Raw genomic sequence first — 55,759 nt, 5'->3', positions numbered from 1 at the left:
CACCCAGAGCCCGCGCCACGCCGCGCACACTGGTTGCCGCTCCTGCGGCCGCGTTGAGTTCTTCGGTGCCGAAGGGCAGGTCAAGGTTGGGCCGGTCGATGCCCGGGAAGTGGCTGATGTCGATGCCCGCCGCGTGAATGCGGCGGCGGATGTGCGACAGGGTGCCGGTAGCGGGGGTGGCACCCAACTTCAGCGCTACTTCGCGCAGTGAGGACGACGAAGCGGCGGCGTCGGCGATGGCGGCGTCGGGATACTTGCGCCAAGGGCTGCGCTTGACGAAGTGGCTCGTGTCGAGGTCGTGCCTCGCCACATTCTCTTGCAGCACACGCCGTTGCCCTCCATTCGTCTTGAGGCCGAGCCGCCGCATCAGATCGGTCCAGTTGCGGGCCGCGGCAACGGCTGGAGCGAGCCGCTCCTTGCTGTACGCGATGTTCTCCAACGGTCCCCCTCCACTCCGGCCACACGTTCGTGGCCCGTACGGAGTAACGAACCGCTAATCAGACAGTCACGCCCGAAACGTAAAGCGGGCTGATATTCTGCGACCCACATGCGAAGGCCTCTCAAGCTCGGACCCTTGTCCGCTCGGGAGGCTTTTTTCATGACCGAGAACAGCGAGAACAGCGAGAACGCCGAACACGCCCTCACCGTCCGCCCCGCCACCCCCGCCGACCGCCCCACCGTCGAGAGACTCTGGCTGCTCTTCCGGCATGACCTGTCCGAGTTCGGAGGGCAACTGCCCTACGCCGACGGGACGTTCCGGAGCGAGCGGCTGGAGGCTGCGTTCAGTGGGGACGAGGACTGGGCCGCGTATCTGTTCGGCATCGGCGCGCACCCCGTTGGGTTCGCCTTTGTGCGGGCGGTCACTCAGCCCACCCGCGTGCTCAACAGCTTCTTCGTCGTCCGAGGAGCCCGGCGTGCCGGCATGGGGCTGCGGGCGGTACGCGACGTCGTCGCCCGGCATCCCGGGCAGTGGACCGTCGCTTTTCAGGACGCCAATCCGGGGGCCGTCCGGTTCTGGCGGCGGGTTGGGGAGACCCTCGCCCCCGGTGCCTGGGTGGAAGAGCGCAGGCCGGTGCCGGGCAAGCCCGGCCTGGCTCCTGATGTCTGGGTCAGCTTCCGATGCCCAAGTCCTTGATGATCTTCGCCACATGGCCCGTCGCGCGGACGTTGTACAGCGCCCGTTCGACCTTGCCCTCCTCGTCCACGATGATCGTGGAGCGGATGACGCCCATGTAGGTCTTGCCGTAGTTCTTCTTCTCGCCGAAGGCGGCGTAGGCGTCGAGGACCTTCTTGTCCTCGTCCGCGAGCAGGGTGATCCTCAGGGATTCCTTGTCGCGGAACTTGGCCAGCTTCTCCGGCTTGTCGGGGGAGATGCCGATGACGTCGTACCCGGCGCCGGCCAGCACCTCCAGGTTGTCCGTGAAGTCGCAGGCCTGCTTCGTGCACCCGGGGGTCAGGGCCGCCGGGTAGAAGTAGACGATGACCTTGCGGCCTTTGTGGTCCGAGAGGGACACGTCGTTGCCGTCGGCGTCGGGGAGGGTGAAGGCGGGGGCCACGTCCCCGGGCTGGAGTCGCTCGCTCATCGGGCCAGCCTAACCGGGGGTGCTGACAGTGCGGCCGCCCGGCGAACTGACAGACTGTCCAGAACAGCATCAGCAGACACCTCGGAGGCCGTACGGTGGCGGACACGTCGGACACCAGAACCCCGGCGCAGATCGAGGCGGACATCAAGCGCCGCCGCGAGAATCTGGCTGAGACGCTCGACGAGATCGGGGTGCGGGTGCACCCGAAGACGATCGTCGGCGACGCCAAGGCCAAGGTCGTGTCGAACATCGACCACACGCTCGGGCGGGCCTACGTCGGTGTCAATCGGGTCGTGAGCAACACGAAGGCCCAGTTCGTCGACGACGAAGGCGCCCCGCGGCTCGAACGCATCGTGCCCGTCGCCCTCGTCGCCGTCGGACTCGTGGGGCTGCTCGCCCTGGGGTCCCGGCGCCGTAAGGGCTGACACCCTGGCGCGTGCACACACCCCTCAGGCAGGTAGGTTCTCAGCCGTGAGCGCCAACAGAAACAGCACCCAGCACGACAAGCTGCCCATCCGGATGCTGCACGACCGTGTACTCGTGCGGCAGGACGCCGGTGAGGGCGAGCGGCGTTCCGGGGGCGGCATCCTCATCCCCGCCACCGCGGCCGTGGGCCGGCGGCTGGCCTGGGCCGAGGTCGTCGCGGTCGGGCAGAACGTACGGACGGTCGAGCCGGGGGACCGGGTTCTGTACGACCCCGAGGACCGTGCCGAGGTCGAGGTGCGGGGCGTCGCCTACGTGCTCATGCGTGAGCGGGACCTGCACGCCGTGGCCGCGGACCGGTTCGAGGGGTCCGAGGACTCGACCGGCCTGTACCTCTGAATCAACGGCCGAAAGGGGCTGGTGACCATCGTCACCAGCCCCTTTCGCTGTTTCTTTGTTACGTTTGAAGGACCCCCCGACGAGACGCGCCGTACCGGGACCGCCCCCTTCCGGGGCTTACGACAAGACGACGCACCCCGTGAAGAAGTCCGCGTCTCGGAGGTGCCTGTCATGGCCTGGGTTCTGCTTGTCGTCGCCGGTCTGCTCGAAGTCGGCTGGTCGATCGGGATGAAGTACACCGACGGTTTCACCCGGCTGGTCCCCAGCCTTCTCACCGGTGCCGGGATCGTCGCCAGCATGCTGCTGCTGTCGTACGCCACCCGCACCCTCCCCATCGGTACCGCCTACGGCGTATGGGTCGGGATCGGTGCGGCCGGGGCGGCGGTGCTCGGGATGGTGGTGCTGGGGGAGCCCGCCACCGCCGCCCGGATCTTCTTCGTGTGCCTGCTGCTGGTCGCCGTGGTCGGGCTCAAGGCGACCAGCGGTCACTGACTCGTCGGTGGGCCGCCGCCCGCCGTCGTACCGGCCGTCGTACCGGTGATCGTCCCGCCGTCGGTCGTGTCACCGGTCGTGCCGCCCGTGGTGGTGTCGCCCGTCGTGCCACCGGTCGTGGTGGTGTCTCCGGTCGTCCCGCCCGTCGTGGTCGTGTCTCCGGTGGTCCCGCCGGTGGTCGTGTCCCCCGTGGTCCCGCCGGTCGTCGTGTCGCCCGTCGTCCCGCCGTCCGTCGTGCCGCCGGTGTCCTGGCCGCCGTCCGTCGTCCCCCCGTTGTCCTGCCCCTCCGTGTCCTCCGGCGGACCGAAGGTCGGCTGCTGGGTCGGGGCCTGGACGACGTCCGCGCCCTCCTGGAGCTCCAGGTCGAAGTCGGTGGCGGGCTTGCCCTTGAGGGCGGTCTTGGTGAACTCCGCCCAGATCTCCGCGGGCGCCCCGCCGCCGTTGACGCGCTGGAGGCCCATCGCGCCGTAGAGGGACTTGTGGGCGGCCGTGGTCGGGTCCTGGCCCATCACCGCGACGACCGTGGCGAGGTCGGGGGTGTAGCCGGCGAACCAGGCGGCCTGGTCCTCCTCGGCGGTGCCGGTCTTGCCGGCCGCCGGGCGGCCCGCGGCCTGGGCGGCGGTGGCGGTGCCGTTCTCGACGACGCTCTGGAGGACCGAGGTGGTCGTGTCCGCGGCCTCGCGGGAGACGACCTGGGACGTCTTACGCTCCGGGAGGTCGATGACGTCCTTGCCGTCCTTGGTGAGGCTCTTGACCATGGTGTACGTGCCGTGCCTGCCGTGGTTGGCGAGCGTGGCGTACGCCTCCGCCATGTCGAGGACACTGGCGCGGGCGACGCCGAGCGCGATCGACGGGTAGGCGTTGAGCTCGGGGGTGTCGGTGGGCAGGCCCAGGTCGACCGCGGTCTGCTTGACCTTGTCGGGGCCGACGTCGACGGCCATCTGCGCGTACACCGAGTTCACCGACTTGTCGGTGGCGGTGCGGACGGTGATCTCGCCGTACGACACGTCGTCCTCGTTGGCGGGGGCGTACGAGCCGCCGGACCAGCCCTGCACGGGCCGCCTGTTGGTGCCGTCGTAGTACGTGTTCGGCGTGATGGTCTGGCCGGACTGGGTGGTGGAGTCGTTCTCCACGGCCGAGGTGAACACGAACGGCTTGAAGGTGGAGCCGACCTGGAAGTCCTGGCGGGTGGCGTTGTTCGTGTACTGCTTCACGTAGTCGATGCCGCCGTACATCGCCACGACCTGCCCGGTCTTCGGGTCGACGGCGGCGCCGCCCGCGCGGACGTACGTGTCGACCTTGCGGTTCTTCTTGTCGAGCTTGTCCATCAGCTTGTCGTTGACGGCCTCGACGAAGGCGTCCTGCCTGCTCTTCTGGAGCGTGGTGGTGATGCGGTAGCCGCCCGCGTCCAGCTCCTCCGAGGTGAGGATCTTGTTGTCGCGCAGATAGTCGTTGATGGCGTTGACGATGTAGCCGCGCTGCCCGGACATCCCGGTGGAGACCGTGGCCTCCTTCGGCATCGGGAACTTCATGCCGGCCCGCTCGGACTCCTTCAGCCAGCCCTTCTTGACCATGCCGTCGAGGACGTAGTTCCAGCGGGCCTCGGCCGCCGCCTTGTTCTCCGGGTGGGCGACGACGTCGTACTCGCTGGGCGCGTTGAGCAGCGCCGCGAGATAGGCGCCCTTGTCGGCGGAGAGGTCGGTGGCGTCCTCGCCGTAGTAGGCCTGGGCGGCGGCCTGGATGCCGTACGCGTTGCGGCCGAAGTAGCTGGTGTTGAGGTAGCCCTCCAGGATCTGGTCCTTGGACTCCGTGCGGTCCAGCTTGATGGAGATGAAGAACTCCTTCACCTTGCGGGTGACGGTCTGCTCCTGCGCGAGGTAGTAGTTCTTCACGTACTGCTGGGTGATCGTGGAGCCGGACTGGGCGCCCTTGCCGGTGGCGGTGTTCCAGGCGGCGCGCACCATCGCCTTGGGGTCGATCGCCGACTCGGTGTAGAAGTCGCGGTCCTCGGCGGCCAGTACGGCGCGCTGGGCCGCCAGGGAGACCTGGGCGAGGGTGACGTTCTCCCGGTTGACCTCGCCGTCGCGGGCGAGCTGGCTGCCGTCCGCGTACAGATAGACGTTGGACTGCTTGGTGGCGAGCGCGTTGGCCGGCGGGATCTTCACGAGCGAGTAGCCGAGGAAGAACAGGCCGATCAGCAGCAGTATCCCGACGACGAAGGTGCCCAGCACCATGCGCCAGGTGGGGATGATCCGCCGCCACCCGGTCCGCTTGGGCCGCTTCGGCTTCTTCCCGTCCTGCCCGTTCTTCCCGCCGGGCGCCTCGGCCGCCTGGGGCTGCCTGGGCGCCCAGCCCTGGTTCGGCTGCTGCGGCTGAGACTGCGGCTGCGGCTCGTCGCTCATGTCGTGCACGGACTCCTGTTTCACGCTTTGTTTCACGCTTTTACGTCGTACGTCGCCGTACGTCGCCGTACGCCCTCGTACGCCTTCTGCGCCCCCAGATGAAGACTGTCGCACCATGCGTTCCGTTCCGGCCGACGGCGCGCTTCTGCCCGGAAAACGGGTGGCGTGCCTCACGATCGGCGGGCTAGGCTCCTGCGCTTTGGTGTCAGGGCAGGCCGAGGAGGGCTGTGGCGTGGGTTCGGGGCGGTTGTACGGGGCCGTCGCGGCGGGGGGATTCAGAAGGTACGCGACCTATCGGGCGGCGACCGCCGCAGGGGTGTTCACCAACACGGTTTTCGGCCTGATCCTCGTGTACACGTACACCGCGCTGTGGGACGAGCGACCGCACCTGGGCGGGTACGACCTTGCGCAGGCCGTCACCTATGTGTGGCTCGGCCAGTCGCTGTTCAAGACGCTCGCCACCGGCGGCGGAGGCGTCGAGACCGAGTTGATGGAACGGATCCGCACGGGTGACATCGCCGTCGACCTCTACCGTCCCGCCGACCTCCAACTGTGGTGGATGGCCGCCGACTTGGGCCGCGCCGGCTTCGAACTGCTCGGCCGCGGAGTGATCCCCTTCCTGTTCGGGGCGCTCTTCTTCGACCTCGCGCTCCCTACGGATGTCTCGTCGTGGGCCGCCTTCCTCGTCGCGGTGCTGCTGGCGGCGCTGGTCAGTTTCGGGATCCGCTATCTGGTGGCGCTGAGCGCGTTCTGGCTCCTCGACGGCACCGGCGTCTCCCAGATGGTGATGTTCGTCGGCTGGTTCTGCTCCGGCATGATCCTGCCGCTCAACGTGTTCCCGGGCACCCTCGGCGAGGTCGTACGGGCCCTGCCGTGGTCGGCGCTGCTCCAGGCGCCCGCGGACGTCCTGATGGGGCACGCCGATCCGCTCGGCACGTACGCCTTCCAGGGGACGTGGGCGGTCGTGCTGCTGGCGGGCGGGCGGATGGTGCAGGGGGCGGCCACCCGGCGGGTGGTGGTGCAGGGTGGCTGACACGGGCACGGTGACCCGGACCAACAGGGTCACGGACGGGCTGCGCACCTACCGCATGATCTCCGCGATGTGGATCCGCTCCACGATGGCGTACCGCGCCTCCTTCCTCATGACCACGCTCGGGAACTTCACCGCGACCTCGCTGGACTTCGTCGCGATCCTGCTGATGTTCTCCCGCGTCGACGCGCTCGGCGGCTACGCCCTGCCCCAGATCGCCTTCCTGTACGGCGTCTCCAGCGTCGCCTTCGGCCTCGCCGACCTCTCGCTCGGCTCGATGGAGAGGCTCGGGCGGCGGGTGCGGGACGGCACGCTGGACACGCTCCTGGTGCGGCCCGCGCCGGTGCTGGCGCAGATGGCGGCGGACCAGTTCGGGCTGCGCCGCCTCGGCCGGATCACCCAGGGTCTGCTCGTCCTCGGCTACGGGCTGGCCACGGTCGACATCGACTGGACGCCGCTGAAGCTGCTGCTGATGCCGGTGATGCTGGTGAGCGGCGCGGGGATCTTCGGCGCGGTGTTCATCGCGGGCGCGGCCTTCCAGTTCGTGGCCAAGGACGCCTCCGAGGTGCAGAACGCTTTCACGTACGGCGGTACGACGCTGTTGCAGTACCCGCCGACCGTGTTCGCGACGGAGATGGTGCGCGGGGTGACGTACGTGATGCCGCTGGCCTTCGTCAACTGGCTGCCGGGGACGTATGTGCTGGGCATGCCGATGCCGCTGGGGCTGCCCGCGTGGGTGGCGTTTCTGCCGCCGCTGGTGGCGGCGGGGTGCTGCGCGCTGGCGGGGCTGGCCTGGCGGGCGGGGCTGCGGACGTATCAGAGCACGGGGAACTGAGGGGTCAGGTCAGAGGGGTCATGGGCGAGGGTTTCGTGGGCGAGGCGTTCATCGAACTGGACGGCGTCGAGAAGGTCTTCGACGTGCGCAAGAAGACCGGTTTCATGAAGCGGGAGCGGCGGCAGGTGCGGGCCGTCGACTCGATCTCCTTCCGGGTCGCGCGCGGCGAGATGGTCGGCTACATCGGGCCGAACGGCGCCGGCAAGTCGACCACGATCAAGATGCTCACCGGGATCCTCACCCCGAGCGCCGGCCGGCTGCGGGTCGCGGGCATCGACCCGTCCCGCGAGCGCACCCGGCTCGCGCACCGGATCGGGGTGGTCTTCGGGCAGCGCACGACGCTGTGGTGGGACCTCCCGCTGATCGACTCGTACCGGCTGATGCACCGCATGTACCGCATCCCGGACGCCCGTTACCGCGAGAACCTCGACCGCTGCGTCGAACTCCTCGAACTGGCCGACCTGTTGGACGTCCCGGTCCGTCAGCTCTCCCTCGGCCAGCGCATGCGCGGTGACATCGCGGCGGCACTCCTGCACGACCCCGAGGTGCTCTACCTGGACGAGCCGACGATCGGCCTCGACGTCATCTCCAAGGCCAAGGTGCGGGGTTTCCTGCGGGAGTTGAACGAGGAGCGCGGCACGACGGTCCTCCTGACCACCCACGACCTCCAGGACATCGAGCAGCTCTGCTCACGCGTGATGGTCATCGACCACGGGCGCCTGATGTACGACGGTCCCCTCACCGGCCTCCACGAGGCGGGGGAGAGCGAGCGCACCCTCGTGGTCGACCTGGAGCGCGAACTCCCGCCGATCGAGGTGGGCCCGACGGCACGGGTCGTGAAGGTGGAGGGGCCCCGGCAGTGGCTGGCGTTCCCGGCAGGGGAGTCGGCGGCGCCGCTGGTGGCGCGGATCGCGGCGGAGTATCCGCTGGTGGATCTGTCGGTGCGGGAGCCGGACATCGAGGCGGTGATCGCGAAGATGTATGCGGAGAGGGCCACTGCGTAGTGCGGGGGCGCTCGAACTCGTAGGCTGATTCCATGACCGACGAACTCCCGGAACTTCGCGCCTCCGACGCCGACCGTGAGCGAGTAGCCGAGATCCTGCGGGACGCCCTCGCCGAAGGGCGGCTCGACATGGAGGAGTTCGAGGAACGCCTGGAAGCGACGTACAAGGCGCGCACGTACGGCGAGTTGACGCCGATCACCCGGGACCTGCCGGCCGCGCCGGGATCCGTACCGGCGGTGAACCTGGTCAAGGAGCCGGTCGCGGACGGGAGTTGGGCATCACGGATCACGGGTGGCGAGGGCTCGTCGACGTGGGCCGTCGCCGTGATGTCCGGGTTCCAGCGCAAGGGGCGCTGGACGGTGCCGCGGCGGTTCAACTGCTTCGCGTTCTGGGGCGGCGGTGACCTCGATCTGCGGGAGGCGAACTTCGCCGACCGGGAAGTCGTGATCAACTGCGTGACCATCATGGGCGGCGTGAACATCATCGTGCCGCCCGGCGTCGAGGTCGACGTACGCGGAATCGGTATCATGGGCGCCTTCGACCAGCGCGAGGACGGAGTGCTGGGGGACCCGGGCGCCCCGCGGGTGATCGTCACCGGGTTCGCCTTCTGGGGCGGTGTCGGTGTCGAGCGGAAGGTGACCAGGGCGGAGCGGCAGCGGCTGCGGGCGGAGCGGCGGCAGGAGAAGCTGGACCGCAAGCAGTCGATGCGGGAGCTCCACGAGTCGTTCCGGCACGACCACCGGGACCGCCGCGACCGCCGCGACCGCCGCGACCGCTACGAGGACTAGGGCGCCCTAGAGCTCCGCCGGCGCCGCCCCCTCCAGGTCCTCCAGGTCGAACGCCTCCGCCATCCGCGCGTACCCCTTGTCGCTGGGGTGCAGACGGTCCCCGGAGTCGTAGTCGGAGCGCAGCCTGCGCGGGTTGTACGGGTCCCTGAGCGCCTTGTCGAAGTCGACGACGGCGTCGTACACCTCGCCGTCCCTGATCGCGGCGTTGATCCGCTGCCGTACGTCCTCGCGGGCGCCGGTGTACCCCCGGTGTCCCTGGAAGGGCATGAGGGTCGCGCCGATGACCTTGATGCCGTGGGCGTGGGCCTGGCGGACCAGGGCGCGCAGGCCGTCGAGGATCTTGTCGGGGTCGGCGAGGCGGGGGTCGCGGAGGATGTCGTTGACGCCGAGGTCGATGACGACGACCTTGACGTTCGGGCGGCCCAGCGCGTCGCGGGCGAAGCGGTCCAGGCCGCTCTGGTTGTCGGCGGGGCGGCCGAGACCGCTCGTGAGGACCCGGTTGCCGCTGATGCCCTGGTTGACGACGCTGTAGCGGGGCAGGCCGGCGCCGGACTCGATCGCGGTGCGCAGCCGCTGCGAAAGGGCGTCCGTCCAGCGGTGGTTGGCGCCCTCGGTGGAGCTGATGCCGTCGGTCAGGGAGTCACCGAAGGCCACGACCGTGCCGTCGGACTCGTTGCTGAGGACGTCGAGGGCGGTGAGGTAGCGCCAGTACGGGGTCTGCTCCGTGTACGCCGTCCCCGTCGTGTCCTCGGTGAGGTCGCCGTCGGCGAGGTAGGAGATCTGCCGGGCGTGCCGGTGGTAGGTGACCGGCCCGGACCCGGTGGGCGCGTACGTCGTGACGAGTACGTCGGCGCCGTACGTGATGGTGAGGCGGACCGCGTCGCTCAGCACCTGGCCGCCCGCCGGGATCACGACCGTCGTGCTGCCGCCGAAGGTGAGCCGCCGCATGGTGTCGACGGCCGCGGCGGCGCTGTCCTCGGCGGCGGCGAGCGCGATCGACGCGTGCGTGATGGTCAGCGGTGTCTGGCCGTAGAGGTTGGACAGCGTGATCCGGGCACTCGTACCGCCGACGGAGGCGTGCACGACGTTGCGCACCGAGCGGCCCGCCATGCCCTCGGTCTCGGTGCCGGGTTCGGCGCCGGCCGGGGAGGTGGACCAGGCGCCGACCCAGGTGCCGGTGGAGGCGGGGGCGGCGGAGTTGTGCGGGGCGGGACCCTGGGCGACGGTGTCCCGCCCGCCGCTGCCGTCGTCGGCGCCGACACCGACGTATATGGCGGCCGACAGGGCCAGGACGAGGCTGACGATCGCGGACAGCAGGGCATAACCACTTCTTCTGGTCATGCGGTGCGGTACTCCTCGGACGGATGGGAGCCCGGGGCTCCGATGTGATCATCCCATGATGCGTCATGGATGAGGGGGAGTTGACCGGCCCCGTTGCCGTCGATCACACAGACGCCGGGAACTCCTGTGCCGTTCCAGGAGTCGGTCAGGAAGGGACAATGTGTGCAGGGGATCACGGACGGGTGGAGTGGATGGAACGCACGAAACCGGATGAAAAGGATGCCGCTGCCGATGTGGAGCAGCATGCCCGCCCGGCCGCGACCAGTAACCGCGCGATGACCGCGTTCAGCGCCGCGGACGAGGAGAAGCAGCGCGGCGTACGCCGGATGAAGCTCACGGCGCTCGCGCTGCTGCTGTTCGTGGCGCTCGTCTACGCCCTCGCCACCTGGGCCTCCCACAAGGGCGCCGGCGCGTGGGCGGGCTATGTCGCGGCGGCCGCCGAGGCGGGCATGGTCGGCGCGATGGCGGACTGGTTCGCGGTCACGGCCCTGTTCCGGCGGCCGCTCGGCCTGCCCATCCCGCACACCGCGATCATCCCGACGAAGAAGGACCAGCTGGGCGTCTCCCTGGGCGAGTTCGTCGGCGAGAACTTCCTCTCCGAGGACGTCGTACGGCAGCGGCTGCGGGCGGTGGGTATCGGGAGCCGGCTGGGTGCGTGGCTGGCGGAACCCGAGCACGCCGACCGGGTCACCGCCGAGCTGTCCGCCGCCCTGCGCGGTGCCCTGACCGTGCTGCGGGACTCGGACGTGCAGGCCGTGGTCGGCGAGGCGATCACACGGCGGGCCGACGCCCAGGAGATCGCGCCCGGCATCGGCAAGATGCTGGAGAAGATCGTCGCGGACGGCGGCCACAAGCGGGTCGTGGACCTGGTGGTGACCAGGGCGCACGACTGGCTGGTTCTGCACGACGAGCAGGTCATGGACGCCGTACAGGGCGGAGCGCCGGGCTGGACCCCGCGGTTCGTGGACAAGCGGGTCGGCGAACGCGTCTACAAGGAACTCCTCCGCTTCGTCACCGAGATGCGCGACATGCCCTCCCACCCGGCCCGCGGCGCGCTGGACCGCTTCCTGACCGACTTCGCCTCCGACCTCCAGTCCGACACGGACACACGCGCGCGTGTCGAGCGGCTCAAGGGCGAGGTGCTGGGGCGCGGCGAGGTCCAGGACCTGATCGCGTCCGCCTGGACCGCCGTACGGTCGATGATCGTGTCCGCCGCCGAGGACGAGCGCAGCGAGCTGCGGCTGCGGGTACGGGCGTCGCTGCTGTCGCTGGGGGCGCGGATGGCGGTGGAGCCCCGGCTCCAGGCCAAGGTGGACGGCTGGGTCGAGGGGGCGGCGGTGTACGTGGTGACGACCTACCGCCGCGAGATCACCTCCCTGATCACGGACACGGTGGCGGGCTGGGACGCCGAGCACACGACCCGGAAGATCGAGGCGAACATCGGGCGTGACCTGCAGTTCATCCGGATCAACGGCACGGTGGTGGGGTCGTTGGTGGGGTTGCTGATCTATACGGTGTCGCGGGCGGTGGGGGCGTAAGCCCACTGGTCGGGGGAACCCGGCCCGGGTTCTCACTCGATGAGGAGGAGGGAGCCCATGATCACCGCCGAAGCCGAGACCGGCCGGACCGTGACGTCGAACATCCCCGCGCGCCTCGACCGTCTCCCATGGTCGCGCTGGCACTGGACGATCGTCGTCGGACTGGGCACCGTATGGATCCTCGACGGCCTGGAGGTGACGGTCGTCGGCAACATCGCGGGGAGGTTGTCGGAGCCGGGCAGCGGGCTGCCGATCTCGTCCGGCGAGGTGACCGGGCTGGCGGCGGCCCTGTATGTGGCCGGGGCGTGCGCGGGGGCACTGTTCTGGGGCCGGCTGACGGACAAGTGGGGCCGCAAGAAGCTGTTCATGATCACCCTGGCGGTGTACCTCGCGGCCACCGCCCTCACCGCTGTCTCCTTCTCCACCTGGTGGTTCTTCGCCTTCCGGTTCCTGACCGGCTTCGGCATCGGCGGCGAGTACGCGGCCATCAACTCGGCCATCGACGAACTGATCCCGGCGCACTACCGGGGCCGCGTCGACCTCATGATCAACGGGAGCTTCTGGCTGGGCGCGGTCGGCGGCTCGCTGCTGTCCATCGTCGCGCTGAACACGTCCGTACTGCCGAAGGACATCGGCTGGCGGCTGACGTTCGCGCTGGGCGCGGTGCTGGCCCTGGTGATTCTGCTGGTACGCCGTCATGTTCCGGAGAGTCCGCGGTGGCTGCTGATCCACGGCCGGGAGGAGGAGGCGGAACGGATCGTCTCCTCGATCGAACGGCAGGTGGAGGCGGAGCAGGGGGCGGATAAGGCGCAGGGGGTGGATCAGGGGGCGGATCAGGGTGCGGATGAGGCACAGGGAGCGGACGAGGCGCGGGGGGCGCGGTTGCCGGAACCGCCCGAGGGATCCGAGCTGACGATCCACCAGCGGCGGAGCGTGACCTTCGTGGAGATCGCCCGGACCGTGTTCTCGAAGTACCGGCGGCGGGCCGTGCTGGGCTTCGCGCTCTTCATCGGACAGGCCTTCCTCTACAACGCGATCACCTTCGGCTTCGGCGCGATCCTGACCAAGTTCTACGACGTCCCCACCGGCAGTACGGGCTACTACTTCGCGGTGATCGCCATCGGCAACTTCATGGGTCCGCTGCTGCTGGGGAAGCTGTTCGACACGGTCGGCCGCCGGGTGATGATCTCGTCGACCTATCTGCTGTCCGGGCTGCTGCTCTTCGGCACGGCCTGGCTGTTCGACCGGGGCGCACTGGACGCGGCGACGCTGACGGCCTGCTGGTGCGCGGTCCTGTTCTTCGCCTCGGCGGGGGCGTCGAGTGCCTATCTCACGGTGTCGGAGATCTTCCCGATGGAGACCCGGGCCATGTCGATCGCCTTCTTCTACGCGCTGGGCACAGCCGCGGGCGGCATCAGCGGGCCGATGCTCTTCTCCGACCTGACGAGCACGGGGCGGGTCGGTGACACCGTGCTCGCCTTCCAGGTCGGGGCGGCGCTGATGTGCGCGGCGGGGGTGGTGGCCGCGGTGCTGGCGGTACGCGCCGAGCGGCGGTCGCTGGAGGACATCGCCCGGCCGTTGACCGCGGTGGCTTCGGCGGTGGCCGGGGCGGGGGCGGGGGCGGAGGGGCGACGGTCCGGGAAGGGGGCGGCGGGGTCTCGGGCGGCTACGGCGTGAGGTGATGGGCAGGGCACAGGGCGCGAGCGTTCGGTGCCCGGCCCGGACCCTCCGTCAGAACCAGTGCAGGCAGTGCGGCGGCCGCTCCGCGGCGAACAGGGCGTCGGCGAGGGCGGCCGCCCCCGGACGGTGGGCCCGGATGTGTCCGGCGCGGACGAGGGTGCTCGGGGCGGTGCCGCCGAGATAGACCGAGCCCAGGTCGGTCACGTCCAGGGACAGATCGGGCTCCCGGCCCGTCGGAACGCACTCGGCCTTGCCGTCCCGGACGGTCAGCAGCCAGCGCCCGTGCTCGCCGAGGAACGGGTCGCCGACGTCGAGGACGAGCTCGCCGTCCGTGAACCAGCCCCGCGAGGTCAGCGCCCGCGGGATGTCGAGGATCCGCACCCAGAGCCAGTCCATGTGGCCGCTCACCTCACCGGCGCGGAAGTCCTCGAACTGCCAGCGCAGCGGATGCCCGGGCGGGATGTGCTTGAACACGATCTGCTTGACCAGGTCGTGCCGGAGCAGATACCCGGCCAGGGCCGTGAAGACGGCGTCGTCGGCGGCGATCGTCTCGTCGACCGTCAGGGTTCGGTCGGGGTCGCCGACCGTGTAGCTGGCGTACCCGTCCGGAACGCCATCGGCATCCCGGTGCACGGCGATGTACCGCTGCGCCGGAGCGATCGGCGGCTGCCCCGCGCGCCTCTCCCACCAGCGGTGCGGCCGGGACAGCGCGCCGGGCTGGGCGCGGCGGTACCGGTCGTAGACCTCCTCCAGGACCTCCCCGCACTCGTCCCGTCGCAGCACCTCGACCGTGCCGGTGTCAGAGGGGGCCTCTTCCGCCCCGTACGCCCGGGGAAGGGCGAGGGCGCCCCGGTGCCGCGGCACGGTCAGTTTCTGGGTGTAGGTCGCCGGCCCGTATCCGAACCTGCGGTAGATCACCGCCTCGGAGGCCAGCAGCACGGAGAGACACTCACCGCGGTCCCGCAGATCGCCGAGCTGACGCCGCATCATCGCGCCCAGCACACCCTGCCGCCGGTGCGAGGGCAGCACGCCGACCGCGGTCACCCCGCAGGCCGGGACGACGACCTCACCGGGCAGCGTGAGCTCGAAGGAGTACGCCGCCGCGGTACCGACGGGCCGCCCGTCCTCCGCCGTGGCGAGCAGCCCGCGGTCCATCTCGAGCGCCGCCCACCAGACCCCACCGCCGTCCTCGGCCGGGGTCTCCGGGAACATCCCGAACGCCGCATGCATCGTGTCGACGAAGACGCCGAGGTCGTCGTCGGTCGTAGGACGGATCTCCATCGCTGGCGCTGCCTCCCTGGTGTACCGGTATGGGGGCCATCACGCGGGGCGCCCTGCCACAGTGCAGCGGTGAGCGGTGGTCGGGTCAACTGGATTATGGGTGGGTGGTGTTGCTGCCGGGGGAGGGCGGCGCTGGTGCCGGATGCTGTTGGTTCCGGGCGGGCGGGGCGAGTGGGGCGAGTGGGGGCTACTCGGCCGCCGCCCCGCGACGGACCTTGTCCCGGCGGCGCAGCAGAAGCAGCCCGCCCGCGACGGCGGTCACTCCGGCCGCCGCGCTCCAGCCGATGATGTCGTTGGACCCGGTCGCCGCGAGGTCCCCGTTCCTGGCGGAGGCGGGGGACGCCGAGGAGGACGCGGAGGGGCTGGCGCCGGCGCCGGCGCCTGCGCTGGAGGCGGCACTCGGGGTGGCTGTACTCGGGGTGGCTGCACTTGCGGTGGCTCCACTCGGGGTGGGGGACGCTGCCGGATCCGTACTCCTGTCCCGGGTGAACGCGAGTGTCCCGAAGCCGAGTTGGTCGTATCCGCCGCTGTTGGGCCCGTAGTCCCCGCCCCCGCCCTCCGGTGCCGACTTCGCGGCGATCCGGGTGAGGTAGGACGCGGACAGTCCCCGGCGCTTGGTGTAGTGGTTGGCGATCATCGCCCAGATGGGCCGCGTCATGGCGGGGTCCACCCCCGCGGCCTCGGTGACGGTCTCCGTCCCTGACCACCCGCCCACGGCCCCCTTCCTCCGCGTGTTCGCGGTGAACGGCACCTGCCCGCCCATGCTCCACTTCGCCACGTACTGCGCGCCCTTGAGGAACCGGCTGTCGTCGTAGCCGTACAGGTCGATGCCCTGGTTCCACGCCATCTCGCAGAACGTGCCCATCAGCCCGACCCCCAGCAGCGCGTGCCCCTGGTCGCGCCCCGCCTCCAGCCATTCGGCGAGCCCGTCGTCGTACACGACGGGGATCGCGTTCTTGAGGGAGCCGAGCCCCTCGCCGTGCTTGAAGTAGTCGACCGCGCGGGCGACTTGGGCCTTGTCGTCGCAGAAGATGCCGGTGGCGAGGACGCAGGCCATGGCGGTGAGGTCCCAGTTGGTCCAGTAGTTGGAGATGACCGCGCCGTTGTGCCGGACCAGGAAGTCGTCGCTGAGCGGAGCGAAGACGCCGCTCAGCAGCTCCTTGAAGCGGTCGAGCTCGAAGTCCGGGTGGTCGCGCACGAGTTCGGCGGCGTTGGCGATCTGGTAGCCGTAGAGCCCGGCGGCGAGGAACCGGTCCGCGTTGCCCCCGAGCGTCGTCAGCTTGGCCGACCAGGCGTTGAGGATCGCGACGGCGGTGTCCGCGTGCGCGCTGTCCCCGCCGACGTGGTACCTGAGGCCGTTCTGGTACGCGGCGTGGATGTCGTTGTAGAGCGTCACGTAGTTCTGCCCGGACCCGCCGCGCACGACCGTTGCCTGCGGATTCGCCGTCCAGCCGCTCTGCGCATGCCGGTTGGCGGTCAGCCTGGCGTAACCGGCGGTGTAGGGCGCGGCGCCCGCCTTCACCTTGGCCGCCATCCGGGCCAGGTCCGTGCGGGTGTGCAGGAGACCGGGGTGCGCGTAGTCGGCGGAACCGGTGGCACCGGCGGCGTGCGCGGCGGGAGTCGCGAGTGTGGCCGTACCGACGCCGACACCGATGGCTCCGACGGCTCCGGTGGCCTTGAGCAGGGTGCGGCGGCTGAACGGTGAAGTCGGCGAAAACAGTGAAGTCGAAGTCACGTGCGTCATTCCTCGCGTGCCTGTGGCTGGGGACGGGACGGAGAGGAGACGCGAGGGTGGGGGAGGGGATAACAAAAAGTCCCGACCGCGAGACGGACCGCACTCGACATGCGCCTTGGGCACCTTGGGCATCGAGAGGTCCAACAGCCCCGACGGCGGCCGGAGTTCGACGCACGCGTGCCCGCCGCTGTCCGTGCCCTGCTGCCGCTGTCCGTGCCCCCGCCGACGTGGCCGTGGCCCGTGCTCCCGCTGCCCGTCGGCTCAGCCCCGCCGGTCCGCCACCGCCCACGAAGCCAGCGCCACCGCCCCGGCCACCCCGAACACGGCCGGCCAGGCCCCACCTTCTTCGCCAGCGGATGCGACCCCGCGAACGCCACGACATACGCCGCCGTCAACGCCCCCGCCGCCTTCCCACCCGCCTGCCGCCGCCACTGCTGAGCCGCCGCGGCCCCAGCAGCGGCCAGCACGACCCCGCCCAGCTGCCGCTTCTTGCTCCACCGAGCCACCCCGCTGCATCCGATAGCCGCTCCGCGGCGGGCCCCGACGAGCCCACCCGCAGCCACCACCGCACTGGGAACCTTCGCCATGTCCGCCTGCCTCCCACCCGTCCGGATCGATATGTCCCGCGCCGGTCAGCTCGTGCGTCGTACGTCCACGCACTCGACCTCCGGTGAGCCGCCGTACGCCTCGATCGTCGTCCTCGTGCCGGTGGTGCTGCCGGAGAGGCACAGCTGGCTGTCGAACATGCGGAGGTCGAGGGTGAACTCGACGGCGTCCGAAGCGCGTTGGGGACCATGGACGACGTCGTCGATGTAACCGAGGCCGCGCAGGGTGTCGGCGACCTGTGCCGGCGTACGGTCGGCGTTCTTCTTGAGGGCCTTGGTGATCCGCTCGGCGTGGAGAGAGGCCTCGCACTTCTCCACGGAGCTCAGTTCCGTCTCCTGCCTGGCCTTCTCGGGGTCACGCGGTTCGCTGCTCGGCAGCGGCTCGTCCGGCAGGGGCGGCTCCTCGGGCGGGACGGTGCCGCCGAACTCCCGCTCCTCCCCCACCTTCTCCAGATCCTCCAACTCCTCCGGCGACAACGAGGGCGGCGGCACATCAGCCGGCAGGCACGGCTCGGCGATGTCGAGGAGGAGCTGCATGAAGGGGAGGTAGTCGGCGCCCTCGTCTTTCTGGGCGGCGGGGCTGGCAGGGGCGGCGGGGTTGGCGGGGGTGATGGAGCTGCCTGGGGTGGTGGGGGAGGCCGCGACCCGGCTCCCGGCCTGGGCGGCCGTCGCCCCCTTGTCCCCCTCGCCCTCCGCCCGCTCGGTCCCACAGGCGGCGAGGCCCAGCACACACAGCGCCGCCACCGCCGTACGGCCGAAAACGCTGTGCTTCCCCGCGGCCCCGGTACGTCGTCCACGTCGTCGTCTCATGCCCGAAGTCTCGGCGCGATCAAGCGGCCGGACATGAGTACACCTACTCAAAGCGAGCTCACGTGACGCGACACGACGACTCACGTACGTCACTGCTGCCCAGGCGCGACGGCCGGCGCGATGAGAACCGCACCGGCCGTTCACGTCGGAGACGCCAGGCGTCAGACGCTGGGTGTCAGAGCTGACCGGACTCGGAGATGGTGATCTTCGCCTTGGTCGCACCGCTGCCCGAGCCGAGCGACTCGATCTTCCTCACGAGCTCCATGCTGGTCTCGTCGGCGACCTCGCCGAACACCACGTGCTTGCCGTCGAGCCAGCCCGTCACGATCGTGGTGATGAAGAACTGCGAGCCGTTGGTGTTCGGGCCCGCGTTGGCCATGGAGAGCAGGCCCGGACGGTCGTGCTTGAGCTTGAAGTTCTCGTCCGCGAACTTCTCGCCGTAGATGCTCTTGCCACCCGTGCCGTTGCCGGCGGTGAAGTCGCCGCCCTGGAGCATGAACTCCGGGATGACCCGGTGGAACGAGGACCCGGCGTAACCGAAGCCCTTCTCGCCGGTGGCCAGCGCGCGGAAGTTCTCCGCGGTCTTCGGGACCACGTCGTCGAAGAGGTTGAAGTTGATACGGCCGGCGGGGGCGCCGTCGATGGTGATGTCGAAGTAGACCTTGGTTGTCATGGGTCTATCCTGCACTGTCCGCCTCGGGGCGCCAGCGGGGTCCCCTCGGCTCGGTTAGGGATCACCCAGTCTTCCGCATGGGAGAGCCGCGCGGGAGCGGAAGCGCGGAGCCGACGGTGACGTGTCTCTCAATCCGACCACGATCCCGCAGAACGGCTGCCGAGCCGCACCACCCACTCCTCACTCCGCCACTCCTCACTCCTTGCTCCAGAAGGCCAGAGCCTTGCCGATGAGGTCCTTCGCGGAGTCCCCGTACGCGGCCGCCGCGCTGACGGCATCGAACGCTTTGTGATGCAGGGCGAGCTCCTCGCCGTCGGTGATGTCCACTCCGCAGGACACGAGTTCGTAGTCGACCCGCCCCTCCCGCATATTGAATCCAGGCATCGGTACGACGTCGTACTCGGCGGCGGCAGGGAGGATCCCCAGACCGAGCGAGGGAAGGTCAATGTCACGCAGGAGCCGTTCCATCTGCTCCCGCATCACCGGCCCGCCACCGACGTTCGTGTACAGCCCCTGCTCGCCGATGACCACGTCGTAGCGGTGCTCACCGTCGTACAGCACCCGCTGCCGCTCCATCCGCTTGGCCACCCCCGCCGGCACGTCATCCGGCACACCCAGGAACTCCACGACCCGCCGCAGGATCACCCTCGCGTACGCCTCGGTCTGGAGCGTGCCCCAGATCATGTGCGGGACATACGCCTTCCCGTACGGCGTCTCCCGGTACCAGCGGACGACCTCGTCCTGGATGTCTTCCGTGCCGGTGGACAACCGCTGCTGCCACGGGGTCGAACTGGTCACTGTGCGTTTCCTTTCGTCGCGGATCGTGAGTCAGGGCGGTCATACCCCGACGGGCAGAGCTTGTGCAGGTAGATCGTGATTCCGCCGACGGATGACGAGACCTTGTCGTGGCTGTCGTAGGCCTCGCCGACCAGAATCGCCTTGTCACACTTTGCGCAGATCACCGCGCGGGCCCTTCTTCCACAGCACCTTCCAGGCGCTGTGCAGCGGATAGGCGCTCGGGCACATCTGGTTCGGATCGGCCCGGCAGGCAGTGCAGTTGAGGCAGTGGTCGACGAGTCTCTCGAACGCCTCGACGACGTCATCGGCTGCTTCCGTGCCCATCAGGAGCGCTCCCTCCGTGGGCCGTAGTGCCCTTCTACTGCTGCCTGGAGCGCCTGATGCAACCGGTCCGAAGGCGTGAACGGACGATCAGTGGTCGGCCGCACCGCCCAGTGCAGATTCATCTCCTTGGCGTCGAGGGGCGGCACGACCACGTATGTGGCGGCTCCGCACACGGTCGTCTCCCGTACGTCCCAGCCGGTCGTGGACGACGGCTCGGTCAGGAAGTAGTGAATACGGCTCCACGGGTCGCAGATCACCGCCCCTGACGCGTCTCCCAGGAGTGACAGCGCTGCTAGCCCGACAGTTCGGCCGACTCGGATCGCGTCGAAGTGTGTACCGGCCTCGACGTGCCAGATCGCTCCCTCGGGCGGCAGCCATGGCAGGCGTTCTTCGACGACGGCGCTCACGCCACCACCGCCCTGCCCCGGTGCCCACAGGTCGTGAACTGTGCGAGCGGGATTGCCTCAGACATCCACATTCCCATCTGCTGGTTCCAACGTGTGGGACAGATGGTGGAGGTCTGCAAGGGGCGCAAGTACCCCAGCGAGGGGTAGTTGAGGGGTAGCTGGGGGAACTCAGTTAGCGGCGCACCACTCGGCGAAGTTCGTGAGCGTTTCCGAGTCGGCGCGCTTCAACCTCCGTAGCGTGGCGGCGTCTTCACGTACCCACGGGTGTTCACGTGTGTGCTGCGGGGCGATCCGACGGGCCGCCTTCAGAGATTCGAAAGCATGATCTGTCAGCCCGGACCACAGCTGTGCCCGGGCCAGCTCGATGTAGTAGCCGGAGCGCCGTTCGGCCGGCAGATCGGTGGGCGGCTGCCAGTCCCGCGCGACCGCGAGGGCACGGCCGACGTGGTCGTCACCGAGGCTGACGGCGACGGACACCTCGTGGATGCGGACGGAATCGGGCCCGAACGCCGTGCCGTGGTAGATGGACTCGGGAACCCGGTCCGCGAGGGCGCGAGCTGCGTCGAGGTGGCTTTCCGCGGCCGTGGAGTTCCTGGCTCGTCCGGCGATGACCGCGGCCCTCATATGAAGGGTGCCCCTCGCCGCGACAGCGGGAGCAGCGTTCGCGGCCGGTGCCGAGTCGATGGCCTGTTCAAGGGCGCGCAGCCCGGAGGCATGGGCGCGGGCGGCGAAGAACGTCTCAGTGCGTACGTAGGCGACGGACGCGGTGAGCAGTGGATCGTCCGCGTCAGGGGTGGCCCAACGCATCAGCTCGATCAAGCGCGCGGACAGATCATGGGCGCCGAACTTGAAGGCCACAGCGTCCGCCGCACGGTAAGCGGTGACCAAGAGCGCGGCCGGCTCATGCCGCGTGTGTGCAGGTGCGTCGTGGTAGGCGCGAGCAAGTTCAGCGAGCAGGCTGGGCAGTTCGCGGACAATGCGCGTGTACTGGGCCGCCAGGCGCCAGTGAGCGGCGTCGGCAACAGCGGTCCGGAGTTCGTGGACGGGGCGGGTCGGACCGTCGTCCGGGAGGTCGTACGCGGCGATCGCGGCTGAGAGCGCGGGCATCGCTTCGTGAACGCGGCTGTGCGCAGGGTCGCGGTCGGCCCGCAGGCGGCTCGGGTCGATACCCAGAGCCGCCGCGAGGGCTTCGAGCGTGGCATCCGAGACACCACGCTCGCCTCGCTCGATCTTGCGGATGGTGCCGAGCGCGACGCACGCGGCGTCGGCCAGTTGCCGCTGCGTCATCTTCGGGCGCATGACGCTGCGGTAGTAGGCGAGTCGCCTGCCTACCCCGCCGTTGGCCTGTGCGGACATACCGGCTCCAGTCCGAAGTGTCTGCTGCGAACCGTACCCGTGTCGAGACGCAGCGTGTTCGTGAACCTCGTAGCGCTCAGTCCGCGATGATCGTGGTGAGTTGAGTGAGGCTGTCGATCTGCCAGTCGGCAGCCGCTCTCAACTCCGGGTCATCCGCCCATAGATGACCCCAGGGCCCGCGGCGGATATGCGCCGCCCTGAGCCCGGCGGCCTTCGCCGGGAAGATGTCATTGGCCGGGTGATCACCGACGTACACCGTCTCGTGTGGTGCGGCTTGAGCCACCTCCAGTACCCGTTGGAAGAACTCCGAGTGGGGCTTCGCCACGCCCCAGTCGCCTGACGTGACGATGAGATCGACGGGCAGATCGAGGTCGCGCAACAGCTCGCCTGCGCGGGAAGTCTGATTTCCGGCGACGATGACCCGGATGCCGAGCTTGAGCAGTCCGGACAGCGCGGGTCGGACGTCGTCGTACAGATCGGTCTCATCGAGGAACTCGCCCCGGCCGGCTGCCTCACGGGCGTGGTATTCGGCGGCCACGTCAACGCCAGGACGAGCCAGTCGCAGGGCGTCGGCGTTGTCCCGACCTTGAGCTACGACGGCTCCGACGAGGGCGGAGAGGGTGTGGCGGGGGACGCGTAGCCAGTCCGCCCAGGAGTGCCAGTAGCGGTCGTCGCGGGTGATGGTCTCGCCTACGTCGAGGACGATGGTTTCAATCACTTTGGGGAGACTACGGGGTCATCGACTAGGCGGGCACAGGGCAATCCAAGCAGCGGAAAGCTCTAGGGGCGCCGCCTGTTGACGTTGGGCTGGTAGCAAACTCGGAGAAGCCGCCGGTCTCGTTGCGATACACCACGCCGATGCCGTGTTCGGCGAGCAGGTTTCGGAGATCCTCACGGGGGAGCTCAGGAGAGAGAACCATCAGATGGAGCGGTTGACTGTGAGCGACGCTTCGCAAGTGGTGCCGTGCTAGCAAGAGCTGAGTCATGGCTTCAGCGATCGACTCGCTGGCCGCGCTGCCCGCTGGCTCGTAGACCGTGTTACTCGTGGGGTTGTAAAGCTCGACCATGAGTTGGGCCGTTGCGTCACGCATCGTCACCTCGAGCTGGCCGATCGTTTCTCCTGCGGCGAGAGAGCTCTCTTCGAAGGTGTCCGCCAAGTCATCGCGAGCAGCGGCGACTCGCTCCACGTCAGACAGTTGGACGTGCTGGCGTCTCTGGCGCCGATAGGTGCGGGTGAGCTTGGCCGCGGTGCGATTGAACCGGGAGCGGACGGTGTTGGCGCGCGGGAGGGTGTCTTCCTCTCGTCGGATGCAGGGACCGGTGGGCCGTAGGCGGAAGACAATGACATTGCGGTTTGCGCCTAATTCGTCCGTAGCTTCCCGTATGTCGAATGGTTTGCGTGTATCTAGCTTGAATGTGCCTACATAGAGATGTGTCCGGGCCTCGCTTCCTGGGGCTTTTCCTACGGCGACAAATAGGTGGAGAGTGCGACCCTTGTCTGCATGCTCCAGGATTGCCTTGTTTCCGCCTTCGAGGGCCTGATCTCCCCGTTTCCCGACGCCGGTATAGGTGAATATGGGGCCGATGTCATCATCCTCGGCCAGCCATCCGTCGCGGTACCCATAGCGCTCCCCGACCTTGCTGTCGGAGAAGATGAGGACGTTCTTCTTCTCGATCGCCGGGCAGATTCCGGCGAAGCCGGACCCACCTAGTACGGGATGAATTTCTGTGCGCTTGAGGATCTGGCCAGGGCGAAACCCGGATGTTTGTGTGGTCATGATCAAAGGCTAGTGGTTTCATCGGGCACGGAGTGGCGGTTGTGGCGCAGATCGTGCGTGATGACGTTGTGGTGGTCCGCGGCCCAGGTGAGGATGACGACATGGGTGATGCAACAGCAACGGTCATAGCGGGTGGTATCGGTTTCATAGCGGCGGTCATCGGGGCTGTGATCGCAGGCCGGTATGCCGAGCGCGGGGCAAAGGCGGGTGGGCGCAAGGCTGTTGAGGCTGCACTGGCTCAGGTTCAGGGGCAAGCGGCAGCGGAGCACTGGCAGTGGGTGCGCAGCCAGCGGTACCAGTCCTTCGCTGCACTCCTCGCGGCCTACACGACCCTTGAAGATGCGTTGTCTCGCATTACGCCCGCGGTCAGGGGCGGCGCCCCACTTGACGTAGCCACTAGAGACGAACTGCAGCGGGCCGCACTTGAGCTGCAGGACAAGACAAGCCTATTGGCGCTGTGGGGGCCGGAGGAGGGGAGGTTGCTGGCATACGCCTTGCATCGAAAGGCTGTTGCGGCGGTCAGCTCCTTGCTTCAGGTTGAGAGGGCGATTTCTGAAGGTCAGAGTCCAGCCTGGTCGACCTATGAACTGGCGAGGAGCGGCATGACCGAGGGGTATGCCGCCTTCCTCCAGAGGGCCGGGGAGATAATCCGCGACCCTATGCAGACCGTTACTTGATGCGGCTCGCTGAGCTCAGTGAAGTAGCTTGAAAGTCGGCCCTGCTAGCCCGCTGTGATACCCGAATACGACCACACATCCGCAGGCAGCTCGTGGTGCAGCTGCCAGGTGATGGCCATGGGCTTGCTGCCCTCGTGCCCGCCATATGTCGCAGGGCCCAGTAGCATCCAAGGCTGGGCTTTGCCGATGTCGGTGTCCTTGTAGCGCCGCATAAACAGCAAAACGTGACTTCTGCGTTGCTTGTGCTGCTGGTAACGCAGACCCGTGGGGGAGGCGGCTGCGGTGGTGCTCTGAGACTCCCAGTGAAAGAGCGTCGGGCTCAACGCGTAGTCCTTGTAGCGGACCGTGGGAGAGAAGTCCTTCTCGTTCTTCTCCAGGGTGATCAGCAGGGCGTCGGTCTGATTCTGCTCGTCCCACAGGACACCCTGTGCAAAGGAGCCGGGCATCTGACCGCCGAGGCGCGCGACACCCAGCGCGGCCAGGATCTCGGAGCGGTTGTAGGCGCTGTGAATCTTCAGGGGGATGTGGGCGTGTGGGCCCTCAAGAGGGAGGGGGAAGTGGTCGGCCTGCCCCATCACATGGTCGAGGACCTGCCGCAGCTCGTATCGGAACGCCTGCTGCTCGCGGAGCGATTCAAGCCCCTCTGCGTAGGAACCGAACCCACCGGCCTTGTCCCAGAGGTTGAAGAACAGCATGCGCGCATACGTCTGGTCTCTCGCGCTCAGCGAGTCGTACGTCGGGGCGTCATCACTCAACAAGCGCGCGTACGCGTCAGTACGTTCACGGTCGTCGACGTGCAAGAACGCATGCACACGCTTCAACAGGTCTTGCTCGCCGGCCTGTTCAGGTAGATCGGTTAGTTCAGCGCGGCGCAGGATTGTGGTCCAGGAGTTGCTCGACTTGTACAGCTCTCGGATCTCGCGGCGACTCTCCTTGAGGTAGTCAGCGAGGAGCGGAGTGTCGAAGATCCGCACTTCCTTGGCGAGAGTCTGCACGGTCGCCTTGATTTGGGTGCGGATGTTGTCCAGGACCAGCTTCTTGGACTTGCCCTCAAGGATGATCTGGCAGCCGGAGGGCAGCAGAGGGAAGTCACGCTCGGCGTGCTCAAGGAGTCGGTTACGCGACAGATTCGTCATCGCGCGGAACTGCTCCTCGAACCTGAACTCGGCTCGATGCTGGCCGATGAAGTCGAGCACAGTGAGTACCGGCTTGTCTGGCGTGCGGCGTAGGCCCCGACCGAGCTGCTGGAGGAAGACAGTGGCGCTGTTCGTGGGGCGCAGGAGGAGCAGCGTATCGACGTCGGGGATGTCCAAGCCCTCGTTGAAGAGGTCTACAGAGAAGATGACCTGGATCTCCCCAGCCTTGAGCTGGGACAGGACTTGGTCACGCACCTCAGGCCTCGACGAGCTGTCCAAGGCTTCAGCCTTGAAGCCAGCGTCTTGGAAACACTTCGCCATGAAGTGAGCGTGCTTCCTGCTGACGCAGAAGCCGAGTGCCCGCATGTTCATCGGGTCGGACACCTTGTCCTGCACCTGCTTGATGACGATACGGGCCCGTGCATGGTCCGCAGAGAACAAGTCGCCGAGCTGGCTCTGGTCGTACGTCCCAGAACGCCAGTTAAGACGGGTGAGATCCGTGCCGTCGGGCACACCAAAGTAGTGGAACGGGCAGAGGAGATCGTTGTCGAGCGCCTCCCACAGCCGCATCTCGGCGGCGATTCGGCCTTCGAAGAACTCGTCCTGCACATTCAGGCCGTCGGCGCGCTCGGGGGTGGCGGTCAGACCGAGGAGTTGCTTCGGCTTGAAGTGGTTGAGTACTCGTCGATACGTCGTAGCCGTGGCGTGATGGAACTCGTCGATGACGATGATGTCGAAGTGTTCCGGGCTGAACTGGTCGAGCCGCTGGTCAGTTAGGGACTGAACGCTGGCGAAGACATGTTTCCAGTCTCGCGGTAGCTCTCCGCTGAAGAGCGGCCCACCGAAGGAGGCATCGTCGAGAACCTCGCGGTACATGCGTACCGACTGCCTCAAGATTTCCTTGCGGTGGGCCACGAACAGGAGCCGTGGGTACTGTTTACCGCCCCATTCCTTGTGCAGGTTGCGGTAATCCAACGCGGCCATGACCGTCTTGCCCGTCCCGGTCGCAGCGACAAGCAAGTTGTGCTGATGGCCACGCACTTCACGCTCGACGCGCAGTCGCTCCAGCATGTCGGCTTGGTGCGGGTGCGGGCGCACCTCAAGACCGGAGAGACTGATTTTGGCATCCTGGCTGGACGGCGATCCGCCTGCGATCGTTAGGGCTTCGTCCAGCTTGCGGGCATCCCGATCGGGGTCGTACGGCTCAAAGGCGATGTCGTTCCAGTACGCGTCGAAAGTCGCCTCGAACTTGTTGAGTACGACCGGAGTAGCCACCGACGAGAGGCGTACGTTCCACTCCAAACCGTCGAGCAGCGCAGCCTTCGAGAGATTAGAGCTGCCTACGTACGCCGTGTCGAATCCGCTCTCGCGCCGGAATAGCCAAGCCTTCGCATGGAGGCGAGTCGAACGGGTCTCGTAGTTGACCTTCACCTCAGCGCCGAAGTCGCGAACCAGCCGATCGAGCGCGTGGCGGTCGGTCGCACCGATGTAGGTCGTGGTGATGACTCGAATCTTCACGCCGCGGTCTCTGGCAGCACGCAGCGAGTCCTCAAGGACACGAAGGCCGTACCACTTCACAAAAGCGCAGAGCAGATCAATATGGTCCGCTGTGGCTAGCTCAGCGCGCAGCTCGCTGCCGAGGCTGGGGTCCTCGGGGGAGTTGGTGATGAGGGCGATCTCTGAGAGAGGCGTGAGTGGGCGTATTGCGTAGACGCCGGGTGCCTCCTTCTCAGCCAGGGCGAGGAGCTGTCGTGGACCGTCGGCGATGAGGTCGGCCGGGTCGCCGCTCTCGCCGCTGTCGAGGTCGGACGAGCCGGATGCGAGCGACTTGATGATCTGGTTGGCGACAGCGACGCGCCTGTCTGGAGGGAGCTGACTGAGCCGCCGACTTACGGCCTGGCTGATGTGGCGGGCGAGCACATGAGGTGACGATTCTTCGCTGACCTCGTCGTCAATGGTCTTCCAGCCCGCTGCGTTGAGCTGGTCCATCTGTCCCTTCATACGTTGGGTGACGAGTTCCTCGTAGACACCCGCGACAGGCTGCGACAGGTCCCCCGGCTGAGCCACGCTGATTCCCCAATCCCTCACGCACAGCAGTGGCTCTGTTTTAGCAGGTAACGCTGACAACCCCACGGAGTACTTCGGTTTCTTCGGAGGCGCCGTTGGGCCGCCCGCTTCTTTTCAGTGTCGTGATTCCGCGGCCCGCATCAAGGGCGCTCCTTGCGGTCGCGTCGGCTGCGCCGATGGCCCTCCGGGCCACCCTTGACCCGGACCGCGGAATCACGGGGTAGAAGCGAGCGGGCGGCCTGGGGGATGGGTGGCCACCTGGTGGGTTGGGGGTGCGGTGGGTGGGGTTGTGGGCCGGGGGTGGGGTGCGCGGTCTCGTCTCGCCAGCACGCCGGGAGGGTTTAGCGGCTTGAGGGTGGTGGGTGGAGTGGGTGGTCGTTCGAGGGTGATTCACTCGTTCGAGTGTGGGATTGACCTGGGATTATCACTCTGAGTGAGCGATAATGGGTGTGTTGATCCGATTGGGGGGGTGAGTGCCGTGTCTGTCGTTGAGTCGTCCAGCTTTGCTGGTGGCGGGGGTTGCGCCGATCCTTCGGATGAGTGGGTCGCTTTGCTTCGGGAGCGGGCGCCCAGTGCTGAGACTGCGGCTGAGCTTGACGGGATTGATCCGGGGCGGATGTCGGCGCGGGGGCGTATTGATGCGCTTGTTGTGATTGAGCAGCACCTTGCGTGGTTGCAGGCCAAGCAGGTTGAGGTGTTGGCGGCTGTCGCTGCCTATACCGAGATTCCCGAGGCTGTGATCGTTGATGCGGGCGGGAACCTGGATGACGTGTTCTCGGCTTCTTGGGATGGGGCCGTGGAGGAGGTTGCCTGTGCGTTGCGGCTTGCCAATCAGACCGCTGCGCAGCGGTTGAACACGGCTACGTCGTTGGCTCGGAGGCATGAGGCGACGAGGCGGTTGTTGGGGGAGGGGCGGATCTCCTATCTGCAGGCCATGGTTGTGGCTGAGCAGTTGGAGGTGGTGGATGACGACGTGGCCGGGCAGGTTGAGGAGGCCCTTGTAGGCAAGATGCCTTCGTTGGCGGTGGGGCAGACTCGGGCTGCGTTGCGGCGGGAGATTCATCGCGCCGATCCGCACGGGGCCGAAGCGCGGCATCAGGTGAGGGTGCGGGAGCGGAGGGTTACGCATCGGCCGGATGAGGACGGCATGGCGTTCTTCGGTGCGGTGTTGCCTGCTCAGCAGGCCGCGCTCATGGAGCAGGCGGTGGACGCGCGTGCGATGGGGTACGAGCGGGATGGTCGGACTCTGGAGCAGAAGCGGGCCGATGCCCTGTTTGACCTGGTCGTCAATCAGCCTGGGGCTTCGGCTGTGGGGGAGGTCCGGGGTGGGCGTTCCTCGGTGGTGGTGCAGGTGACCGTTCCCTTCGACATCTTGTTGGGGACGGAAGAGGGGCCCGCTGAGCTCAAGGGGTATGGGCCCATCACCGCCGGTCAGGCGCGGGAGTTGGCGTTTGCGCCGGGCTCGGTGTGGCGGCGGTTGTTGACCCAGCCGGAGACCGGGTTGCTGGTGAAGACCGATCCGACCAGCTATCGGCCTACCGCTGAGACGGAGCGGCATGTTCTTGCTCGGGATCAGTACTGCGCGTTCCCCAGCTGTCGGATGCCTGCTCATCGGTGCGATCTTGATCATGTGCAGCCGTTTGATCATCGGCATCCGGAGCGTGGTGGCCTGACGACGCCGGACAACTTGCAGCCGTTGTGTCGGCGGCATCATCGGCTCAAGACTCATCATCCGGGGTGGCGGGTCACCCGGGATCCCCATAGTGGGGTTGCGACTTGGACCGCACCGACCGGGCATACCTATGCCAACACTCCGCCTGTCTATCGGGAGTGACGTGAACTCCCGAGCGAGGGCCTTTGCGTCATACGAACGCCCATATCGCCAAGGCGATCCCGAAGAGGCACAGGGCCACCCCGCTCCACAGGCTGGAGATCGGGCCCGCCGTCTTCTGCGTGGCCGTGACCACCATCCTGCGGGGGTCCGCCGGGTCGTACCGGATCGTCACCGGGAGGCCGACCTCCAGGTCCTGGACGTGCTGCGCGTTGAGCGGAGCTCGGCGGTAGGTCTGGGCGTTCGGGCCGGCCTGGTAGCGGACCTGGGCGGGGTGGAGGGTGGGGCCCTCGCGGCGGAAGCCTCGGACGACCTCGCCCTCGGCGCGGGTGCCCGGTACGCCGAGGAGACGGAGGCCTCGGCGGCCGTGGAGGGCTACGTGGATGATCTTCAGGCCGGTGCCCAGCCAGAGGGCGGCCAAGAGCAAGGCGACCGTGAGACCTGGCTGGGACATGTTCGGCTCCCCCCGCCCACCCGCCAGACAGCCGTTGGCGACCGACCTAGCGACCTAACTACCGACCTAACTACCGACCCATCTACCTACCTACCTACCTACCCACCTACCTCAGGTCGTCGCGCTCAGCTTGTCTCCGTGCCGTGGCACTCCCCATACACCCGCCCCGATCCGCACCAGCACGCCGCCCCCCGCTGTGGTGGCCAAGCCACCGCACGTCCCCGGGCTGCCAGCGTCGTCGCGTACTGGGGGAGCAGTGCGCCGTCCGCCGGGGAAGCTCCCTCCGACGCGGCGAAGGCCTCGTACGACGGGACCGTGCCCGTGACGATGCCTAGGTTGGGGGTGCCGGAGGCGGCGAGTTCCCTCAGGGAGGCCTCTATCGTCGTGAGGTGCTGGTCGTGGGAGGGGTACTCCTCGGCCAGGGGCGGGTACGCCGTGACCAGTTCCGTCAGTTCTTCCGAGGGCCAGTGGAGGACCGCCACCGGGAACGGGCGGGAGAGGGCCTCCCTGTAGGTGCCCAGCTCCGCGCGGAGGCGGGAGATCTCCGCCGCCAGTTCCGCCGGGTTGTCGGAGCCGAGGGACCAGACGCGTTTCGGGTCGTGGAGTTCGTCCAGGGGGACCGGGGAGGTGTGGAGGGTGTCGGCCAGCATGTCCCACTCGTCGTGGCCGACGCCCAGCATGCGGCGGACGCGGTGGCGGCCGAAGAGGAGGGGGTGGGTGGAGTACGGGGGTTCCGTTCCCTCGCGGAGGAGGAGGCGGGCGCCCTCCGTGAAGGTCTCCTGGGCCGACTCCAGCTCGTCGTGCGCTTCCAGGGCCTCGGCGACGATCACCCAGGGCGCCGGGTCCTGGGGGGACGCCGCCCGGACGCCGTCGATGATGGCTCGGGCCTCTGCCTCGTGGCCGTACTCCCAGAGGTTCGAGGCCTTGAGGGCCCGTACCAGGTAGGGGTTCTCCAGGCCGGTCTGCGATGCCAGGAGGCTGTCGTAGAGGGCGGTTGCCGCGGGGCGGTCGCCGGAGAGTTCCAGGTGGGCCGCGGCCTGCAGGAGCAGGGCTTCGGCGTCCTCGGGATACAGGCCGGCGGTTCGCTCCAGGCGTGCCGCTTCGGCGGTGTGGTCGACGTTCTCGGCAGGCGTGTCGGGGCGCATGGGGGACACCGTACTGCCGTTGGCTTACGGAGGAGAGATATACGCAGGCCAGGACGTTCGGGGAGGGCGGTCCGGCTTGTTGTGGTCGTCGGGTGGCGGTCTCTGTAGGGTGCGGGCTTCGGTCATGGCTATGACACAGGGGTACGGCGATGACGTACGGATACCGGGGCACGGGATGGCAGTGACGGGAGCTTCGGACATGAGGGCGCGGTCGGCGGGGCGGGTGCGGGGCGTCGGGGTGTTGCTGGTGCTGCTGTCGCTGGTAGCGGCCTTCGGCGGGTATCTCGTGTTCTCCGTCTGGGTGCCGTCCGACATGGAGCGGCGGCAGGACTATCTGGCCGCCGGGCCGTGTCTGGGACCGGCGGAGGCGGAGGCGGGGGAGGACTGTGTGCTCACCGTGGCCTTCGTCGTCGAGGGGACCAGGAACAGCAAGCGTGGGAAAGGGTCCAGTTATACGGCGACGCTGAGCTCTTCCGTCTGGAACGGGACCGTGGCGTTCGGTGACCCGGACCCGGTGCTGGAGCGGCTCGTGCCGGGGGACCGGGTGACCGGGACCGTCTGGCGGGGGCAGGTCATGACGGTCGGCAAGGGGGAGCTTCGGCAGGACACCGCTGACGCGCCGCGTGACGAGCCGCAGTTCGCGGTCGGTGTGGGGACGTTTCTGGAGCTTCTCGCGGCCTTGGGGCTCTGGTTCGGGGCGGTGCGGATCGCCCGGCCTCTCGATGTCGCGCCCCTCACCTGGCGGCCGTTGGGCAAGGTGATGCTGATCGTCACGGGGGTCGCCAGTGGTGTGGTGTCGCTGGTGGCCGTGTGGACCGGGGTTCCGTTCTGGGTCGTGCCCGGGGTTCTCGTGGCGATCGTGGGGGTCACGGCCTGGCAGTTGCACCTGCACTACCGGCAGCCGGGCGTCGTACCCGGGGAGTGAATGCCTGTCCGCGTCTCCGGTCGGAGCGGCCGCGTTCCGCCGCTCCGACCGGAGACGCACCTACCCGCGTTAGATCGTCACCCCGTCGATCTGGATCGTCTGCACCGCCTTCGCCGCGAACGGCACGGCCACCGTCTTTCCGCTCAGGTATGTGTTCGAGTACGACACGTACTTGTCGCCGCCCGTCGTGACCGTGTTCCAGCGGGGGACGAGGCCGCCCGTGCCGCCGGTCACCGTCGTGAAGTTCGAGAGGTTGAACGTCAAGGTCTGGGCCGAGGTGGAGGTGTTGAGGGCGACGATGACCAGGCGCTTCGCCGTCGCGTCGTAGGCCGCCGTCGCGTAGCTCACGCCCGTGTCGAGGATCTTCATCCCCGGGCGGATGTGACGGCTGAACTGGGCCAGCACGTAGTACTTCGTCTCGATCGCGCCGGCCGTCAGCGTGCTGGCGTCGTACTTGATCACGCCCCAGCCCGCGGTCGGGTCCATGACCTGCCAGTAGACCCAGGCGGTCGGGTGCAGCCAGCGGAAGTCGTAGAGGAGGTTGAAGGCCATGGTGTAGCCGGTGCCGTCGCTGTCGCCGGTCTCCGAGTTCCACAGCTTCTTGCCGGACGTCGTCACCACGTCCGTGTAGAGGAGGTCGCGACGGCCGCCCGAGCCCTGGTAGCCGTGGACGTTGACCTGGTCGACGTACCCCTTGGTCGTGGAGCTGAAGGAGTTCCAGGTGGTGCGGGCGAGGTCGTAGCTGGTCTCGTCCGAGGCGGAGATCTTCACGCCTGTCAGGCCCCGGGTGTTCAACTCGCTGCGCAGGTAGGGCAGTACGGCCGACTGGACCGTCGCGTCCATGTGGCAGCCCTCCTGGGTGCCGGTGGCGGTCCACCAGGAGGACGAGGGCTCGTTGAAGGGGTCGACCGTCGCGAAGTTCACGCCCCAGTTGTTCTTGGCGTACAGGGCGGTCGCGGCCAGGTGGGAGGCGTGCTGGCGGTAGTTCCAGGACTGGAGGTTGTTGCCGCCGTCGGAGGCGCCCGAAGGGTTGTGGTTGAGGCACATCCACCACATCGGGGAGTTGGCGAACAGTTCCGTCGTCGCGCCGCGGGACACCGCCTTCTGCAGCATCGCGCGCTGGGTGGCGTCCGCCGTCCAGTCCCAGGCGGAGGACGTGGGGTCCTCGTTGTTCCAGTCCTGCCAGTAGCCCTCGATCTGCTTGAAGGCGGGGATGTTGGCGGAGGCCACCATCGAGGAGCCGCTCACCGTGTTCCAGCTGCACGCGCCCAGGTTGTAGCGGGCGATGTTCAGGCCGAGGCCGGGGAGTGATGTGCCGTTGTACGTCGTCGACTTGGTGGTGAAGAAGAGGTCGGCGAAGTCGTCCCGGGCGCCGAAGACATTGGCCCACCAGGCCAGCGAGGTGCCCCAGCCCTCCCAAGTGCCGTACGACGTACCGGGGTTGACGGCGATCGTGGCGTCCGCGCGTGCGGTGCCCGTCGCCAGGGCGCTGCCGAGGAGGGTGCCTCCTGCGGCTGTCAGCAGCGTTCTGCGTCGGATCATGGCTGTCTTCTCCGCCTCTCCGTACCTCTTGTCCGTACCTCTTGACGGGCTCGACTCCCTGTCCCTGAACAGGGAGTCGAGCGGAATACGTCGTGGCTCGCCCCTCTCGTCCCCCGCGTGCCATCACGAAGCATCGGGTGTGGTGCGTGGGGTTGTCGAGAGGCGTGACAGCGCTTTCTTTCTATCCGGCTTTCTATTTTTCCAACGGTTATCAGAAGGGGTGGACGTAGGGGGTGGGGCGGGGCGGTCAGCAGTGGGGCGGGATCAGGGGCAGGAGCCAATACTCGCTCAGGGCGAAGGAGCTTATGGGGCTGGTCAGTTGAGGTGGCAGCGCTTATCGTGCGGGCCCGGTGGAAAGGTGGGCGCGGGCGGAGGGCGGTGCGCGGTGTACGGCATACGGGTTCCCGTCGTGCAGCACAGCACCCGGCGTCGGCGCGCGCGTCGCCGGCGGGTGCTGTGGGCGGGCGGGGAGCTCCTCGTCACCGTCGGGGTCGTGCTTCTGCTGCTCGTCGTGCACCAGTTGTGGTGGACCAACCGGGAGGCCCGGCGGGGTGCCGAGCGGCAGGTGGAGGCGTTGGAGCGGGAGTGGGCGGGCGGGGTCGGCGAGCCGTCCGGGTCCTCCGAGTCCTCCGGCGCTCAAGACTCCGCGTCCGGTACGGGGGAGGAGGGGGCGCCCGAGGCGCGGTCCGCGGGGCAGGGGCAGGGGGAGTCGGGCAACAACCGGCGTCAGCAGCCCAGTGGGGCCCAGGCCTACGCCGTCCTCACCATCCCCCGCCTCGGCCTCCGCGCCCCCGTCGCCGAGGGCGTCGGCAAGCGGGACGTCCTCAACAAAGGGTACGTCGGCCACTACCCCGGCACCCAACAGCCGGGCCAGGCCGGGAACTTCGCCCTCGCAGGGCACCGCAACACCCATGGCGAGCCCTTCCGGTACATCAACCGGCTCGGGGCCGGGGACACCGTCGAGGTGGAGACCGCGGACGCCGTCTACACGTACGCCGTCGACAAGACCCTCGACCGGACCTCCGCCCGCGACTCGGGGGTCATCCGCAGGATCCCGCGCTCGACGGTCCGCCCCGCCTACGGCTACACCGCACCCGGCTACTACCTCACGCTGACGACCTGCACCCCGGAGTACACCTCCAAGTACCGGCTGGTGGTGTGGGCTGAGCTGAAGTCGATGCGGCCCCGCTGACTGTCGGAGGCATCAGGTATAACCGAGGGCAGGCAGGCAGACAGCCGTACGAGCAAGCACCGTACGAGCAGGCAGCCGTACGAGCAGGCAACAGTAAGAGGGGAGGAGCAGCCCATGATCCGCAGTCCGCGGCCCGCCGTGGCCCTGTTGCTCCTGCTGCTCCAGGTCGCGCTGCTCGACACCGGCAGCCTCTCCGCCACCGTCGCCCTCGCCGCGACCGCCGCGGCGGGCTCCGCCTTCGCCGTCTGCTCGGTCCTCGCCGCGCGCTGCGCACCCGCCGTACCGCCCACCCGGGTCCGTACGGCCATCCGCGACCGTGCCCGGCGTACGGCCTTCCTGCCCCAGCGCGATCCCGACGCCAAGGGCCGCACCAGGCCCCGCGCACCCGGACACGCCCTCCTGGCGACCGCCGCGTAGGGACACGCACCCGTAGGTGACATGCACAGGTAGGTGCATGCACCCGCAGGTGACTCTCATCCGCAGGTGACTCTCACCCGTAGGTGACCCGCGCGGGTCGTCATGCCGTCCATCCATGTCCGGACCCCTGGTTCCCGGACTCCCGGTACTGACGAGACCCCCGGAGGGCTCACCCATGTCCGTCTTCGCCAACCTGGTCGAGCAGCTCGCCGACCTCCTTCAGCCGCTGCTCGGCGCGTCCGCCGCGGCCGGTGCGATCGTGCTGTTCACCGCGTTCGTACGGCTCCTCGTGCACCCCCTGTCCCGGGCGGCGGCGCGCGGGCAGAAGGCCCGTACCGAACTCCAGCCGAAGATCGCCGAGCTGCGGAGGAAGCACGCCAAGAACCCCGAGAAGCTCCAGAAGGCCGTACTCGATCTGCACGCCGAGGAAAAGGTGTCGCCGCTGTCCGGCTGTCTGCCGAGCCTCTGCCAGCTGCCCGCGTTCTTCCTCCTCTACCACCTGTTCTCGAACACGACGAACCCCCTTCTGACCCATGAGCTCTTCGCCGCGCCCCTCGGCGGCCGCTGGGCGGACGCGCTCTCCGGCGGCGGGGTGTTCGGGGGCGCGGGGCTCGTGTACGTCGGGCTGTTCGCGTTCGTCGCCTGTGTCGCGGCGTTCAACTTCCGGCGTACGAAGCGGATGATGGCCGCGAATCCGGCGGCGGCCGGGGGCGGGGTGGCCGTGGGCGGGGTGGGCGTCGGCGGGGTGGCCGACGGGCAGCCGGTGGCGGGGATGGGGGCGGTGACCAAGGTGATGCCGTTCATGTCCTTCTTCACGCTGTTCACCGTGGCGGTGGTGCCGTTGGCGGCCGCACTGTATGTGGTGACCAGTACGACGTGGAGTGCGGTGGAGCGGGCGGTGCTGTACCGCTGACCCGTCGCCGTCTCCCGGAGGGGGTCGGTCCAGTCCGTGAACCGGGTATTGCGGACTGGACGCCGACCTTGGAGGATCGACCAGTCATCCGATGGCTGCACCCATGGGATGTCGCCCCGCGATCGAGGGAGATTGTGATCATGAAGCTGCTGCGAGTCGGTACGGCGGGAGCGGAGACGCCCGCGCTGCTCGACGCCGAGGGGACGCTGCGGGACCTGAGCGGTCTCGTCCCGGACATCGACGGAGCGCTGCTCGCCGACGCCGCGGCGCTCGGGCGGATCCGTACGGCCGCGGAGGCCGGCGAACTGCCCGCGCTGGACGCCGACGGGCTGCGCGTCGGACCGCCGCTCGCCCGGATCGGCAAGATCGTGTGCATCGGCCTGAACTACCACGACCACGCCCGCGAGACGGGGGCCGCGCCGCCCGCCGAGCCCGTCATCTTCTTCAAGGCCGCCGACACCGTCGTAGGGCCCTACGACACCGTGCTCGTGCCGCGCAAGTCCGAGAAGACCGACTGGGAGGTCGAGCTGGCGGTCGTCATCGGGCGTACGGCCCGCTATCTGGAGTCCGGCGAGGAGGCGCTCGCGCATGTCGCCGGGTACGCGGTGGCGCATGACGTGTCCGAGCGGGAGTTCCAGATCGAGCGGGGCGGGACGTGGGACAAGGGCAAGAACTGCGAGACGTTCAACCCGCTCGGGCCGTGGCTGGTGACGGCGGACGAGGTGGGCGACCCGCAGAACCTGGCGCTGAAGCTGTGGGTGAACGGGGAGCTGAAGCAGGACGGGACCACCGCCGAGCAGATCTTTCCGGTCGCTGAAGTGGTGCGGTATGTCAGCCAGTTCATGACCCTCTACCCCGGTGATGTGATCAACACGGGGACGCCGGCGGGGGTGGCGCTGGGGGCGCCGGAGCCGAAGCCGTTCCTGCGGGCGGGGGATGTGGTGGAGCTGGAGATCGAGGGGCTGGGGCGGCAGCGGCAGGAGTTCAAGGACGCCTGAGAGGGGTGGGGCGCGGGAGTACGGCGACTGCGGTCCGGTTGTGGCTGATCGCGCCCACGCGGCGGTAGCCGCAAATCGATGCAGCCCCGCGCCCCTGGGTGGGTGACCTGCACCTACTTCGTCAGGAACTCCTCCAGCGCCTCCACCACGAACTTGTGGTCCTGTAGCTGCGGCAGGCCGCTCACCGTCACCGAGCCCACCACCCCGACACCCTCCACCGTGATCGGGAACGAACCGCCGTGGGCCGCGTACTCGTCGGCGTCCAGGCGGGAGGACTCCTCGAAGGTCGTGCCCTTGGCTCGGAAGCGGGCTCCGACCAAGTAGGAGGCGGAGCCGTAGCGTTCGACGACTCGGCGCTTGCGGTTGATCCAGGCGTCGTTGTCGGGGGAGGAGCCGGGGAGGGCGGCGTGGAAGAGCTGCTGGCCGGCGCGGTGGATGTCGATGGCGACGGGGGCCTGGCGTTCGCGGGCCAGGCCGACCAGCAGGGAACCCAGGGCCCAGGCGTCGTCGTTGGTGAACTGCCGGAAGACCAGGCGGCGTTCCTGCGCCTCCAACTCCTCGATCGGCGGGGTGAGTTCGGGGTGGAACTTCGGGGTCAACTCGCCACTGTGCGTCACAGCTTCACCACCACACGTTCTTTCGGGAGCCGGATGGGCTGGGGTTCTTGGCTGATCCGGTCGTTCGGTGCCACAGCTTCACCACCACACCTTTTCTTGAGGCCAGATGATCCGGAAGGCGATTACCGCAGACGTCCGGCGTCACAGTTTCACCACCACGCCTCTTCTTGAGGCCAGGCGATCCGGCAGGCCGATTGCCGTAAGCGTCCGGCGTCACAGCTTCACCACCACTCCTCTTCTTGAGGCCAGGCGATCCGGCAGGCCGATTGCCGTAAGCGTCCGGCGTCACAGCTTCACCACCACTCCGTCGCGGGCCGAACGGCGGGCCGCCTCCAGTACGTCGAGGGCGGCGGCCGCCTCCAGTGCGGTCACCGGGTTGGGACCGCCGTTCAGCAGGGCTTTCGCCACGGCCGCATAGTAAGCGGGGTAGTCGCCCGGGAGGGTCGGTTCGGGGCGGCCGCCGCCCGTGAGGGGGGACTCGCCGGCACCGACCCGGCCCCACATCGACTCGGGTTCCAGGCCCCAGCTCTTGCCCGGAGCTGTCTTCGCGGTCTGCCCCGCATTCGCAGTCTGCTCCGCATTCGCCGTCTCCCCCGTCGGGCGCTCGCCGTCCCGCAGAGCCGCCTCCTGGGGGTCGAGGCCGTACTTCACGTAACCCGCCCGCGAGCCCAACACTCGGAAGCGGGGGCCGAGTTGGGCGGTGGTGGCGGTGGCGTACAGCTGGGTGCGGACGCCGCTGGCGTGGGTGAGGGCGATGAAGGTGTCGTCGTCGACGGAGGCGCCGGCGCGGCGGATGTCCGACTCGGCGTAGACCGAGGTGACGGGGCCGAAGAGGACGAGTGCCTGGTCGACGAGGTGGCTGCCGAGGTCGTACAGCAGACCTCCGATCTCTGCCGGGTCGCCCGATTCCCGCCAGCCGCCCTTGGGCTGCGGCCGCCAGCGCTCGAAGCGGGACTCGAAACGCCATACGTCGCCCAGCTCGCCCTCGGCGAGGAGCTTGCGGAGGGTCAGGAAGTCGTTGTCCCAGCGGCGGTTCTGGAAGACGGAGAGGAGCAGGCCCCGTGCGTCGGCGAACTCGGCCAGCTTGCGTGCCTCCGCCGCCGTACCGGCGACCGGCTTGTCGACGACGACCGGGAGGCCGGCCTCCAGGGCGGCGGTCGCGAGCGGGACGTGCGTCTTGTTGGGGGACGCGATGACGATCAGGTCCAGGTCGGCGGCCCGCTGCTCGAACAGCTCCTCGGGCGTGGCGGCGACACGTACGTCCGGGAACTCGGCGCGGGCCTGCTCCTGGCGCTCGGGGTTCGAGGTGACCACCGTGTCGAGGACCAGGCCCTCGGTGGCGGCGATCAGCGGGGCGTGGAAGACGGAGCCCGCGAGGCCGTAGCCGATGAGGCCCACGCGGAGGGGGGTACCAGCCGTACCAGTCGTACCAGTCATGCCTCCCACTTTCGCAACGCTGTTGCCAAAGTGCAAGCGGCGGGGAGAATGGGGGCGTGGACAGGGCGAAGACGGTGACGGTCACGGGGGCGAGGGCGAGCGACGGGCGCCCGGCGACGGCCGGCGTGAATCAGCCCGGGGTGAATCAGCTCGGCGTGAACCAGCTCGGCGTCAACCAGCTCGGCCTCCGCAGTCACAACGCCGCGCTGGTGCTCGACCTGCTGCGCACCGCCGGCGCCGAGGGCATCAGCCGGCTCGAACTCGCCGACCGTACCGGGCTGACCCCGCAGGCCGTCAGCAAGATCACCGCGCGGCTGCGGGAGGAGGGGCTCGCGGCGGAGGCGGGGCGCCGGGCCTCCACGGGCGGCAAGCCGCGGACCGTGCTGCGGCTGGTGCCGGAGGCGGGGCATGCGGTGGGGGTGCATCTGGACCGGGACGAGCTGCGGGGGGTGCTGGTCGATCTGGACGGGGCCGTGGTGGGGGAGCGGTGCGTGGAGATGGACCTGGGGGCGGGCGCGGGGGCCGTGGTGGAGGGGGTGGCGGGGCTCGTTGAGGGGCTGCTCGCGGAGCTGCGGTCAGGGTCGGGGTCGGGGCCTGTGGGGTCGGGGACCGCGCGGGCGGAGGGGTGGGCGCGTGCCGGGCTTGCCGAGGGGGTGCGCTCGGAGTCGCGGCCGAGTTCGGCGGGCGCGGAGTGGCGGCCGGGGTCAGGGTCCACGGAACCGCCGACGCCGATGCCCTCTCGGATTCCCACTCCCACTCCCACTTCGACTCCGCCTCCGACGGTGCTCGGGCTAGGCGTCGCCCTCCCCGGCCCCCTCGATCATCGCCGTGGCGTGCTGCACCGCGTCACCGGCTTCCCCGAGTGGGACGGCTTTCCGCTCCGGGACGCGCTGGCCCGGCGCCTCGGCATCCCGGTCGTCGTGGACAAGGACACCAACGCGGCGGCGCTGGGCCTGGCGGTCGGGGACGCGGCCGACTCCTTCGCGTATCTGCATCTCGGTACGGGGCTGGGGGCCGGGCTGGTGATCGGCGGGACCGTGCATCGGGGGGCCCGTACCGGCGCGGGGGAGTTCGGGCATCAGGTCATCCAGCTGGACGGGCCGGTGTGCGGGTGCGGGAACCGTGGATGCGTCGAGGCGCTGTGTCTGGCGGCCGTGGGGCGCGGGGACGTCGCGGAGGCGGCCCGGGTGCTGGGCGCAGGGGCCGCGAACCTCGTCGGGCTGCTCGACATCGACGTCGTACTGCTGGGCGGGCGTACGGTCGCGGCGGCGCCGGAGGTGTTCGTACGAGGGGTGCGGGCAGTGCTGGAGGAGCGTGCGCGGGGGGAGGGCGCCGTACCCGTGCGGGTCGCTCCCGGCGGGACGCGCGGGGTTGCCGAGGGGGCCGCCCAGCTGCTGCTCGCGCCGCTGTTCGGGCGGAGTGACGGCTGACGGCTGACGGGCTCCGGTCCCGGGCGGGCTGACGGCTAACCGGCTCCACTCCCGGGCGAAGTGACGGCCGACGGCGCGCCGCAGCGCGTGCTCCGATCGGGGCCAGCTAGGTCCACGTGCGGAATGGCGCCGCCGGGATCCCGTACCCACCCGGCATGGTCATGTGTTCATGCGACTGTTCACGCACGCCCCCGTCCCCCTCGCCGCGGCAGCCGCCCTCTTCCTCTTCCCCTTCCTCCTCCCCGCCGGACCAGCCCACGCGGCCACACCCCCCGGCGCCGCCCCAGCTCTCGCCCCCACCCCAGCTCTCGCTCCCGCCCCCACCCCCTCCTGCGCCGCCCCCGACTCCCGCGCCTTCCCCCTCACCACCCGCATCCACGGCGGCCCCGACACCTACGAGGCCGGCGGCGGATACGGCACCTGGTATCTCGACCTCACCAACACCACGGACCGCACCTGCGGGAACATCCACCCCGTCGTCGTGCTGGTCGACCAGAAGCGGGCCCTGCGACCCGGCCAGCCCCAACTCGACTTCTACGACGGTCCGCGCGCCCACCCCGTCCGTTTCGAGACCACCGACGAGGAGGAACTCGTCGGGGTGTTCCGGCAGGGGCTGACCGTCGGTCCCCGCGAGACGCTCACCGTGAAGGTCCGGCTCGCGCTCACCTCGGACACCGTGCCGAACGAGGTCACCGCCAACGCCGCCGTCGTACAACGCCATGACGACGACGGGGACTGGGTGGGCCAGTCCAACGACTACCGCTTCGCCGTCGGCACCGACCCGGACGCCCCGTCCACCGCCCCCGGCGACCGCTTCCCCTCCGTCGGCGAACTCGCCCGCACCGGCCTCGGCACACCCGGTCGCGCCCTCGCCGCCGCCACCGCCGCCCTCCTCGTCACCGGCGGCGCCCTGCTGCTCGCCCGGAGGCGGCGCTGAGCGCGTGCCTCCAGCGACAGCCGACCCCTGGTGGACCGACAGCCGACCCCTGGTCATGGGTGATCTGGTAGTCGGTGATCGGCGGGGTCAGGATCGGCCAGTCCTGATTACGCTGGGGGCGTCGGTACGCCGTGGTTCCGGCGCCCTCCGCTCGTTCCCGCACCACGCCTGGAGTCCGAAGCACATGTCAGACCGCAAGCCCATCGAATCCTGGCTCACCGACATGGACGGTGTGCTGATCCACGAGGGCGTACCGATCCCCGGCGCCGACGCCTTCCTGAAGAGGCTGCGCGAGTCCGAGAAGCCCTTCCTGGTCCTCACCAACAACTCGATCTACACCCCGCGCGACCTGCACGCCCGGCTGCGCCGCATGGGCCTGGACGTCCCGGTCGAGTCCATCTGGACCTCGGCGCTCGCCACCGCCCAGTTCCTGGACGACCAGCGGCCGGGCGGATCGGCGTACGTCATCGGCGAGGCGGGCCTGACCACCGCGCTGCACGACATCGGGTACATCCTCACCGACCACGAGCCCGACTACGTCGTCCTCGGCGAGACCCGCACCTACTCCTTCGAGGCCATGACCAAGGCGGTCCGGCTGATCAACGACGGCGCCCGTTTCATCTGCACCAACCCCGACGAGACCGGCCCCTCCACCGAGGGCCCCCTCCCGGCCACCGGCGCGGTCGCCGCGCTGATCACCAAGGCGACCGGCAAGCAGCCCTACTTCGCCGGCAAGCCCAATCCGCTGATGATGCGCACGGGCCTGAACGCGATCGGCGCCCACTCCGAGAACAGCGCGATGATCGGCGACCGGATGGACACCGACGTACTGGCCGGCATGGAGGCCGGGATGCAGACCTTCCTCGTGCTGACCGGGCTGACCCGCCCCGAGCAGGTGGAGGACTTCCCGTACCGGCCGTCGAAGATCGTGGACTCGATCGCGGACCTCGTCGACCGGATCTGAAACGCCGCATCCGAAACCCCGGATCCGAAACCCCCACCCCGGCGAACACGACTCGTACGGAGCAGCGACGGCCCCCTGAGGATGCGGGGCCGCCGCCCCGGGGGGAGTCTCCAGATATCTGGAGGTTTCACGATGGGTTCACCGCGCCTCACGCTCCGCACCGGACGGCTCGCCGCCACGGCCGCCGCCACGGCCGCGATCGTCGTCACCGCCGGCCTCGCCCTCCCCACCCCGGCGGCCCACGCGGCCGACGGAGGCGGTGTGTCGGTCACCCCGTCGTCCCCCGCCTCCGGCACCGACATCGCGCTCCGGGTGAGCGGCTGCGCAGGGCGCACCGGTACGGCCGTCTCCGCCGCGTTCGTCGCCGACGTACGGCTCACCGGCGCCGAGGGCACCCTCGTCGGCGAGACCCGGGTCCGCACCGAGCTCAAGGCGGGCTCCTACGACGTCCAGGTCACCTGCGGGGACCTGTCCCGCAAGGGCAGCCTCACCGTCGTACCGGAAGCGTCCCCGTACTCCTCGCCCGTCGCCCCCGTCCACGCGGGCGGCGGCGGCACCGCGCACCTCGCCTCCGTGGACGCCCGCGCGGCCGGGCCCGGTACGGGGCAGGCGGTGACCGGCCTGGTGCTCGCCGGGGTCGCGGCCGGGGTGGTGGTGTTCCGCAGGGCGCGCCGGAGCCGTGGGGCCGGCTGACATGCGTTCCTCCGGCGGCGGCCGGCTCCTCACCGGTGTGGCCTGGGCGGTGCTGCTGCTCGGGCTCTGGCTGTGGGGCCGCGAGGTCACGGACATCCGGCACGGCATATCCGCCCCCACCACCGGCGACGTCGCGGCGGTCGGCCGCCCGCCCGGGATCGAACTGCCGCCCGCCACCCGCCCGTTGACCCCCGCCCTGCCGCAGCGCATCGACATCCCCGGACTCGGCGTACAGGCCCCCGTGGTCGCCCGCGGCCTCGACGGGGACGGGGCGATCGACCCGCCGCCGTACGACCAGGCGGGCGTCGTCGGCTGGTACGCCGCCGGGGTGCGGCCCGGGGCGGCGGGGGCCGCGCTGATGGTGGGGCACGTCGACACCGAGACCAGGCCCGCCGTGTTCTACAAGCTCAGCGCCCTCAAGCCCGGCGAGACGGTCCGGGTGATCCGCGACGACGGCCGGGTCGCCGAGTTCACCGTCGACGACGTCCAGGTCGTCACCCGCGAGCGCTTCGACGCCGGGCGGGCGTACGGGGTTCGGCAGCGGGGGCGGGCCGAGCTTCGGCTGATCACCTGCGGGGGGACCTTCGACCGGGCGAGCCGCAGCTATACGGCGAACGTGATCGTGTCGGCGTATCTGACGGGGACGGGGCTGTAGGGGCGAGCCGGTGGACGGTTGGGCGTTCCCACCTGGCCCGGTCGACGGCCCGCTCCCCCCGAAGCCGTCGACCGGGCTGGTCCTCAACCGCGCGCGCACGGGATGCGGGAGTAACCCGGCGACCGGCGCGGGAGGCTGGAGTAGCCCTGGGATGGATGACAGGCCGGGGGCTGGGGCCTTCTGAGGAAGACTCTAGAACGGATGAACGCCGGGGCCTAGAGGGTGATTGACGCCAAGTCGAAAGATGGTGGCTGTGCGTCATCCGCCCAGGTGGTACGGCATTCCATGAAGGTCCGGCGGCCGTTCAGTCGTCGTTCTGGCGCAACTGCGTACTGTCCAGGACCCGTTCGACGACCGCGCTCGCCACCCGGTCCAGCGGCAGCTGCTGACGGCGCGCGAACTGCCGCAGCGCCACGAACGCCTGGTCGGCGGTGGTGTTCCAGCGTTCGGCGAGCATGCCCTTGGCCTGCTCGATACGGACCCTGCTGGACAGCGCTTCCTGCAACTGGCCGGACAGCGTGCGGTACTGGGAGTACGCGCGGTGGTTCTGGAGACCGACGGCCGCCGCGTCGGCGAGGGCCTGCGCGACCAGCAGTTCGGACTCGCTCAGCGGCGGCAGGGTCGGCACGAACACATTGAGCGCGCCGTACAGCGTCCCGCGGCGGCGCAGCGGCACCGCGAACGTCGAGGCGACGTCGTGCCGCAGCGCCCGCTCGGTGAAGTCCGGCCAGCGGGAGTCGGCGTGCGCCACCCGGATCGACACGGGCGGTACGGGCCTGCCGCTGCCGTAGCTGTCCAGGCAGGGGCCCCCGCCGTGCTGGGCCTCCAGCAGGTCGAGCGCCACGTCCGCCCCGTGGCTGCTCGCGGTGAGCGACACCGCCCGGCCGCGGTGGTCGATCAGCATGATCCCGGCGGCCCGCGCGGCCAGCAGGTCGACGCAGTTGTCGGAGACGCGCCGCAGATAGTCATCGGTGTCGAAGCCGTCGGCCAGCGTGTCCGCCGCCTCCACCAGCGCCGCGGCCAGTCGGACCTCCCGGGTGGTGTCGTGCATGACCGTGCACTCCCCTTCCCCTCGCGCCCGCTCCCGTACAGTCGCGCACCTACCCCGACCGCCGGGGCTGTAACAGGTCCCCGACAAGGCCCGGGCGATCTCGTGGGCCCCACGACACGTATGTCAGGATTGAGACTTCGACTGCTGCACCCGAGGGGGAGTGGGATGTACGGCACGAGGGGGGCCGGAATGAGGACGTCCGCGATAGTGCTGGGGGCGGCACTGCTGATCGCCGGATGCTCCTCCTCCGGGGACAAGGACGAGCCGGAGGATTCCGCCGGCGCCAAGATCTCTCAACAGCCCAAGGGCACCGACCCGTTCTGGGTCAACCCGGACGGCACCGCGGCCCAGCAGGTCGCCGAGTACGAGAAGTCCGGCAAGGACGACGACGCCGAACAGATCCGCAAGATCGCCGAGCAGCCCACCGGGCAGTGGATCGGCACGGAGAACCCCGAGCAGGAGGCCCGCGGCTTCACCGAGGCCGCCGACAAGGCGGGCCGCACCGCCCTGCTGGTCCTCTACAACATCCCGCACCGCGACTGCGGCCAGTACTCCCAGGGCGGCGCCGCCGACGGCAACGCCTACCGGGCCTGGATCGACGGCGTGGCCGCGGGTATCGGCGACCGTGCGGCGACGGTCGTCCTGGAGCCGGACGCGGTACTCCACCTCGTCGACGGCTGCACCCAGGACGAGTTCCACGAGGAACGCTACGACCTTCTGAACGGCGCCATCGAGAAGCTCAAGTCCCTGAAGAACACCAAGGTCTACCTGGACGCGGGCAACGCGGGCTGGGGCCACCCGGACCAGATCTTCGAGCCCCTCCAGTGGGCGGGCATCGCCAAGGCCGACGGCTTCTCCGTCAACGTCTCCAACTTCTACTCGACCCAGGACTCCATCGCCTACGGCAAGCAGCTCTCGGCGAAGGTCGGCAACAAACCCTTCGTCATCGACACCAGCCGCAACGGCAACGGCCCCTACACGGGCGGCAAGGCCGACGAACGCTGGTGCAACCCGCCGGGCCGCGCCCTGGGCGAGACCCCGACGACGAAGACGGCGGACCCGCTGGTGGACGCGTATGTGTGGGTCAAGCGGCCCGGGGAGTCGGACGGCGAGTGCAAGGGCGGCCCGAAGGCGGGGCAGTGGTGGGCGGAGTACGCGCTCAACCTCGCCAAGGCCAGTAAATGACCTGAGCCAGTAAATGACCTGAGCCAGTAAGTGACTTGAGGGCGCCCTCCATGACGGAGGACGCCCTCAACTACAGGTCGTCTACGGGACCTTCACCCACTGCGCCTTACTGGGCGTCCCCTGGTCGTCGTCCACGAACAGCATGTACCACCCCGACTGCACCAGGTTCTTGTTCTTCGGCACCGTCACAGTGATCTTGTCCCCGGACACCTTGTACTCCAGCTCGATCGACCGCTGATCCACGTCCGTGACGTGCGTCGCCGCACTGGGCCGGATCAGCCGCACCTTCTTGATCGTCGACGCGTGCTGGGAGGTGAACGTCCCGGAATCGCCGCGCTCGATGGTCTGCGGACCACCGGACAGCGAAGGCCGCGAATCCCGGTACAGATACGGCGGCGTGTAGATCTCGATCCGCTGCTCGAACTTCCCCGGCTTGGTGTTGGCCTTGTCGCTGTAGAGCGAGTCCGAGCCGAAGAACATCACCCGGCCGTCGGGCAGCAGGATGGACCCGGAGTGGTAGTTCCGGCCCACCAGCGGATCCGCGACCTGCTCGAACGTGTTCGTGTCCGGCTGGTAGAGCCGCGCCTGGAGGATGTTGGAGTCACCGCGCCCGCGATAGTCCTCCGAACCCCCCGACACCAGCACGGAGTCGTCCGGCAGGATCGAGATGTTCGGGTAGCGCGTGCCCTTCTCCAGCGTCGGCCCGTCGACGAACTTCGGGTCGTCCGCCTTGAGATCGATGATCCGCGTCTTGTTGCTGGACTGCGCGGACTCGCCGACCCCGCCGCCGCCGACCACCATGTACTTCTCGTCCTGCGCCGGCGCGAGCAGCACCGTGCCGGAGGTCTCCAGGAGCTTCGGGTCGCTCATCCCGGACAGCTTGGTGAACTTGTTGGTGTCGACGTCCCAGACGCCCGGGTCACGCCCGACGTTGTCCGGCCCGTAGCCCGCGTTGGAGCCCGAGTAGAACACCTTGCCGTTCTGCATGAGGAACAGCGCGGGGTACGTCGGGAACTGCCGGGTCTTCGGCAGATACGTCCACGTCTTGGTCTTCGGGTCGAAGACCTCGTTCTTGCCCGGCACGAGCTGGCCGATGTCGTCGAGGCCGGAGACGCTGAGGATCTTGCCGTCGCTCAGGGTGGTGAGCGTCGGGTACCAGCGGGCCTCGTTCATCGGGTCGACCTTGATGTACTTCTCGGCGACCGGGTCGAACTCGTAGGCGTCCCGGATGCCTTGGAAGTCCTTCTTGTCGAGGGCGAGCTTCTGCGCGATGCCGTACGTGTTGCGCGCGTCGGTGCCGGACAGCCCCTGGATGCGGTAGTTGTCCTGGGTTCCGGTCTCGTACTTGCGGCCGGACTTCTGCGCCTCGACGTAGATGCGGCCCAACCCCGGGTCGTTGCGCAGGAACTTGCCGGTCTTCTCGTCGAAGACCTTGGTGGCGCGCTCCACGACGACCGGGTCCTTCGACACGAACGTCTGGCCGTTCTCCTTGCCGGTGAACTTCGTGCCGGCGGGCAGGGTGATCGGCTTGTCCGGGTTCTCGTTGTGGACGATCATCAGGCCGCCGGCCTTGGTGACGTCACCCTTCAGCTTCTCGTACCGCTTGGTGCCGCCCGCGATCAGCAGATTGCCGTTGGCCAGCTGGGTGTGGCCCGTGCAGAACAGGTCGCTGGGCGTGGGCACCTTCTTGATGGTGCCCTTGACCGGGTCCCAGATACGGGTGTCGAACTTCTTCGCGTCGAAGTTGTCCTGGTTGTTCCCCGACCCCGCGACGAGCAGCACCTTGCCGGTGCGCAGCAGCGCCGCGTGGATGGTGTTCTGCCGGAACTCCTCGGGGAATTCGACGATTTCCCACTTGCCGTTCTCGGCTTTGTATTCCGGTCTGTTGATCTGGTACTGGTGGTATTTCTCGGTGCCGAAGCGGTAGAGCCACGGCCCGTTCATCCCGGCCAGTGCGAGTACCACCACCGTGCCTATCGCCAGTCGACGGGCACGGCGGCGTCCAGCCTGGTCGTTCATTCCTTACGTCCCCCAAGTCCACCCAGCGCGATTTGCATGGTCTGGTCGTTGCCCTCGCCGCCGGACTGCGAGGCCGCCCAACTCGGCTTCTGGGCCGGGGCGTGCGGGGCGGTCGGCAGCGGCTGCGGCTGGTACTGCCCCTGCGCCGGGACCATCGGGTCCTGCTGCGCCTCGCCCGCGGGCTTCTTCTTGTCCTGGCGCAGCATGTGCCGCCACACGAAGATCGGCAAGGCGGTGATCAGCATGGCGAACGTGGCCCAGATGATCATCGCGGGGTGTGAGTGGCCGTACACGAAACCGGCGGTGATGGAGGTGCCGAAGATGGCGATGAAGTACCAGTGGTAGCGGAAGGTCGCGAACCAGCGGTCGGGGCTGGCCGAGTCGCCCTTGGGGGTGACCACGAACTTGCTCTTGCGGCGCAGCGCGGAGTCGATGAGCGCCTTGGCGTACAGCGGCGCGGAGAGCGCGGACATCACCATGCCGGCGACACCGCCGGAGCCCTCCGGCTCGTGCGGGGAGACGTTGTGGCGGCGGTTCCAGACGTACAGGCCGATCTGGAGGGCGGAGGCGTTGCCGTAGAGCATCAGCCACACGGTCGGGTCGATGTTCACACCCGAGGCGCCCAGGCCCAGGAACAGCGCGCAACTCAGCGCCGCGAGGATCCAGTTGAGGGCGGACATCGGGTAGAAGATGATCATCATCGTGTAGTTGAAGAGCTTGCCCGGAGGCAGGGAGTACCAGCCCTTCCAGTACTGCTTGAGGATCGTCTCGTACGTCCCTCGCGACCAGCGCATCTGCTGGGTGAAGAAGTCGGTCCAGGCGCTGGGCCCCTCACCGACGGCGAGCACGTCCGGCGTGTACACGGACCGCCACTTCTTCCCGGTCGCCGGGTTCTTGTGGCGGTGGATCTCGAAACCGGTGGCCATGTCCTCGGTGATCGAGTCGTACAGGCCGCCGATCTGCTTGAGCGCGCTGATCCGTACGGCGTTCGACGTGCCGACGAACATCGGGGAGCCGTAGTAGTTGCCGGCGCGCTGGATCAGGGCGTGGAAGAGGAACTGCTGCGACTCGGCGGCCTTGGTGACGAAGTTGTCGTAGTTGCCGTAGACCTGCGGGCCGATGACGAAGCCGACGTTCGGGTCGCGGAAGAAACCGAGCATCCGCTCCAGGTAGTTGGGCAGCGGCACGTGGTCGGTGTCGACGGAGGCGAAGTAGTCGTAGGCGTCGCCGTGCGCGTCCAGCCAGGCGTTGTAGTTGCCGTGCTTGGTCTTGGCGCGGTGCGGGCCCTTGGCCTGGTTCCACTTCGCGATGCCCTTGCGGGAGAAGTGGTGCACACCGAGCCGGGCGCAGACCTCCTTGACCTCGGGGTCGTCGCCCTCGTCGAGGAGCCATACATGCAGAAGGCCCCGGTGGCGCAGCTTGACGGCCGCCTCCAGGGTCTTCGTGACCATCTCCAGCGGCTCCTTGCCGGGCACGAAGGAGGTCAGGAACGCGACTCTCGTGCCGGTCTCGGGCACCACCGGGATGGGGTCGCGGGCGACCAGGGTGGCGTGCGCGTTCGACAGCACGTTCATGCAGCGGAAGAACTCGATCAGACCGATCGAGACGAGCATCACGATGTCGAGGGCGGGCAGCCACTCGAAGTCCACGTAGTCGCGCTCGGTCCAGTGCTCGGGCTGGAGCAGCCAGAACAGCAGGACCAGGGAGAGCACCGGGGCCGCGGCGAGCATCAGCGCGACGCGTATACGGTGCGTCTCCTGCGAGATCAGCGACCGGTACTCCACCTTGTACGGCTTCGTCGGGTCGGGTTGGGTGAGGGGGCCGGCCAGCCGGCTGTAGTGCTCGTAGTCGTACTTCGGCAGCGTCTTCTTGATCCGGCGGAACGTGCCGGTCCGGGTTTGTGAGGCCACCCTGAGCTGGGTGGTCTGAGACGGGTCGAAGTTCTGCCGGGCGCCCGTCGGCGTCGACGTCATGAGTCATCCCCCCACACGCGAGTCATCGCGTGCTTTGTCGGTTCCTTACGTCTGCTCTGGTCCCCCTCGACCTTCACAGGCGTATCAGTGGTGGGCCGCAGTAACCACATCCTCCACGTCATAGACATGGAACTGCGACCTTCCGGTTGCATGATGCCCCCCTCGGCATCACCCCAAGAACGGGGCCCCTCTCCCCGTCCGCACCGGCAACCGGCTCCGTGCCCCCCAACTGCCGCGTATCGGCGGCATCTTGAAAACCAGGTTTCTACGGTGTCCAGCATGATCGCAAGATGCGAAACGCGGTGTTTACCGGTCATACGCGTTCATTGTGGCCCCTGTGGGGGCCTTGTGGGGAGGTTGTGGACAGTCGGGCACGGATGTTGCCGAAGTGCTCCCTTATGGCCTCCTCTGCCCGTATCGCGTCGCCGGACCTTACCGCATCCAAGATCTCCCGGTGCTGCCGGCAGGTGATCCGCGGATCCTGCGGCACGCCCCCGAGATCCGTACGAACGCGGTGGAAGGCGTCCCAGAACGCCTCCAGCACCTCGCTCAGCAACGCGTTGTCCAGCCCCCGGTACAGGGTGGCGTGAAACGCGCGGTCGGTGTCCGCCAGGCCGTCACCTCCGTGCGCGGCCTGCTGTCCCATACGGCCCACGAGCCCGTCCAGTTCAACCAGATCACCCTCCGGCAGCCGCCCCGCGAGCCGCGACACGAGCCCGGTCTCGACGGCCTCCCTCAGCTCCAGCAGCTGAAGCAGCGAGTCCTCGCCGCGGTAGTGCCCGGCGACGGTACGGAAGGCGAGCCCCTCGATCATCGGCGCGAGCGACATCGGACCGACATACGTCCCGAACCCGTGCCGGATCTCCACGATCCCCATCGCCTGAAGCGCCTTGAGCGCCTCCCGCACCGAGTTCCGACTGGCCCCCAGGTACTCCATCAGCTCCGGCTCGGTCGGCAACGGCGCCCCCGACGCCAGCCGCCGCTCAAGAATGAGCCGCTTGATCCGCTCCTGGAGGTCACGCGCTGCCATGGCGAGAGGGTATCCGGCCAAACACGAGGAAAGCCCCCCGTTTGCACGAGGGGCTTCCTGCTTGTCTGTGCGCCGCCAGGGACTCGAACCCCGGACCCGCTGATTAAGAGTCAGCTGCTCTAACCAACTGAGCTAGCGGCGCGTGCTGACCCGGAGAACTCTACCCGACCTCCAGGGGTGCTCCGGACCACCTCACCAGGGGCGGAGGGGGGTGCCGTACATCATTCGGACCGTCAACATGCGCGTCGGGAAGACAGTTGAGAAACTGACGAACGTGCACAGTCGCGGACATTTCCATCTGGAGTGTGAGGGGAATCGCATGGAGGCTCCAGGATTCAACGCATCGGGATTCAACGCCTCGGGATTCAAGGAACCGGTATTCGAGGAATTCGATCCCGCGAGCGACTGCGACTGCCCCGGATGCGTTCACTGGCGCCGCGTCCTGCCGCATTCCCGCACCGGCCGCCACCCCGCCGCCCACCGGGCCGTCATCCTCGCCGCGGCCGCCTCCACCGCCCTCGTCGGCCACACCGCCCCCGCCCTCGCCGCCCCCCACACCCCCGACCACCCCGACCTCGGCATCCGCCCCGCCGTTCCCGCGGGTGACGAGCCCGACACCCCCCAGGGCGGCAAGACCCCGCTGCACGGCCCCGGCGGCAAGCCCGCCACCGTCAAGGCACCGGCCACCACCCGCGCGGAGATCATCAAGCGCGCCAAGAAATGGGTCGTCGCACAGGTGCCGTACAGCATGACGGAGTACTGGTCCGACGGTTACCGCCAGGACTGCTCGGGCTTTGTCTCGATGGCCTGGAACCTGCCCGGAAACGAATGGACGGGCAGCCTCGACCAGTACGGGGTGAAGATTCCCAAGGACGATCTCCAGCCCGGCGACATTCTCCTGTTCCACAATCCCGCGGACCCCGAGAAGGGCTCGCACGTGGTGATTTTCGGCGGCTGGACGGACTACACGCACACCTACTACCTCGCCTACGAGGAGACCCGGCCGCGCGCCCGCAAGCAGGCCACCCCGTACGCGTACTGGAGCAACTCGGCCCGCTACACCGCCTACCGCTACAAGGGGCTCATGGCGGGCACGGCCGGCGCCGGTGCCGACGCCGGCGGCGACAAGCCGAGCGCGCCGCTCGCCACCCCGTTCCCCGGCCTCGCGTACTTCGGTCCCGGCGCCAACAACAAGTACGTCACCCAGCTGGGCCGCATGCTCGTCGAACGCGGCGCCGCACGCTTCTACACCTCCGGCCCGGGACCCCGCTGGACCGACACCGACCGCCGCGCCACCCAGGCCTTCCAGCAGGCCCAGGGCTGGACGGGCCGGGACGCCGACGGGCTGCCGGGGCCGCAGACCTGGGCGCTGCTGGTGACGGGCGGCGGCAAGGACATCCGGACCGGGGCCGCCGGACCGCCCGCACCCGCCGCATCGGGGGCGCCCTCCTCGCACGGGGTGCCCGGCTATCCGGGACGGGCGATGTTCCGGCCCGGCGTCAGCAACAAGTACGTCACCCTGCTCGGCAAGCAGCTGGTGAAGAAGGGATTCGGCACGTACTACACGACCGGTCCCGGTCCCCGCTGGGGCGCGGCGGACCGACGTGCCGTCGAGGCCTTCCAGCGCGCCCAGGGCTGGCGGGGCGGCGCGGCGGACGGCTATCCGGGGCCGGAGACCTGGCGGCGCCTGTTCAAGTAACCCGCTTTCCCGTAACACCCACCCACTGTCATGAAGTTTCTGGCGCGGAGGCTGGAGGCACGCATGAGCACGACCACTTCCCACACCCCTTCCCCGACACCGGAGCCCGAGGGCCCGGCAGAAGGTCCGACCGAGACCACGGCGGTGACCCGTCCCGCCCGCCTCATCCAGAACGAGGCGACCACCGAGATCCCCGTCCACCTGCTCTTCCGCGACGACCCCGAGACGGGGTCCGTGCCGCTGAGCCCCGCCGTCGTCGGGCGCCGCCAGGGCACCGGCGAACAGCCCCGTTTCCGCCGCCCGGCACCGGCCAAGCCGCGTCCCGCGCCGCAGGTCGACCCGGCGCTGGTGGAACGGCCCGCGCGGGTGCTGCCCGGCTCGGCGGGGGTGCTCGCCGGGGCCTGCGGGACGGCGGGGTGCGTGGCGACCTCGTGGTGGGCGGGCGTGCTGTCGCCGCTCGCAGTGGAGGCGCTGCGGCTGCCGGAGTACGCGGGCGCGGGGCTCGGTCCCGCGCAGTGGGCGGCGTACGCCGGGGCCGGGGCGATGAGTCTGTTCGGCTTCGGCGGGCTGGCGCGCGGGCGGACGGGGCGGGCCTGGGTGCTGGGTCTGTTCGGCCGCTACCGGGGGACGGTCCGCCGCACCGGCCTGATGTGGGTCAACCCGCTCCTGCTGCGCCGCCGGGTCGATGTCCGGCTGCGGCACTGGAGGAGCGAGCCGATGCCGGCCGCCGACGGCAACGGGGTCGCGCTGCGGGTCGTCGTACTCGTGGTGTGGCGGGTGCGGGACACCGCGCGGGCCACGCTCGGGGTCGAGGACCACGAGACGTATCTGCGGGAGTGCGTGGAGGCGGCGCTGGTGCGGATGCCGGTGGAGCTGCCGGGCTCGGCGAAGGCGTCGGTGGACGCGGCGGCCGACGCGCTCACGCGGCTGGTGGCGGCGGACGCGGGGCCGGTCGGGCTCGAGGTGTTCTCGGTGCAGCCCGTGCGGGTGGAGTACGCCCCCGAGGTCGCCGCCGCGATGCACCGCCGCCGGATCGCCGCGCTGGACGCCCAGCACCGGGCGAGTGTGCTGACGTCGGTCGTGGACTCGGTGGAGGACACGGTGACCCGGCTGACCATGCGCGGGCTGGTGGAGCTGGACGACTACGAACGCAAGGCGTTGGTGAAGGACTTGACGGTGGCGTTCTGTGCGGGGCGTGGGGAGTCGGGGCAGTGAGAGGGGTCGGCGAGCGGGGTCGGTGAGCGGGGAGTCGGGTCAGTGATTGGTCTGGACATGCTCAAGCAGTCGCAATAATCTGGGACTTGGTCTAGACCTTCACGGCTCGCTGAGCCGGCTCACTGAACCGCCTCACTGAACTTCCCCCACGTTCTCCAGGGAGCGGCAGCATGCGCAAAAAGACCAAGTGGTACGCCGCCGTGCTGGGCCTCAGCACCGCCGGAGCCCTCGTGCTCTCCTCCGGCGGCGCCAGCGGACACGGCTACACCGACCTCCCCGTCAGTCGGCAGAAGCTCTGCCAGAACGGCACCGTGACCAACTGCGGCGACATCCAGTGGGAGCCGCAGAGCGTCGAGGGCCCGAAGGGCTTCCCCGCCTCCGGACCGGCCGACGGCACGATATGCAGCGGCGGACTGAGCCGGTTCAGCCAGCTCAGCTCGCCGGTCACGCCCTCGGGCGGCGCCTGGCCCACCACCAAGGTGACGGGCGGTCAGAGCTACACGTTCCGCTGGCAGTTCACCGCACGCCACGCCACCACGGACTTCAAGTACTACGTCACCAAGGCGGGCTGGAACCAGAACCACAACCTGGCCCGCTCCGACCTCAACCTCACCCCGTTCCTCACGGTCCCGTACAACAACGCCCAGCCCCCGGCCACCCTCTCCCACAGCGGCACCCTGCCGTCGGGACTCAGCGGCCACCACGTGATCCTCGCGGTCTGGACGATCGCGGACACCGGCAACGCGTTCTACGCCTGCTCGGACGTCACCTTCTGACCGCGCCCTCTGATCGAACCTTCTGATCGGTCCCTCGGTCAGGTCCGGTAGGGTCCGCGTTCCGTGAACTCCTACTTCGACATCCTCATACCCATCGTGCTCGCCGTTCTGGTCTGGGGCGGTTACGCGCTCGTCCGCCGGACCCAGGAGCGGCGAGCCGCCTGGGAGAGCGGGCTGACCGCCCCGGGCCACGTGGTGCGCGCCTGGGTCACGACCCAGATGGTCAACAACCAGGCACGGCGCGTGCAGTGGCACGAGTACGACTACACCACCGGCGACGGCCTCGCGGTCCGCTTCAAGGAGAGCGGCGGCCCCCGCGACCGCGAGGCCGGCGAGGAGGTCCTCGTCTACTACACCTCCGCCGACCCCGAGAAGGCGACCGCGTCCGAGCCCCAGCCCGGCAAGGACATGGCGGGCACGGTCGTCGGGCTGTTCTTCATCGGCCTGGCCGTCATCGTGATCCTCTACGGCTGGGCGACCGTGCCGGAACTCTGAGCATTGCTTGAGGCAGTGCGGTGCCCCGGGCGGGTACGTTCCCTCCACGATCAGTACTTGACCCAGTACTTGAAGCGGTACCTGACCTGGTACCCGACCTCGGGGGAAGCGCCATGGATTTCGTCTTCTACGCCGTACCCAGCCTCATCCTGGCCGTCGTCCTCTACATGGCCTACCGCGTGCTGCGCCGCTCGCTGCGGATCCGCAGCGCCTGGAACAGCGGGCTGACGGCTGAGGGCCGCTGTCTGCGGGTGTTCACGACGATGCACGGCGGCGGCAACGACACCTCCGTGAGCACCACCCTTCACCACGTCTACGAGTTCACCGCCCGCGGCGGCCGCACGGTCCGTTTCGAGGAGGAGGACGGCCCGGGGACGATCCTGGAGGGCGACTTCGTCACCATCTATTACGCCGAGGGCGCCTCCGTCGTCGCCACGGCGAAGTCGCCGAGCCCGGGCAGGCTGGCGGCGTCCACCGGCTTCGTCCTGGTGTTCCTCGGGGTGGCCGTGGTGTTCTGCGTCGGCTTCATGGTCACGTACCACCAGATGTCCGACGGGTTCGGCTTCGGGGACGACGTCGACGACACCACCAACACGATCGTCGTCGACGGCGTGACGATGACCCCGTGACCGCCGCACCCCTCACGCCCCTCCACATCTGACGGTCCATCAACTACCGTGCGCGGCCATGGAGTCCAACGGGCGTACGGTGGCCGAGCTCGTCGTCTCCCGGTGGGGCGACCACCGGCCGGGGCTGTGGTGCGGGGAGCGGACGCTCACGCACCACGAGGTGGCGGCGGGCGCCGCGGCGCGGGCCGCACTGCTGACCGACCTGCTGCCGCCGGGCGCGCACATCGGCGTACTGCTCGACAACACCCCTGAATATCCCCTGTGGTTGAGCGCGGCGGCCCTGGCGGGCGGCGCCGTCGCGGGCATCAACCCGACCCGGCGTGGCGCCGAACTGGCCCGGGACATCCTGCACACCGAGTGCGGAGTCGTGATCAC

At 69.0% G+C, this 55,759-nt stretch carries 53 protein-coding genes, 1 tRNA gene, 1 pseudogene and 1 riboswitch (2 of these 56 only partly in view); of the genes and pseudogenes, 29 read left to right on the top strand and 26 right to left on the bottom strand.

The window, feature by feature from the left end:
• Positions 1–439: the 5' portion of an HNH endonuclease gene (locus ABZ928_RS27880; RefSeq protein WP_361524478.1), read on the bottom strand. The gene continues 563 nt to the left of window position 1, outside the view; 439 of the gene's 1,002 nt are visible here — the first part of the coding sequence; it begins with the start codon at positions 437–439; the stop codon falls past the left edge of the window.
• Between the two features lie 159 nt (positions 440–598).
• On the opposite strand from ABZ928_RS27880, the gene ABZ928_RS27875 reads away from it, so the two are divergent.
• Complete coding sequence (locus ABZ928_RS27875) at positions 599–1,135, top strand: GNAT family N-acetyltransferase (RefSeq protein ID WP_361524475.1); 537 nt, start codon at positions 599–601, stop codon at positions 1,133–1,135.
• Here ABZ928_RS27875 and bcp read toward each other — a convergent pair.
• Positions 1,110–1,583, bottom strand: a complete 474-nt coding sequence (bcp, locus tag ABZ928_RS27870; RefSeq protein WP_361524472.1) for a thioredoxin-dependent thiol peroxidase — start codon at positions 1,581–1,583, stop codon at positions 1,110–1,112. The genes ABZ928_RS27875 and bcp overlap by 26 nt on opposite strands.
• A 95-nt stretch (positions 1,584–1,678) precedes the next feature.
• Here bcp and ABZ928_RS27865 point away from each other — a divergent pair, with 95 nt between their 5' ends.
• The 3 genes from ABZ928_RS27865 to ABZ928_RS27855 all read left to right on the top strand — a co-directional run bounded on the left by ABZ928_RS27865 (position 1,679) and on the right by ABZ928_RS27855 (position 2,897).
• Positions 1,679–2,008 carry a DUF3618 domain-containing protein gene (locus ABZ928_RS27865; protein WP_361524469.1) on the top strand — a complete coding sequence of 110 codons (330 nt, stop codon included), beginning with the start codon at positions 1,679–1,681 and terminating at the stop codon, positions 2,006–2,008.
• Between the two features lie 46 nt (positions 2,009–2,054).
• Positions 2,055–2,405, top strand: a complete 351-nt coding sequence (locus tag ABZ928_RS27860; RefSeq protein WP_361524466.1) for a co-chaperone GroES — start codon at positions 2,055–2,057, stop codon at positions 2,403–2,405.
• A gap of 46 nt (positions 2,406–2,451) precedes the next feature.
• Positions 2,452–2,542: riboswitch (guanidine-III (ykkC-III) riboswitch) on the top strand.
• 34 nt (positions 2,543–2,576) lie between these two features.
• Positions 2,577–2,897, top strand: a complete 321-nt coding sequence (locus ABZ928_RS27855) for an SMR family transporter (RefSeq protein ID WP_361524464.1) — start codon at positions 2,577–2,579, stop codon at positions 2,895–2,897.
• On the opposite strand, the gene ABZ928_RS27850 is transcribed toward ABZ928_RS27855, so the two are convergent.
• Positions 2,891–5,299: a transglycosylase domain-containing protein gene (locus ABZ928_RS27850; RefSeq protein ID WP_361524461.1), complete on the bottom strand. Its 2,409-nt coding sequence runs from the start codon at positions 5,297–5,299 to the stop codon at positions 2,891–2,893. The genes ABZ928_RS27855 and ABZ928_RS27850 overlap by 7 nt on opposite strands.
• A gap of 232 nt (positions 5,300–5,531) precedes the next feature.
• On the opposite strand from ABZ928_RS27850, the gene ABZ928_RS27845 reads away from it, so the two are divergent.
• The 4 genes from ABZ928_RS27845 to ABZ928_RS27830 are packed head-to-tail and all read left to right on the top strand — an operon-like array spanning position 5,532 to position 8,956.
• Positions 5,532–6,332, top strand: a complete 801-nt coding sequence (locus tag ABZ928_RS27845) for an ABC-2 family transporter protein (RefSeq protein ID WP_361524458.1) — start codon at positions 5,532–5,534, stop codon at positions 6,330–6,332.
• Complete coding sequence (locus ABZ928_RS27840) at positions 6,325–7,164, top strand: ABC transporter permease (RefSeq protein ID WP_361524455.1); 840 nt, start codon at positions 6,325–6,327, stop codon at positions 7,162–7,164. Before ABZ928_RS27845 ends, ABZ928_RS27840 begins: the two co-directional genes overlap by 8 nt.
• A 20-nt stretch (positions 7,165–7,184) precedes the next feature.
• Positions 7,185–8,168: an ATP-binding cassette domain-containing protein gene (locus tag ABZ928_RS27835; RefSeq protein ID WP_361524452.1), complete on the top strand. Its 984-nt coding sequence runs from the start codon at positions 7,185–7,187 to the stop codon at positions 8,166–8,168.
• A gap of 32 nt (positions 8,169–8,200) precedes the next feature.
• Positions 8,201–8,956 carry a DUF1707 domain-containing protein gene (locus ABZ928_RS27830; protein ID WP_361524449.1) on the top strand — a complete coding sequence of 252 codons (756 nt, stop codon included), beginning with the start codon at positions 8,201–8,203 and terminating at the stop codon, positions 8,954–8,956.
• A 6-nt stretch (positions 8,957–8,962) separates the two neighbouring features.
• On the opposite strand, the gene ABZ928_RS27825 is transcribed toward ABZ928_RS27830, so the two are convergent.
• Positions 8,963–10,297 carry an SGNH/GDSL hydrolase family protein gene (locus ABZ928_RS27825; protein ID WP_361524447.1) on the bottom strand — a complete coding sequence of 445 codons (1,335 nt, stop codon included), beginning with the start codon at positions 10,295–10,297 and terminating at the stop codon, positions 8,963–8,965.
• A gap of 158 nt (positions 10,298–10,455) precedes the next feature.
• Between ABZ928_RS27825 and ABZ928_RS27820 the strand changes: the two genes are divergently transcribed.
• Together ABZ928_RS27820 and ABZ928_RS27815 are read left to right on the top strand one after the other, a co-directional pair.
• Positions 10,456–11,835 carry a DUF445 domain-containing protein gene (locus ABZ928_RS27820; RefSeq protein WP_361524444.1) on the top strand — a complete coding sequence of 460 codons (1,380 nt, stop codon included), beginning with the start codon at positions 10,456–10,458 and terminating at the stop codon, positions 11,833–11,835.
• A 57-nt stretch (positions 11,836–11,892) separates the two neighbouring features.
• Complete coding sequence (locus ABZ928_RS27815; protein WP_361524441.1) at positions 11,893–13,512, top strand: MFS transporter; 1,620 nt, start codon at positions 11,893–11,895, stop codon at positions 13,510–13,512.
• A 54-nt stretch (positions 13,513–13,566) separates the two neighbouring features.
• Here the strand turns inward: ABZ928_RS27815 and ABZ928_RS27810 are convergent, their stop codons facing one another.
• The 11 genes and pseudogenes from ABZ928_RS27810 to ABZ928_RS27760 all read right to left on the bottom strand — a co-directional run bounded on the left by ABZ928_RS27810 (position 13,567) and on the right by ABZ928_RS27760 (position 23,282).
• Positions 13,567–14,796, bottom strand: a complete 1,230-nt coding sequence (locus tag ABZ928_RS27810) for a GNAT family N-acetyltransferase (RefSeq protein WP_361524438.1) — start codon at positions 14,794–14,796, stop codon at positions 13,567–13,569.
• A 187-nt stretch (positions 14,797–14,983) separates the two neighbouring features.
• Positions 14,984–16,531, bottom strand: a complete 1,548-nt coding sequence (locus tag ABZ928_RS27805; RefSeq protein WP_361524436.1) for an alginate lyase family protein — start codon at positions 16,529–16,531, stop codon at positions 14,984–14,986.
• A gap of 261 nt (positions 16,532–16,792) precedes the next feature.
• Positions 16,793–17,118, bottom strand: a pseudogene (locus ABZ928_RS27800) (hypothetical protein).
• A 45-nt stretch (positions 17,119–17,163) separates the two neighbouring features.
• Entirely contained in the window at positions 17,164–17,946 is a 783-nt protein-coding gene (locus ABZ928_RS27795) for a hypothetical protein (protein WP_361524433.1), read from the bottom strand.
• A 175-nt stretch (positions 17,947–18,121) separates the two neighbouring features.
• Positions 18,122–18,619, bottom strand: a complete 498-nt coding sequence (locus ABZ928_RS27790) for a peptidylprolyl isomerase (RefSeq protein ID WP_361524430.1) — start codon at positions 18,617–18,619, stop codon at positions 18,122–18,124.
• Between the two features lie 195 nt (positions 18,620–18,814).
• A complete protein-coding gene (locus ABZ928_RS27785; protein WP_361524427.1) occupies positions 18,815–19,417 on the bottom strand; it encodes a Scr1 family TA system antitoxin-like transcriptional regulator in 603 nt (200 codons plus the stop codon).
• 144 nt (positions 19,418–19,561) lie between these two features.
• Entirely contained in the window at positions 19,562–19,741 is a 180-nt protein-coding gene (locus ABZ928_RS27780) for a hypothetical protein (RefSeq protein ID WP_361524424.1), read from the bottom strand.
• A complete protein-coding gene (locus tag ABZ928_RS27775) occupies positions 19,741–20,148 on the bottom strand; it encodes a hypothetical protein (protein ID WP_361524421.1) in 408 nt (135 codons plus the stop codon). Before ABZ928_RS27775 ends, ABZ928_RS27780 begins: the two co-directional genes overlap by 1 nt.
• Positions 20,149–20,316: 168 nt before the next feature.
• Positions 20,317–21,504: a helix-turn-helix transcriptional regulator gene (locus tag ABZ928_RS27770; RefSeq protein WP_361524418.1), complete on the bottom strand. Its 1,188-nt coding sequence runs from the start codon at positions 21,502–21,504 to the stop codon at positions 20,317–20,319.
• 76 nt (positions 21,505–21,580) lie between these two features.
• Positions 21,581–22,222, bottom strand: coding sequence for an HAD family hydrolase (locus ABZ928_RS27765; RefSeq protein WP_361524415.1), 642 nt, complete (start codon positions 22,220–22,222; stop codon positions 21,581–21,583).
• Positions 22,223–22,247: 25 nt separating this feature from the next.
• Positions 22,248–23,282 (bottom strand): hypothetical protein, encoded by a 1,035-nt coding sequence (locus tag ABZ928_RS27760; protein WP_361524412.1) that lies wholly within the window; start codon positions 23,280–23,282, stop codon positions 22,248–22,250.
• Positions 23,283–23,323: 41 nt separating this feature from the next.
• Here ABZ928_RS27760 and ABZ928_RS27755 point away from each other — a divergent pair, with 41 nt between their 5' ends.
• On the top strand, positions 23,324–23,959 hold the full coding sequence (locus tag ABZ928_RS27755; RefSeq protein WP_361524409.1) for a hypothetical protein: 636 nt from the start codon (positions 23,324–23,326) through the stop codon (positions 23,957–23,959).
• 44 nt (positions 23,960–24,003) lie between these two features.
• Here the strand turns inward: ABZ928_RS27755 and ABZ928_RS27750 are convergent, their stop codons facing one another.
• Positions 24,004–27,096, bottom strand: a complete 3,093-nt coding sequence (locus ABZ928_RS27750; protein WP_361524683.1) for a DUF3427 domain-containing protein — start codon at positions 27,094–27,096, stop codon at positions 24,004–24,006.
• 544 nt (positions 27,097–27,640) lie between these two features.
• Here ABZ928_RS27750 and ABZ928_RS27745 point away from each other — a divergent pair.
• The gene (locus ABZ928_RS27745; RefSeq protein ID WP_361524406.1) at positions 27,641–28,996 is read left to right on the top strand and encodes a DUF222 domain-containing protein; all 1,356 of its coding nucleotides are present in this window, start codon (positions 27,641–27,643) and stop codon (positions 28,994–28,996) included.
• 28 nt (positions 28,997–29,024) lie between these two features.
• Here ABZ928_RS27745 and ABZ928_RS27740 read toward each other — a convergent pair whose 3' ends face one another.
• Complete coding sequence (locus ABZ928_RS27740; RefSeq protein ID WP_361524403.1) at positions 29,025–29,447, bottom strand: DUF3592 domain-containing protein; 423 nt, start codon at positions 29,445–29,447, stop codon at positions 29,025–29,027.
• 125 nt (positions 29,448–29,572) lie between these two features.
• Entirely contained in the window at positions 29,573–30,592 is a 1,020-nt protein-coding gene (locus ABZ928_RS27735) for an SEC-C domain-containing protein (RefSeq protein WP_361524401.1), read from the bottom strand.
• A 199-nt stretch (positions 30,593–30,791) separates the two neighbouring features.
• On the opposite strand from ABZ928_RS27735, the gene ABZ928_RS27730 reads away from it, so the two are divergent.
• The gene (locus tag ABZ928_RS27730) at positions 30,792–31,517 is read left to right on the top strand and encodes a hypothetical protein (RefSeq protein WP_361524398.1); all 726 of its coding nucleotides are present in this window, start codon (positions 30,792–30,794) and stop codon (positions 31,515–31,517) included.
• A 69-nt stretch (positions 31,518–31,586) separates the two neighbouring features.
• Here ABZ928_RS27730 and ABZ928_RS27725 read toward each other — a convergent pair whose 3' ends face one another.
• Positions 31,587–33,059, bottom strand: a complete 1,473-nt coding sequence (locus ABZ928_RS27725) for a beta-1,6-galactanase (RefSeq protein WP_361524396.1) — start codon at positions 33,057–33,059, stop codon at positions 31,587–31,589.
• Positions 33,060–33,453: 394 nt separating this feature from the next.
• Between ABZ928_RS27725 and ABZ928_RS27720 the strand changes: the two genes are divergently transcribed.
• From ABZ928_RS27720 to ABZ928_RS27705, 4 genes are all read left to right on the top strand, one after another.
• A complete protein-coding gene (locus ABZ928_RS27720) occupies positions 33,454–34,251 on the top strand; it encodes a class E sortase (protein ID WP_361524680.1) in 798 nt (265 codons plus the stop codon).
• Between the two features lie 114 nt (positions 34,252–34,365).
• Complete coding sequence (locus ABZ928_RS27715) at positions 34,366–34,668, top strand: DUF6412 domain-containing protein (protein WP_361524393.1); 303 nt, start codon at positions 34,366–34,368, stop codon at positions 34,666–34,668.
• A gap of 175 nt (positions 34,669–34,843) precedes the next feature.
• Complete coding sequence (locus tag ABZ928_RS27710) at positions 34,844–35,581, top strand: YidC/Oxa1 family membrane protein insertase (RefSeq protein WP_361524391.1); 738 nt, start codon at positions 34,844–34,846, stop codon at positions 35,579–35,581.
• A gap of 140 nt (positions 35,582–35,721) precedes the next feature.
• Complete coding sequence (locus ABZ928_RS27705) at positions 35,722–36,579, top strand: fumarylacetoacetate hydrolase family protein (protein ID WP_361524389.1); 858 nt, start codon at positions 35,722–35,724, stop codon at positions 36,577–36,579.
• A gap of 113 nt (positions 36,580–36,692) precedes the next feature.
• Here the strand turns inward: ABZ928_RS27705 and ABZ928_RS27700 are convergent, their stop codons facing one another.
• Complete coding sequence (locus ABZ928_RS27700) at positions 36,693–37,196, bottom strand: heme-degrading domain-containing protein (protein ID WP_361524386.1); 504 nt, start codon at positions 37,194–37,196, stop codon at positions 36,693–36,695.
• A gap of 285 nt (positions 37,197–37,481) precedes the next feature.
• The gene (locus ABZ928_RS27695; RefSeq protein WP_361524383.1) at positions 37,482–38,633 is read right to left on the bottom strand and encodes a Gfo/Idh/MocA family oxidoreductase; all 1,152 of its coding nucleotides are present in this window, start codon (positions 38,631–38,633) and stop codon (positions 37,482–37,484) included.
• A gap of 125 nt (positions 38,634–38,758) precedes the next feature.
• On the opposite strand from ABZ928_RS27695, the gene ABZ928_RS27690 reads away from it, so the two are divergent.
• The 5 genes from ABZ928_RS27690 to ABZ928_RS27670 all read left to right on the top strand — a co-directional run bounded on the left by ABZ928_RS27690 (position 38,759) and on the right by ABZ928_RS27670 (position 43,312).
• Positions 38,759–40,063 (top strand): ROK family transcriptional regulator, encoded by a 1,305-nt coding sequence (locus ABZ928_RS27690; RefSeq protein WP_361524677.1) that lies wholly within the window; start codon positions 38,759–38,761, stop codon positions 40,061–40,063.
• Positions 40,064–40,232: 169 nt separating this feature from the next.
• Positions 40,233–41,000, top strand: a complete 768-nt coding sequence (locus ABZ928_RS27685) for a hypothetical protein (RefSeq protein WP_361524381.1) — start codon at positions 40,233–40,235, stop codon at positions 40,998–41,000.
• A gap of 184 nt (positions 41,001–41,184) precedes the next feature.
• Entirely contained in the window at positions 41,185–41,964 is a 780-nt protein-coding gene (locus tag ABZ928_RS27680) for an HAD-IIA family hydrolase (RefSeq protein WP_361524378.1), read from the top strand.
• A gap of 132 nt (positions 41,965–42,096) precedes the next feature.
• Positions 42,097–42,657 (top strand): hypothetical protein, encoded by a 561-nt coding sequence (locus ABZ928_RS27675; protein WP_361524376.1) that lies wholly within the window; start codon positions 42,097–42,099, stop codon positions 42,655–42,657.
• Position 42,658: 1 nt separating this feature from the next.
• The gene (locus tag ABZ928_RS27670; protein WP_361524374.1) at positions 42,659–43,312 is read left to right on the top strand and encodes a class F sortase; all 654 of its coding nucleotides are present in this window, start codon (positions 42,659–42,661) and stop codon (positions 43,310–43,312) included.
• A 304-nt stretch (positions 43,313–43,616) separates the two neighbouring features.
• Here ABZ928_RS27670 and ABZ928_RS27665 read toward each other — a convergent pair whose 3' ends face one another.
• Positions 43,617–44,363: a GAF and ANTAR domain-containing protein gene (locus ABZ928_RS27665; protein ID WP_361524371.1), complete on the bottom strand. Its 747-nt coding sequence runs from the start codon at positions 44,361–44,363 to the stop codon at positions 43,617–43,619.
• 165 nt (positions 44,364–44,528) lie between these two features.
• On the opposite strand from ABZ928_RS27665, the gene ABZ928_RS27660 reads away from it, so the two are divergent.
• On the top strand, positions 44,529–45,548 hold the full coding sequence (locus tag ABZ928_RS27660; RefSeq protein ID WP_361524369.1) for a glycoside hydrolase family 6 protein: 1,020 nt from the start codon (positions 44,529–44,531) through the stop codon (positions 45,546–45,548).
• 81 nt (positions 45,549–45,629) lie between these two features.
• Here ABZ928_RS27660 and ABZ928_RS27655 read toward each other — a convergent pair whose 3' ends face one another.
• The 4 genes from ABZ928_RS27655 to ABZ928_RS27640 form a co-directional block, all read right to left on the bottom strand.
• Positions 45,630–47,567, bottom strand: coding sequence for a galactose oxidase-like domain-containing protein (locus tag ABZ928_RS27655; RefSeq protein ID WP_361524366.1), 1,938 nt, complete (start codon positions 47,565–47,567; stop codon positions 45,630–45,632).
• Complete coding sequence (locus ABZ928_RS27650) at positions 47,564–49,540, bottom strand: glycosyltransferase family 2 protein (protein WP_361524363.1); 1,977 nt, start codon at positions 49,538–49,540, stop codon at positions 47,564–47,566. Before ABZ928_RS27650 ends, ABZ928_RS27655 begins: the two co-directional genes overlap by 4 nt.
• Positions 49,541–49,853: 313 nt before the next feature.
• Complete coding sequence (locus ABZ928_RS27645; RefSeq protein WP_361524360.1) at positions 49,854–50,570, bottom strand: FadR/GntR family transcriptional regulator; 717 nt, start codon at positions 50,568–50,570, stop codon at positions 49,854–49,856.
• A gap of 68 nt (positions 50,571–50,638) precedes the next feature.
• A tRNA-Lys gene (locus tag ABZ928_RS27640) sits at positions 50,639–50,712 on the bottom strand.
• 177 nt (positions 50,713–50,889) lie between these two features.
• Here ABZ928_RS27640 and ABZ928_RS27635 point away from each other — a divergent pair.
• The 6 genes from ABZ928_RS27635 to ABZ928_RS27610 form a co-directional block, all read left to right on the top strand.
• On the top strand, positions 50,890–52,269 hold the full coding sequence (locus ABZ928_RS27635; RefSeq protein WP_361524357.1) for a peptidoglycan-binding protein: 1,380 nt from the start codon (positions 50,890–50,892) through the stop codon (positions 52,267–52,269).
• 63 nt (positions 52,270–52,332) lie between these two features.
• Positions 52,333–53,484 (top strand): SPFH domain-containing protein, encoded by a 1,152-nt coding sequence (locus ABZ928_RS27630; protein ID WP_361524355.1) that lies wholly within the window; start codon positions 52,333–52,335, stop codon positions 53,482–53,484.
• Between the two features lie 170 nt (positions 53,485–53,654).
• The gene (locus tag ABZ928_RS27625; protein WP_361524352.1) at positions 53,655–54,260 is read left to right on the top strand and encodes a lytic polysaccharide monooxygenase; all 606 of its coding nucleotides are present in this window, start codon (positions 53,655–53,657) and stop codon (positions 54,258–54,260) included.
• A 63-nt stretch (positions 54,261–54,323) separates the two neighbouring features.
• On the top strand, positions 54,324–54,755 hold the full coding sequence (locus ABZ928_RS27620) for a DUF3592 domain-containing protein (RefSeq protein ID WP_361524349.1): 432 nt from the start codon (positions 54,324–54,326) through the stop codon (positions 54,753–54,755).
• 113 nt (positions 54,756–54,868) lie between these two features.
• Positions 54,869–55,384: a DUF3592 domain-containing protein gene (locus ABZ928_RS27615; protein ID WP_361524347.1), complete on the top strand. Its 516-nt coding sequence runs from the start codon at positions 54,869–54,871 to the stop codon at positions 55,382–55,384.
• Positions 55,385–55,442: 58 nt separating this feature from the next.
• On the top strand, positions 55,443–55,759 hold the 5' end (the start) of the coding sequence (locus ABZ928_RS27610) for a long-chain-fatty-acid--CoA ligase (RefSeq protein WP_361524344.1). The gene runs 1,381 nt beyond the window's last position; the window shows 317 of its 1,698 coding nt (coding positions 1–317); it begins with the start codon at positions 55,443–55,445; the stop codon falls past the right edge of the window.

Source organism: Streptomyces sp. NPDC046909, from assembly GCF_040644695.1.
Classification (GTDB): domain Bacteria; phylum Actinomycetota; class Actinomycetes; order Streptomycetales; family Streptomycetaceae; genus Streptomyces.
The sequence above is the reverse complement of the archived record's forward strand: the minus strand, read 5'-3'. Positions and strand labels throughout refer to the sequence as shown.

Excerpts from the sequence above, each read along its gene's own strand:
- ABZ928_RS27875 (WP_361524475.1), top strand. The coding sequence starts at position 599 with ATGACCGAGAACAGCGAGAACAGCGAGAACGCCGAACACGCCCTCACC.
- bcp (WP_361524472.1), bottom strand. The coding sequence starts at position 1,583 with ATGAGCGAGCGACTCCAGCCCGGGGACGTGGCCCCCGCCTTCACCCTC.
- ABZ928_RS27855 (WP_361524464.1), top strand. The coding sequence starts at position 2,577 with ATGGCCTGGGTTCTGCTTGTCGTCGCCGGTCTGCTCGAAGTCGGCTGG.
- ABZ928_RS27850 (WP_361524461.1), bottom strand. The coding sequence starts at position 5,299 with ATGAGCGACGAGCCGCAGCCGCAGTCTCAGCCGCAGCAGCCGAACCAG.
- ABZ928_RS27835 (WP_361524452.1), top strand. The coding sequence starts at position 7,185 with ATGGGCGAGGGTTTCGTGGGCGAGGCGTTCATCGAACTGGACGGCGTC.
- ABZ928_RS27830 (WP_361524449.1), top strand. The coding sequence starts at position 8,201 with ATGACCGACGAACTCCCGGAACTTCGCGCCTCCGACGCCGACCGTGAG.
- ABZ928_RS27825 (WP_361524447.1), bottom strand. The coding sequence starts at position 10,297 with ATGACCAGAAGAAGTGGTTATGCCCTGCTGTCCGCGATCGTCAGCCTC.
- ABZ928_RS27820 (WP_361524444.1), top strand. The coding sequence starts at position 10,456 with ATGTGTGCAGGGGATCACGGACGGGTGGAGTGGATGGAACGCACGAAA.
- ABZ928_RS27815 (WP_361524441.1), top strand. The coding sequence starts at position 11,893 with ATGATCACCGCCGAAGCCGAGACCGGCCGGACCGTGACGTCGAACATC.
- ABZ928_RS27810 (WP_361524438.1), bottom strand. The coding sequence starts at position 14,796 with ATGGAGATCCGTCCTACGACCGACGACGACCTCGGCGTCTTCGTCGAC.
- ABZ928_RS27795 (WP_361524433.1), bottom strand. The coding sequence starts at position 17,946 with ATGAGACGACGACGTGGACGACGTACCGGGGCCGCGGGGAAGCACAGC.
- ABZ928_RS27790 (WP_361524430.1), bottom strand. The coding sequence starts at position 18,619 with ATGACAACCAAGGTCTACTTCGACATCACCATCGACGGCGCCCCCGCC.
- ABZ928_RS27780 (WP_361524424.1), bottom strand. The coding sequence starts at position 19,741 with ATGGGCACGGAAGCAGCCGATGACGTCGTCGAGGCGTTCGAGAGACTC.
- ABZ928_RS27770 (WP_361524418.1), bottom strand. The coding sequence starts at position 21,504 with ATGTCCGCACAGGCCAACGGCGGGGTAGGCAGGCGACTCGCCTACTAC.
- ABZ928_RS27760 (WP_361524412.1), bottom strand. The coding sequence starts at position 23,282 with ATGACCACACAAACATCCGGGTTTCGCCCTGGCCAGATCCTCAAGCGC.
- ABZ928_RS27750 (WP_361524683.1), bottom strand. The coding sequence starts at position 27,096 with ATGAAGGGACAGATGGACCAGCTCAACGCAGCGGGCTGGAAGACCATT.
- ABZ928_RS27740 (WP_361524403.1), bottom strand. The coding sequence starts at position 29,447 with ATGTCCCAGCCAGGTCTCACGGTCGCCTTGCTCTTGGCCGCCCTCTGG.
- ABZ928_RS27735 (WP_361524401.1), bottom strand. The coding sequence starts at position 30,592 with ATGCGCCCCGACACGCCTGCCGAGAACGTCGACCACACCGCCGAAGCG.
- ABZ928_RS27730 (WP_361524398.1), top strand. The coding sequence starts at position 30,792 with ATGAGGGCGCGGTCGGCGGGGCGGGTGCGGGGCGTCGGGGTGTTGCTG.
- ABZ928_RS27725 (WP_361524396.1), bottom strand. The coding sequence starts at position 33,059 with ATGATCCGACGCAGAACGCTGCTGACAGCCGCAGGAGGCACCCTCCTC.
- ABZ928_RS27715 (WP_361524393.1), top strand. The coding sequence starts at position 34,366 with ATGATCCGCAGTCCGCGGCCCGCCGTGGCCCTGTTGCTCCTGCTGCTC.
- ABZ928_RS27710 (WP_361524391.1), top strand. The coding sequence starts at position 34,844 with ATGTCCGTCTTCGCCAACCTGGTCGAGCAGCTCGCCGACCTCCTTCAG.
- ABZ928_RS27705 (WP_361524389.1), top strand. The coding sequence starts at position 35,722 with ATGAAGCTGCTGCGAGTCGGTACGGCGGGAGCGGAGACGCCCGCGCTG.
- ABZ928_RS27695 (WP_361524383.1), bottom strand. The coding sequence starts at position 38,633 with ATGACTGGTACGACTGGTACGGCTGGTACCCCCCTCCGCGTGGGCCTC.
- ABZ928_RS27685 (WP_361524381.1), top strand. The coding sequence starts at position 40,233 with ATGCGACTGTTCACGCACGCCCCCGTCCCCCTCGCCGCGGCAGCCGCC.
- ABZ928_RS27680 (WP_361524378.1), top strand. The coding sequence starts at position 41,185 with ATGTCAGACCGCAAGCCCATCGAATCCTGGCTCACCGACATGGACGGT.
- ABZ928_RS27675 (WP_361524376.1), top strand. The coding sequence starts at position 42,097 with ATGGGTTCACCGCGCCTCACGCTCCGCACCGGACGGCTCGCCGCCACG.
- ABZ928_RS27670 (WP_361524374.1), top strand. The coding sequence starts at position 42,659 with ATGCGTTCCTCCGGCGGCGGCCGGCTCCTCACCGGTGTGGCCTGGGCG.
- ABZ928_RS27665 (WP_361524371.1), bottom strand. The coding sequence starts at position 44,363 with ATGCACGACACCACCCGGGAGGTCCGACTGGCCGCGGCGCTGGTGGAG.
- ABZ928_RS27660 (WP_361524369.1), top strand. The coding sequence starts at position 44,529 with ATGTACGGCACGAGGGGGGCCGGAATGAGGACGTCCGCGATAGTGCTG.
- ABZ928_RS27655 (WP_361524366.1), bottom strand. The coding sequence starts at position 47,567 with ATGAACGACCAGGCTGGACGCCGCCGTGCCCGTCGACTGGCGATAGGC.
- ABZ928_RS27650 (WP_361524363.1), bottom strand. The coding sequence starts at position 49,540 with ATGACGTCGACGCCGACGGGCGCCCGGCAGAACTTCGACCCGTCTCAG.
- ABZ928_RS27645 (WP_361524360.1), bottom strand. The coding sequence starts at position 50,570 with ATGGCAGCGCGTGACCTCCAGGAGCGGATCAAGCGGCTCATTCTTGAG.
- ABZ928_RS27635 (WP_361524357.1), top strand. The coding sequence starts at position 50,890 with ATGGAGGCTCCAGGATTCAACGCATCGGGATTCAACGCCTCGGGATTC.
- ABZ928_RS27630 (WP_361524355.1), top strand. The coding sequence starts at position 52,333 with ATGAGCACGACCACTTCCCACACCCCTTCCCCGACACCGGAGCCCGAG.
- ABZ928_RS27625 (WP_361524352.1), top strand. The coding sequence starts at position 53,655 with ATGCGCAAAAAGACCAAGTGGTACGCCGCCGTGCTGGGCCTCAGCACC.
- ABZ928_RS27615 (WP_361524347.1), top strand. The coding sequence starts at position 54,869 with ATGGATTTCGTCTTCTACGCCGTACCCAGCCTCATCCTGGCCGTCGTC.